This window comes from Photobacterium sp. 2_MG-2023 (assembly GCF_030547675.1).
Lineage (GTDB): Bacteria > Pseudomonadota > Gammaproteobacteria > Enterobacterales > Vibrionaceae > Photobacterium > Photobacterium arenosum.
The window spans coordinates 1-57671 of sequence record NZ_JAUOQQ010000021.1 but is presented as its reverse complement, the minus strand read 5'-3'; the positions used below and the strand labels follow the sequence as shown (position 1 = coordinate 57671).

Sequence of the window (57671 nt, the reverse complement as noted above, 5' to 3'; positions counted from 1 at the left end):
ACCGCCGGGTTGAGCGTGAAAACTCAGAGATAAAGCAACACATTTAGTGCGGAGAAGAATTACAAATCAGGATCGTAAATTGTTATCACTGTTATTAATAAATACGGACTTTATGACGAACAAAAACAATGACAGAAAAGCAGGCGGAATCACGCTTTTGAAGAATGGGGAAATGCTTTTCTCCCAAAGATATCGGTAGGCTTTCGGCTATTGAAAAATCAGATGAAATGGTAATTAAGCACGATATCTTAACTTCTGATGCAAGCATTCATGGTGTATCTTTAGGTGATCATGCTTCAGAAAACTGTTCGTATGTGGCTTTACTAATGGAATTTTATTACATCACTGACATCCTTGTCGTGTCGGTGTTAAATGCCATTAAGGATATCGAGAATGGAATTAATTCGAAAATTTAAAAAAAGAAGAGCAATCAAATCATATATAAAGAAACTTCCAAGCATGCTTAAAAGGGATTACAGGAAATCAAAAAGATATACCCCAAAACAGGTTAAAAGTACGATCGAGAGAGGCGGCCTATCTGTGGTGTATGCATGTTACGGTATTGCTATGTTTTCAAACAGGAAAGACTTCGATCAGTTTCATCAAGAAATCGGCGAAAATTGCGATTATGATGCGATGCGTTGTGAGATAGGATATATCTACTTTAATGGCAGCTCAGATTTCAGCGTCAGTGACATAACTTCGGCCTCATCAGATTCTGGTGGGGGTATTGATGCTGGAGGTTTTTCTGGTGGAGATAGCGGTGGCGGTGGTGGCGACTAAATATCGGGGGTAGAGATGGATGTAAGCTTAGGTTGTTGACGCCGGGAGCGCCTGTAAACGATCAGAAGCACCTGATTTAATTACAACAAATAAACAACCCGAATAATTGGCCGCTACAACAATATGCCACTGACTTAGTGGAGGTTTTCACTGGGTGATCACCGATTCATGGAGAAAGAAAATAGCAGTGCCGATTGATCTGGCTCAAGCGCTGGAGGCTGCATCAGAGGCGCGAGCCACATGGGATGCGACTAACTGGATTTGCTGGATAGTTTCAGCTAAACAGGCGAAGGTCGGGAATGACAAGGACAGTCACGTTCAAGACAAATTGATGACGTTGTTTTTCGTTAAGTGTCTGCCCAAGAACTTTACGATGCGCGACACAACCCGTTTTCATCCGGATGACAACGTTGACTTGTATGCAAAATGACCGAAGACTGTTGAGTGTTCATGTCCAGGGCGACCGCATGAGTGCTTAGTTTTTCATCACCTGACTAAAACCAGCACTTAATACAGCCTCAAGCATTGATGTATTCATCATGCATCGCTTTTGTTTTCCGACGATGCTGAGCTTGGTTGGCACATGCAATTGCCGTATCGACAGGCTAAGTGTCATCAACAGGATAGTCAGCCACAATCCCAGGGAAAAATACATGGATGTATTTTTAGGTTGTCGGCGCAAGGAGCGCCTACAACCGGCCCGGACAACATCAGCAAAATCAAAGGCTTTTCTGGGCACTCTTTGAGCCAGCAAAGAGTGTCTGGCGCGCAACGTAGAATGTTGGATAAGGCGCTGGTTTTAAGCGCGACATACAAAGTGATTCAATGGGGCTGGAGGCTAAACTCACTCCCCCCAGCATAACTGTCTGCTAAAATACTATGCCGTTCGTTCAGGGAAAGTTTCATAGGGAGGTCATCAAATCATGGAAACAGAAAACAGCTGTGCTGAATTCGACGCGCGATTGCTTCGCCCCAGGGACTTGGGTGGGGACAGTGAATGGGCTTTTGTTGTGTTGCCTCAGGAGGTAAGCGCAACGTTGCCAAGGCGTGGTCGTATCACTGTTTCAGGCACCTTAAACGGTAACAGTTTCACTGTTTTGCTTGAACCGGATGGCAAGAAAAGCCATTGGCTGCGTATCGACCGGCCTCTGCTGGCGGCTTCAGGTGCCAGCGTTGGTGACACGGCACACTTCGAGATTTTCGCCGGGGAGGAACCTGAACCGGATGTGCCGGAGGATCTGGCTCAAGCGCTGGAGGCGGCACCTGAGGCGCGAGCCACATGGGATGCGACGACGACCATTGCCCGTGTAGACTGGATTCACTGGATAGTTTCGGCCAAGCAGGCCAAGACCCGCGTGAAACGCATTCATGACGCATGCGACATGCTTGCTTCGGGGAAGAAGAGAGTGTGTTGCTTTGACCCGTCAGGTTTCTACAGTAAAGCGTTCAGTGCGCCACAGGCAGAAGAGTAGAAAAACGGCATGTAACGTGTCGAGGCAGCACTGGTTTTTAAGTGCGATACACAAATCAGAACCAGATTTGGCACGTTTTACAGTGTAAATGAGATGGTTTACCTAACTCAGGCATCCATGCCTGATACGTTGCTATTTGATTGACCGAGAAGCCGTGCGTTAACGGCGGAAGTGACGACCCCGTGATGAGCGCTCTTTATGGGCTGATGCGGCTTTGGCTTGCGACTTCAAAATGGATTCAACCGTCAGTACCATTGGCTCTTTAGGCTTCAGGCCATGTGGGAAAGGGCGGGCGCGTGGCGGTAATTCATACTCTTCGCTCGTTGCGCGAGGCATACGCTTAAAGCGGTACAGGTAAAAGTTTTCCAGTTTCTCTCTTGCCCAGTCTGTTTTATTTAGATATTTCACACTGCTGGCAATCGAGGGGTTGACGTGAAAACAGTTAAATCGCATTGCTGTATCCAGAATGTCCCATCCGTAAAAATCGACCAGCTCTTGCAGTAAGGTTTCTAACTTAAGACCGTGCAATGGATTATTTTTTTGTAATTCAATTCTTTCTTCATCTGTCATCATAACGCGTTCCTGAGTTTCTCACGTACCGGGGCTGGTTGGATTGGGTGGTATTCGCTCAACGCTTCAATTTAATACCAGAGCGGCACGAATGAGTAAGCTGTGCCATGAAGGTTGAGGGCACGGGATTCTAGCAGACTCGGCCTTGCTTCCCTATTATTATCGCTATTAATAGCAAGGATGGAGCAAACCTTTTCCAGCGCCAACTCGCAACAAGCTGTCTTAGCCACTCGTTTTTACAGCAGCGCTTCACCAGTGCCTTTCAGCACTTTTTCAACCACACGCACCACTTTAGAGGTGGTGTAAATAACATCGGCAATCTTGCTGGGATCGTGTTTGGCCTTTTTGGCCAGCGACGTCAGGGTGATAAGGTTCGTCACCGCACTTTGGGTACGCGCAACGCCCAGATCGGGTAATGCCAGTGCTTCGCTGAGTTGGGTCAACAGCAGGTTGATGTCTTGCTGTAATTGCAGCGCCTGATCATAATCCAGCGTGATTTCTTTCACCTTGCGCAGCTCATTGATAGCTTCAGCCAGGTAGTTGCCCAATGGCTTGTCGATCATCTCACCCCTCCTCGCAAACAAGTTGATCATCTCTGAGCGCAAAGCCGGTTTCGCAGCTACCCAGCAGAGTGTTCAGTGATGAATAATGTCGGCCGGTTTCGCTGAGCTCGCCTGCAATACGGATGAAGGCTTTACCGCTGAACTCGTTGTTAGCGACCAGTTCGGCAATCGCGTGGTGCTTCTCTTTCAGTGTCTGCGTAGCTTTGGCTAGTTGCTTGAAGATCAGCGCTGTGGAGGCGATATCCACTGAGCGCTGAGTCAGGCTTTCAATTTGCGCGATCACTGCCTCATGGCTGAGCTTTCCCTGCGTTTTCATGATGTTGAAGCGACGGATATCGGTACTGAGCATATCCCGGCGTTCCGACAGCAGGGCGGCGTACAGTCTGCCGGAGGACAGGCGCTGGCTGATGGTATCGCAGATAATGCTGATGGTCGGGTCGGCCTTGATAATGATGTCTTTCAGGGCTTTGCGCCGCTGAGATTCTGCTACCGTGGCGCCTATCCCTGCGATGGCGGATGACAGTATGTGGAAGGTGTCATCGCTGGCATCCAGCAGGGGTGTATTGGTCAGGGCAAGATACTGTTTGTTTGCTGAGATCAGCGAACCGCTTAGTTTGGCAGCGGCATAGTCAATGTCGCTGCGGTATTTGGCGTCTGCCAGTTCGCTGAGGGCCTGGCTGTAGTCTTGCAGGGAACGGTTCAGGGCGTATAGCGCGAACTGTTGTTGAGTAATATCGGCATAGGTTTTTGCCTGTTGCGTCATCCGGTCGGAGGTCAGCAGAGTGCTGGGGCGTTCCAGTTCCAGCGCCAGTGTGTTGGTGGCCCGTTTTGTCTGTAAGGTTTTGGTTTCCTGCATCATGTCGCCCAGCTGGCTGGTGAGCAGATTACTGGCTTGCGCATACAAACCAACATCATTACTGGTATTCTGGCTGCAGGCAGAAAGAAAAAGCAGGCCAGCAGTGATGATACTCACTCTTGCAGCGCTAGCTCGGACGGGCATATGAAATTCCAATGACAATATAAAAACGTATATGCATAACATAAATGCTATTGGTTGAGTATTCCCGCCAATTAGGGTTCGGGCGAAGGGAAATGTGCAGCGGGTAACAGTTTCGCTTTACCTTCCACTGGGGGGAAGCTTTAGTCTGCCTGTTGTGTGCTGCAATGATTGTGACTTTGGAGGTAACAGTGGGATGTTGTAATCAGCCGCCTGATGGCGGCAGTGGTAATATCGGTTTGCTGGTGAAAACCGTACTGGTTATGGCTGTCGTGATTGCGCTATTGGCCGCGATTTTTGGCTGAGGGGTGTCAACTGATGCCTTGCTGCCGATGTGCGATATGACTGCATACGATAGTCGATACGGTTGACTCATGATTGAAAATTGCGTATTTTGCGACCGAATTATGTTTTTGGACCACTCTGCAATGTTTTACATCCTATTCAAGAATTTTGTCAGGCGACTGTGCTCCGCGCATTAACACGATGAAGTGTTGCTCGGAGCTGAATGTCTTCTGAATCTTCATCAGATATAGCCGTCATTCCCTGATCCTTCAGGGGAGTTGTCTGTATCTGATGAATGCAGAGTACAGGCCGACGATGACCTTCATCGTCGGCCTTTTAGTTTCTGACCGAGAATCAGTCAGCAGCTAGTTTCAAGATTGCTTGAAGCGAGGGGCCGGTATGCCTTATACCGCCCCTCGTTTTTTATGGATGTAATACAATGAGTTTACTCACAATTCAAAATCTGACTTACCACATCGGCGATAAAACCCTGTATCAGCAGGCCGATTTCACTCTGTTTCCCGGCGAGCATATCGGGGTGACCGGCAAGAATGGGGTGGGAAAAAGTACCTTGCTGAAATTGCTGCAATCCGAGTTGCTGCCAGACAGTGGTGACATACTCTGGCAGCCTGCCGTGCAGATCGGCTATCTGGATCAGCACGCAGAATTGGATCATCAGTTGACGGTACGTGGTTATCTGCAATCGGCGTTTGCCGATTTATACACACTGGAAGCCGAGATGATGGCCATTTACGCCTGCCCGGAGAAAAGTGCCCGCGACAGTTTTCTGACCCGTGCCGCAACGATTCAGGCGATGCTGGAAAGCCAGTCCTTTTATGTCACAGATCACAAAATAGAGGCGGTGGCTGAAGGACTGGGGATTACCCAGTTCGGCATGACAACGCCGCTCGGCGCTTTGAGTGGTGGTCAGCGCCACAAAGTGATGCTGGCAACCCTGCTGTTGGTATCGCCGGATGTGCTGTTGCTGGATGAACCGACCAACTACCTTGATACCGTGCATGTCGACTGGCTGGCTGATTATCTGACTGGCTTTACAGGCGCCTTCATGGTGGTGTCACACGATAAGGCTTTTCTGAACCGGATTGCGACCGGCATCTGCGATATCGACAGACAACAAATACGCAAATACAAGGGTAATGTTGAGAAAGCGATGGCGCAGAAAGCCAGCGACGATGCGGCTCATGCCAAGCAGTATCAGGCCCAGAAAAAGCATATTGATAAGCTGGAGCAGTTCATTGCCAAAAACGGCGCTGGGGTGAATGCGAGCATTGCCAATGGCCGCAAGAAACAGCTGGCGAGAATTGAGCGCATGGCAGCGCCGGAGTCAGAAAAAGCGGTGTCGTTTTCGTTCCGGGCTGCGGCACTGAGTGCCCAGACTGTGCTGGCGGCTGCCGGGCTGGAAATCGGCTATACCCGTTCTTTGCTGCCTCCGATGAATCTGAGCCTGCAGCGCGGTGAAAAAGTCGTGATTGCCGGGTTTAATGGCATCGGAAAGTCCACCCTGCTGAAAACCCTGGTGGGCGAGCTGGCAGCGATGTCTGGTCAGTTGGAATTATCACAAGGGCTCAGGCTGGGCTACTTTGAGCAGGAACTGCACTGGCCGTTTCAGGATGCCACGCCCGTGAATCTGGTGAAGTCAGTTTGTCCCGGACTGGATGACAAAGCGGCCAGGCAACATTTGGCGCGCTTCGGCCTGTCCGGCAAACTGGCATTGCAGCCTGTCGGCTCGCTCAGCGGAGGAGAGCAGACCAAAGTGAAGCTGTGCCGTTTAGCATTGCAACCGGTCAACCTGCTGGTGCTGGATGAACCGACCACCCATCTGGATGCCACGGTGAAAGCGGCGCTGAAGCAAGCGCTGATCGATTTTAGCGGGACTGTCATCATGGTGTCGCACGAGCGGGATTTTGTCGCTGGATGGCCGGACCGGGTGGTTGATATTCAACCTGCCGGTAAAATTGAAAAAGCAGCACTGGCTTAAGGTGAGAACAGTAAGATGAAGTTTGTTTTGTTTTTTATTGCATTTCTGGTTGGCGCCGATGAATTGATGTTGGGGCCAATACTGGCCCCTATCGGTAATGATCTGGGGGTTCCGCCAGAACGCATCACTTTATTTATTACCGCTTATAGTGTGGCGTTAGCCGTAATAGCGCCTTTACTCGGTGCATACTCTGACCGTCGCGGACGCTTAGCTGTGATGATTCCGGCGTCTGTCCTGTTTGGTCTGGCTTCTGTTGCGACTGGGCTGGTGGAGACGTTTGAAGCTGGAGTTGTGACGCGTGTTGTCACGGGACTGGCCAGCGCCGGGATGTTGCCTATTGCCTTTGCGCTTGCAGCAGACTCAGGAGGGGAAGATGCCATGAAGAAGATTGCCTGGGTACAGTCGGGCCTGACTCTGGGAATGATTGCCAGTCCGGCACTTGGTGCGGTACTGGCTGAAACATTGACTTGGCGGGCCGCGTTTGTCGTGTTGGGAGTCTGTGCCTGGCTTGTGGCTGTTTCGCTGGCGTTTGTATCAGTCAGACAGCCACACCGGGCTGAGCAACCGGCGACGGGGAACGAAGACGTTTCTGTTAATGTCTGGTCGATTCCCGGCGCCGCAGGTGCCTTGTTAGCGATGTGCTTTGGTTTGGGGGGCGGAATTGGATTGTTTAATCTGGTGGGTCAGCATTTGCGCGATACGCAGGGTCTATCCATGTGGAGCGTCGGCATTGTGTATGCTGTGCTTGGTGTGATCAGTGTCATAGGCAATGTGCTTATGCCTCGTGTGACCGGACGGCTGGAAAGTGGACGTCAGACAATGCGCATAGCGCTGGGTGTCTGTGTGGTTGTCAGTGTCTGGTTTTATCTTTCGCCGGCGGAAAATCTGATCGCGCTTATTCCGTTGTTGTTGCTTTGGGCTTTGGCTGGTGGCGTTGGCTCTCCGGCGTTGCAAAGCTATATCTCGGAGCTGTCAGTGGTACATCGCGGCGTTCTGATGTCACTGGCTATGACGATGATGCATTTGGGCGTGGCGATCTGGTCTGGTATTGCTGGTGCTGCGTATAGCACCGGGCAATACAGTATGGCGTTGCTGGCAATTGCGCTGTTTGGGATAGCGATCATCGTCCTGCAACCAGTCAAAATCAGGCATAGTGAATGAGCCGGAGATAGGCATAAAGTCATGTGATTCCCTGCCCCGCACAGTCATCATTATGCGGGGTAGGGATGATCGGGGACTAGGGAATTACGCCCACCCGGACAGGACAATTTTTCCTATCATTGTTCCTTGCTCTACTATGGCATGGGCTTGGCGCAGGTTCTCAGCGTTGATCGGTGTCAGGTGCTCCTTCATGGTGGATTGCAGGGTATCGGCATCAATCTGCTTGCTGATCTGATTGAGCAAATTACCCTGCTCGGCCATATCATGGGTTTGATACATGGAGCGGGTAAACATGAATTCCCAGACGAAACCGGCACTTTTGCTTTTTAACGGTTCCATATCCAATGGCATATCACTTTCGACAATACTGCAAATCATGCCCTGGGGTTTGATGACTTGCGTCATGGTTGCCCAGTGGCCGGCTGTGTCATTGAGGCAGAATATGTAGTCCACTGCCGGGAAGCCGAGTTCAGCCAGTTGTGCCGCCATATCCTGCCTGTGATTGATGGTGTGATCGGCGCCCATCTTATGGCACCAGTGCTGGGTGTTTTCCCGTGATGCCGTTGCGATTACCGTCAGCCCTGAAATCTGGCTGGCCAGTTGAATTGCTACAGAACCGACACCGCCAGCACCACCAATGATCAGCAGGCTTTGCTGATCCTGCGTGCCTTTGGGGTTGATATTGAGCCGGTCAAATAATCCTTCCCAAGCGGTGATACTGGTCAGAGGGAGTGCGGCCGCTTCCGCCATCGACAGTGATTGCGGTTTTTTTCCGACAATGCGTTCATCAACAAGCTGGTATTCGCTGTTGGTGCCGGGGCGAGTGATATCGCCAGCATAGAATACCTCGTCACCAACGGAAAACAGGGTGACGTCTTCACCGACAGCGACGACCGTCCCTGCAGCGTCCCAGCCCATAACACGAGGCTGTGGTTCAATTTTGTCTTTGGGGGCTCTTACTTTGGTATCAACCGGATTGACCGAGACGGCTTCCACCCTCACCAGAATATCCTTGCCTGATACAGCCGGTGCTGAGAGTTCGACATCCATCAGGCTGTCCGGGTTTGATACAGGTAAATAATGGGTCAGTGCGACAGCTTTCATTGGTGGTTCCTCAAGCATGTTGGTTGTAATAAGGATAATCGGTGTAGCCGGTTTCATTTCCGCCAAACAGGGTGGTGGGATCGGAAATGACATTCAGCGGTAATTGATGCTGCAAGCGGTAGGGCAGATCGGGGTTGGCCAGGAACGGGCGGCCGAAAGCAACCATATCGACCAGGCCAGCCTGCAGTAACTGGTGAGCCGTTGCCTGAGTATAGTTACCTGCCACCATGATGCTGCCTGTAAACGTCTCTCTCAACGCTGTCCGGAACTGAGGTGACACCTGAGGCGCGTCATCCCAGTCTGCTTCGGCCAGGTGAATATAGGCAATGCCGAGCTGCTGGAAGTGTTTGGTCGCTTCTAAAATGGCTTCTGTTACTGAAGGATCATTCATGCCCCGCTGAGTAATGAAAGGCGCAAGCCGGATCCCGACATTTTCGGCACCAACCGCCTTGCAGACCGCTTTAACAATCTCAATAGCAAAACGGATGCGATTTTCAATTGAACCGCCATACTCATCGGTTCGATGGTTGGATGTACTGCGCAGGAACTGGTCGATTAAATAGCCATTTGCAGCATGAATTTCCACCCCGTCGAAGCCGGCTTCGATGGCATTGATTGCTGCCTGACGATAGTCTTCAATGATAGCCTGGATCTCATGATGCTCCAGCGCTCGGGGAACAGGGCAGTCCTGCATGCTGCCTACGCCGTCTTCATCAACCACCCAGACTTGTGCGTCAGGTGCAATGGCTGAAGGTGCAACAGGTTGGCCGTCGTCGTGAAATGACGGATGTGACATCCGGCCGACATGCCAGAGCTGTGAATAAATTTTACCGCCTTTAGCATGGACGGCCTGCGTGATAAGGCGCCAGCCCTGTATTTGTTCAAAGGAAAAGATACCGGGTGTGAAAGAATAACCTTTACCCTGCGGTGAAATTTGTGTGGCTTCAGTGATAATCAAACCCGCACTGGCACGCTGGGCATAGTATTCAGCCATCAGACGATTGGGAATATCACCGGGTTGGGTAGTGCGGGATCGTGTCATTGGGGCCATTGCAATCCGGTTGGGAAGCACAGCAGCACCAAGTTGATGTGGTGTGAAAAGTAGTGAATCTGACATCATGAATCTCCGTGGGTCATCGTACATTCATCAGAATGATGTACGAGTATTGGGTTCAGTCATAAGACATTTACAGTGTATTGATTCAGAAAATATTTATAATTAGCGTAAATACGAAAACATACTTCATAAAAGCTGAATAATATGGCAAAAACAGACGACATGGCCTTGTTTGTTCAGGTGGTGAAATCAGGTGGACTGGCGGCTGCAGGGCGTAAGCTGGGGTTGTCGCCTGCCAGTATGACCGCCAGGATGAATCAGCTGGAACACAGATATCAAACCCGTTTGCTGAACAGAAATACCCGGCATATTTCAATGACTGAAGCGGGCTATCGATTTTACGAGGCTTGTCTGAGAGTCGTGGAAGAAGTGGAAGCCGCTGAAGCGGTATTAACGCAATGTGAGGCGGAACTGTCAGGTTCCTTGCGTATTACTGCGCCATCCGATTTTGGCAGGCAATATGTGGCGCCGGCATTGGCGGCGTTTTCAGAGGCCCATCCTAAGGTTGCGCCGCATCTGTATCTGACCGATGGCATGGTAAAACTGGTGGATGAAGGCATAGATATTGCCATCCGGCTGGGCAACTTGCCTGACAGCAACCTGATTGCAAAGTCGTTAGTACAAAATCGCCGTGTGGTGTGTGCATCGCCGGCTTACCTGGCGAAAGCGGGGCACCCGGAGCACCCCAATGATCTGCTTCATCACAGATGTTTAGTGATGGAGTGGGCCGGACAGATTATGAATGAGTGGCACTTTGTCACTGATAATGGCCCCATAACGGTGGAAGTTGAACCGGCGATGATTTGTACCGATGGAGCCTTGGTACGTCAATGGGCTGTGGAAGGCTATGGTATCACGATGAAGTCCTGGTGGGATGTTCGGCAGGATGTGCTGGACGGCCGGCTACTGGTGCTGTTTGATGATCAGGTCAGAGGATTGAGTCTCAGTGATACCGATTCAGTGGCGTTACAGCTTGTTTATCCCGGTCGGAAATTTCAGCCAAGGCAAGTTAACGCCTTTTCGCAGTTTCTGATGGACTGGATGGAAAAATGAAAAGACTTCCCTAGCGTACGCTTCAGGGAAGTCGCCACAGTGATTGTCTTGTCCTCAGGCAACAGAAACCTGCACATGGCAACCTTGCCGGTAGAGCATCTGCATCAGCAGGCCTGCGGCCAGCACTATAACGCCCATAATGACAAAACCCATTTCGGTGATCTGCAGGTAGCTTAATGCCGCAATCAAGACATAACTCAGGCTCTGGCTCAGGGTCGAGAATAATTTCAGACCGCCTTCTATCCGCCCGCGCTCATGCACATTAACTTCGTGGTTGAGCTTATTGGTGCGGGCGATACGGTTTAAGGCGTTGAAAAAGCCCAGGATCACGGTGAGAGAGACCAGTACAACCGGTGTTAACCAGACGGCCATGGTAATCAGCAGGCTCCCCATGATTATCACGGAGTACATCATGGCTTTTTCATGGCTGATGCGTGCCAGCAAACGCGTTACCAGCAGGCCGGTAAGCAAGGCGCCGATGCCATAGCTCAGCGACCAGGACGCAAACCAACTGCCACTGATGTTGTGCTCAGAGAAATACACAGGTACCAGTTTCGCCAGATAGGTGAGCATAGGGTAGGTCAGGCAGGATAACGCCAGAAACAGGTAGAAAGCGGGCTGGCGGGTAAAGATGGTTCTGCTCTCTGCCAACTGTCTGAAAAACGCCTGAGGTTGACTGGATGACAGCCGGCGGCGATACGGTGTCAGCCAGTAGCTCAGCGCGGCAATGCCAGAGGCCAGCGTTGCCAGCAAGGCGAACTCGCTCATCGACCAGGATGTCAGCAGCACTATGCCCGCCGCCCCGGCACTCAGTGTGGTCAGTTGTATGACGACTTCCTGCTGACCCGTCACTCTGGCGTAGTCTGCCTTGTCATAGTTTTCCTGAGTGAAGGCATTATTGGTGCTCCAGGCGACATCGTTGGTCAGCCAGAAAATCAGTTGCGCCAGTGCCAGCAACCAGATGGAATCGGCCTGAAACCGGAAGGCGATCAGTACAGACAGTGCGGTCAGCGACTGAATAACCTGGATGACTATCAGAATGGCTTTGCGAGAATGTCTGTCAATCAGCGTGGCGGTGAAAGGGGTGGCGATAAACGACAAGGCAGTGCAAGTGAGCGAGACAGCCGCCACGAAGACCCCCATGTCGCCCTGATTCAGCATGATCCAAGGCAGTGCCAGCATGAACATCCCGGATGAAATACCGTCAAAAAAGCGCCCGGTGAGATAAGTTGCAGTGCGTGACATCCGTGTTTCCTTCTTGGTTATTGGTTATTGGTTATTGGTTATTGGTTATTGTTAGTGATGGGCAGAGCTTAAAACCTCAAGTAAACTTGAGGTCAAGAATAAAATATAAAATATCAGCATGTAAGGATTGGCGATGGAAATGACAGTCGGACAGGTCGCTGAACGCTCCAATGTAAAAGTGTCTGCGTTACATTTTTACGAGCAGAAAGGACTGATTCAGAGCTGGCGCAACGCAGGTAATCAGCGCCGATATGATCGCAGTGTGCTGCGCCGGATTGCGGTGATTAAAACCGCGCAGCAGCTGGGAATGTCGCTGGAGGAAATCGGCGAAGCGCTGTCTCATCTGCCGTTGGATCACGCACCGACACAGAAAGAATGGCAGGCAATGGCGAGCTTATGGCGGCATCAGCTTGATGAACGAATAATCAAATTACAAAAACTCAGGGATTCGCTGGGCGATTGTATCGGTTGTGGCTGTCTGTCACTGAACCGGTGTCAGCTTCGTAACCCCGATGATACGCTGGCAGATGAGGGTCATGGCGCGGTGCTGCTTGAACATCCGCGCTGAAACATTGTGGCTTAGTGGTTAAGGTTACAGGACGCGCGCCAGTTTCTGGCTGAAAAAATCGACCGCTGCCCTGATTTTCGGCACCTGATAGCGGGGCGTGTAATACAGCAGATATAGCCCCAGGCGCTCGGCAGACAGGCAGACCGGTGCAGGAAGGTCGACCTGGATGAGTTTGCCTTCGCCCCGGTCTTCGAAGGTTGACCAGTCTGGCAGCAGCGCCATCACTTTTCCTGCCATCATCAGCTCACGAATATAGCGACCGGAATTGGTTACAACATACGGCTCCAGATCCAGAGGCAGCCATTGCCCTTCTCTGACGATCCCCCACTTTAAAATGTGCTTTGGACTCCGATAGTAAGCAAGATGGTGAGCGTGCAGTTCAGTATGATCAGTTGGCAGGCCATAACGCTCAATGTACTGGGGTGTCGCGCACAGGTGTGGCGTGTTATCACATAACCAGCGTGCGTGAATACGTTCATCCGGCAGATATCCGCCACGAATAGCGATATCAATTTCTGCTTTTGACAGATCGGTCAGGCGGTCTGACACATCGATATCGAGTGTGATATCAGGATACAGCGTCTCGAATTCACTAAGATGCGGCAGTACCTGACTGTCAAAGTAATGGCTCATACAACTGATCGTCAAAATACCTGACGGGGTTTGCTGATAGGTGTTTACCAGTTCCTCCGCCTGACGAATTTGCTCAAGGACCTGCTGACATTGTGTCAGGTAGGCTTTGCCTACTTCAGTCAGGTTGATGGTCCGCGTACTGCGTTTGATTAGCTCAGTGCCGAGCTGCGCTTCAAGCCAGCTCAGCTGCCGCGAGGCGCTGGAAACGGGAAGACGTAATTGCTTTGCGGCGCTGGAAATGCTGCCACACTGTAATGTGGTGACGAACACTTCCATGGCTTTGAGTTTATCCATGTTTATTTTCCCATTTCACGCAAAAGTGTTTCTTTAATTTGCGGTCTTATTTTCATTTTCAGCAAGAGTTAGAGTGTGCCTCAAGACAACGACAGGAACAAGATCATGAATTACAGTGCCATTCTTCTGAAAAAACGCCCAGACATCACCATCACGTCAGATATTTTTGAAAAAGTGTCGAGGACAGTGCCGGAAATTGCCGAGGGCGAGTTTCTGGTCAAGCAAACCCACATGTCACTGGACCCGGCCATGCGCGGCTGGATGAGTGCCGATCGTGAAAGTTATATTCCGCCTGTGGAGCTGGGAGAAGTGATGCGCTCAAGCGGTATTGGTGATGTGGTGGAATCCCGCCACCCGGATTTTCCGGTGGGAACCCGTGTGATGGGTATGATGGGCTGGACGGAATATTTTGTTGCCAAAGGCGGTTTGTCGCCAGTGCCGACCAGTGTGCCGCAGGAAGCCTTGCTCTCTGTGGTGGCCTTGCCGGGCGTGACAGCCTATCACGGCCTGTATGAAGTGCTGAAACCGCAAGCGGGACAGACACTGGTAGTGACTGGCGCAGCAGGCTCTGTGGGCTCTATGGTTGGCCAGTTAGCGAAGCTGGAAGGCGTGACTGTCATCGGTGTGGCTGGCAGCGACGAGAAATGCCACTGGCTGACAGAGACACTGGGTTTTGATGCCGCAATCAACTACCACGATGAGGATTTTGCTGCCAAGCTGGCAACCGCCGCCCCCAACGGCATTGACTTATTCTTTGAAAATACCGGCGGCGTTGCACAGCAGCACATTTATCAACGCATGAACGCCCATGGTCGTGTGGCTGTCTGCGGCATGATCGCCGATTACAACACCGCGACACCACAGCCGGGTCCGAACTGGATGAATATTGTGCGTAAACGACTGATGATACAGGGGTTTACTATGCCGGATCATTTCCATCGGTTTGCGGAATACGGTCAACAACTGGCAGAGTTGATGATGGCCGGCAAGCTGCAGTATCGTGCTCATACCCTGCAGGGTCTGGATAGTGCCATTGAAGGGATTAACCTGCTGTTCTCCGGTGAGAATAAAGGTAAGTTGATCGTCGAGCTTTAAACGCTTTCACGGCCGTATCGATGGAAACGGCCGTGCTGTATGGCAGTGTCTGCAATCAGAATTTCATTTGATCGTTTCCGGGCCAATGGTAGACATATTCATCAACCACTGTACCGTCCGGTGCCTGCCAGGTTTGCGCACAATACTCTGTTCCCCCCATCCGCTGATAAAAACCTATGGCCGGCAGATTGGACGCCAGCACTTCCAGATACAGGCTGTCTGACTGAGCGTGCTCGGCCATAATCTTTTTTGCCGTCGCGAGAAGCTGCTTGCCAATGCCCTGTCCTTTTATTTCAGGGTTAACGTGCAGGTTATCGACCAGCGTGCCTAACTCAGGATGGGCATCCAGCTCTATGCAGATAAAGCCACACATTTGCCCGTTTTGTTTCGCAACAAGAATGTGCCGCTGGCTCATGGGCTGAGTCAATCGCGAGTACCAGGTCTGATATCTGTCTTGATGGATATCGTGCATCAGATATTGTTCTGACAAGTCGTTGCAATACACAGCCTGCCAGTTGCGAACATGCAGTTCGGTAATTGCGGAATGATCATCAAGCGTGGCGTAATCAATGGTTAGCATAAGGAACTTTTTCTCTTAACATACTGCTTTAAAAGTATTATGCATGAATGGCGTATCAGGGGAAGCTGGCAGCAAAATTTCACCTGTAACAGGGCGATAAAACCTTATCTGCCTCAAATTTTTGTTGCCTGCACCGTGATTTCATCCCGGTAATGAATAACACTGCTGGCGGCTGAAGTACTTTCAGGGATAAATGAAGCGATGATCAAAGCGCTTTATGAAAGCTATCAGTAATAAATGATAACGATAATGACGTGTACGAACAGAAAGAGAACACCACCATGTCGACAAAGACCATTCTGGTTGTGGATGACGATGTCGAAATCCGCGAGTTATTGCAGGAGTATCTGGTTAAATCCGGCTATGAGGTGATAACCGCAGAAGATGGCGTTGCCATGAAGCAACAGCTTGAAGCGCATACGCCCGATGTCATCTTGCTGGATGTGATGATGCCGGGGGACGACGGCTTTACATTGTGTCAGTTTGTACGGAAATCATCGGAAGTACCGATTATGATGCTGACAGCCGCTTCCGATGAAATGGATCAGATTCTGGGGCTGGAGATCGGCGCTGATGACTATATCGCTAAGCCATTCAGTCCGCGTCAGTTGCTGGCACGCATTAAGGCGCTGCTGCGTCGAACCCGCCCTGTGGCCGCGGAGGAGTTGGTACAGCCAACGGCATTACCGCGCGCTATCCGGTTTGGACACTGGCGTCTGGAGACTTTGTCTCACCGACTATATGACCTTCAGACAGAACAGGACTATGAACTGACGGGCGGAGATTTCAGTTTGCTGATGTTATTTTTATCCCGTCCCAATGAAGTGCTGGACCGGGACACCATTTCCAATGCTACCCGGGGCCGCGAAGCGCTGCCGTTTGAACGGGGGATAGATGTTCAGCTCAGTCGGTTAAGACAGCGGCTGGGCGACAGCGGTAAACATCCTAAATACATCAAAACCATGCGGGGTAACGGTTATATTTTTACCGCGCCAGTGACCTATGAAAATTAAATAAAACCAGTAAGATAACGCGGATGAACAGCAAAGTATCAAAGTATGCTGAATCTGATTGAAGTTAACGTTAAGGTAATTGAAACACTATGGCACGATTAGACATTCTCACCGCCCCGGATCCCCGCTTAAAAGAGCAGGCTATTCCTGTGACTGATGTTGCTTCTGTTCAGACACTGGTGGATGACATGCTGGAGACTCTGTACGCCACCTCTAATGGCATTGGCCTGGCGGCGACTCAGGTTGGTCGTCGTGAAGCTGTGGTGGTGATTGATATCTCAGAAACCCGAGATCAACCCTTAGTGCTGATTAATCCGGTCGTGGTGAGCGGTGAAGATAAAGCCATGGGGCAGGAAGGCTGCCTGTCGGTGCCGGAGTATTACGCTGATGTTGAACGTTATCAGTCTGTGGTTGTTACAGCGCTTGATCGTCAGGGTAATTCAGTAACGATTGAGCGTGATGATTTTCTGGCAATTGTGATGCAGCACGAAATTGACCATCTGCGCGGAAATCTGTTCATTGATTATCTGTCGCCACTCAAACGACAAATGGCGATGAAGAAAGTCAAGAAAGCCGTGAAGGTAATGGCGAAAACAGCCTAAAGATAATGAATAAAATCATCCGAGTGAGCCTAATGGCGAGTATTTTGACAAGCTGTGCGAGTGAACCGCAAGAGGAGCCTGTAATCCATGATGCTTGGCTGGAACTGGTCGCAGGGAAAATAGAAAAGAATGGTGGAAAAGTCATCTGTGCTAATCCGATATATCAGAAATGTATGAATATTTCTGAAGGTGTGTGCACCGTTGAGATATCACCTGCTTCGAATTATTGTGCTTCAGATTCCATCAAACGTTATGGGGCTCTGTCTGAAGATAATATTGAAGATTATTTCGTGAATTATCAGGCTTGCATGATGTTTGAACATGCCCGGTTATATGACCTTGACTGGCTAGTGCCACTTCGGTGTATGAGTAAAAATGCGAATGATCATTTTGACAGTCGATCGCTTCAGATATTATTTGACTGAGCATCTTAAAGAGTATGAACAAGTAACGTATTTGGCTTGTCAGGTCAGGCATAAATTGCCGGTTTTAAGTCTTCTGAATCACCGTTTGCGCGGATTATTCGCTATAGTGTGGCTAGCCGGCATCTGAACTGACGCAATTGCACCGCCTGAGAGGTCACGTGAAACCTGAATTTCGTCCTGTCAATGTTGATGAACACTTTGCCGTTTGCATGGCCTTCCGGCGCGATGCTTTTGTGTGTACGTTTCAGTCAGACAGCGGCTTTGGGCCGTTTATTCACGGTTATGAAGAAAGAATGCGTGCCCGGCTGGTGGATCCCAGATGGTATTACATTCATATCTGGCATAATAACCAGATTATTGGTCAGTTAGAATTTAAGTGTTTTTCCGATCAAGCCGAAACGGGCTATATCCACCTGATTTATGTTATTCCTGAATACCGTGGCTCCGGGGTGGCTGATGCCGCACAGCAGTTCATGGCAGACATGCTACATCAGGCAGGCTGTCAGGCTATGCTTTTAACCGTCAGTCGCACTAACGAAAGGGCGTTACGGCATTACCGTCGCTGGGGCTGGCAGCGTGTTGGTAAGGATGGCAGCCTGCGCGGGACAGATATCTACCGCCGTGAGATTTGGTCACACAAATTAGTGTGATTTAATTTCAGCGGGTAATGACAATATGTCAGAGCATTAATTAAGGAAGATGACCTCAATGTATCGCATTCTAAGAGCTAGCGTTCTGGGTTCAATGGCAATATTTTCTTCAGCGTCTTATGGGATATCCATGACAGATCCTATCGACGGCATGTTTGACATGGGGGAATATCTGGCTGAAAACGCTTACGGCTTTCTTCCGGTTCCTGTGATTATTACCGAGCCGGCATTAGGTGGTGGCGGTGGTATATTTGGCTTGTTTCTGCATGAAACTGACGCTGAAAAAGAAGCACGTCGTAAGCTGGCTCTGGAATCACTCGATGGTGGCGCAAGGCTTATCCCTCCTGCGATCACTGTAGCAGGTGGCGCAGCGACGGAAAATGGCACCTGGTTTGCTGCCTTAGGGCATCGCAGAACCTGGAATAAAGACCATATTCGTTATCTGGGCGGGATTGGCTATGGGGATGTCGTGATGGATATTTACGACGATTTCGGTGGCCGGCTTCCCGCCAGTCAGGCGCTGGGTTTTGAAACGCAGACGGAAGGTTACGGGGCGATTCAGAAACTCCAGTTCCGTGTTCAGGATACACCGCTATTGCTGGGGTTTTCTCAGTTCTGGACGCGTACGGAGGTGAGTGCGTCCAATCAGGTGGTGGATAAGATTTTTCAGCGTGTATTAGGAAAGAGTACGACCTCATCCGGTGTGGGATTCGTTGCTGAGTATGACACCCGAGACAACTTTTTCTTCCCGACAGATGGCTATCAGGTGACTGCCGAGTATATGTTCTTTCGTGATGGCATTGGCAGTGATTACGATTACGATACGTTTGCTTTAGATGGCCAGGTTTTCTTCCCACTATCCAAACAATTGATTTTGGCTTTTGCCGGTGATTACCAGTCAATGCGTTCAGATGATCAAAGTCTGCCGCCATTGGTGAAACCATATGTAAAATTGCGTGGTATTTCGGCCTATCGATATCAGGATGATTATGTCAGTGCGGTTCAGACACAGCTGATGTGGCGTATCGATCCCCGCTGGACGCTTTCAGGCTTTATCGGCACTGGCTCTGCTGCCAGCGAAAGCCACGATTTATATGAACACAGTGAAACCGCTTATGGCACAGGCTTTCGCTACCTGATTGCCCGCCGGTACGGTCTGCATACCGGAATTGATATTGCCTTCAGCGACGAAGAAAGCGCTTTTTACTTCAACATGGGATCGGGATTTTAACGAAAGCGAGTTAAAGCCGTTGTGGATTCAGTTACAAGATGGAGTGCCGATGCGGAATTTTGCGACGTATAAAGATTTATTTCCTTCATTCTGAGATCTGTGATCTGGCAAGGCTACCGTGTTAGCTGTGATACTCCTGTTAACGCAAACAACACGAAGACACAATGATTAGAGCATTTACAGACACAGACATGGAGCCGGTACTGGATATCTGGCTTAATGCTTCACTTAAAGCGCACGATTTCATTTCACCGAATTACTGGCTATCACAGGTCGACAACATGCGCAGCATGTACCTGCCGGCTTCTGAAGTTTACGTCTGGGTTGAAAAAGGCACAGTGAAGGGCTTCTATGCCCTGTACGAAAACCAGCTGGCGGCCATTTTCGTCAAACCCGATGTGCAGGGTAAAGGCATAGGTAAAGCATTGATCAGTCATGCTAAAAAACGTCGTGAATCGCTGTCGCTAAATGTCTACAAACGCAATGACGTCAGTTATCGGTTTTATCTCTCTCAGGGCTTTCGCGTCATCGGCGGTAACGTTGATGAGCACACAGGCGAAGGCGAGTGGGTGATGGGGTATGAGGCCGGCTAAACCGGCCCTGAGTGTGACGGCACACAGGTTAGCTTAGCGATGTCTGCATAACCGCTGCAACCCTCGGAACATCTACATATTTCTCATCAGTGCAGCCATCGCTATGCCGGCAGCAATAGAGAGCAGCGGTTTTTTCAGTACCAGGGTACCTACTGCTGTCACCAGCAGTGCTGCTTGAGCGCCCGTATCTCCCTTGATGAACATGGGCGCTATGATTGCAACGAGCACAGAACCTGACATCGCCGAGATAAACTGTTGAACACGATTGCTGATGGGAATGTACGACATGATGAAGACACCTCCCCAGCGGGTTGCTATTGTAACCACCGCCATAATGATGACGAGCAGCAGTGTACCCATTTCAGAGGTATCAATGCTCATTGTTCTCTCCTCCCAGTAAAACACCCATAATGCCGCCTGTGAATGCACCAACAATCACATGACTGTTTTCAGGCAGATACAGATACGCGGCAATAGATGATGTGGCCGCCGCAGCCCATATCACGTAAGTCTTATTGTTTTTGCTGCCTCCCAGCGCCATGGTAAGCAGGAAACACCCCATCACCATGTCGGCTCCAAAGGCGGATGGATTTTGTATGGCATTGCCGAAATAAAAACCGATCCAGGTACCAATAATCCAGAAAAACCAAAGGGCGATCCCGCCACCGAACAGTAAACCGAGTCCTTTGGACGTTTCATTTTGCGCAAAGGCCCGCATCGACAGCGCCCAGTTCGCATCGGATGCCACCAGCATGACGCCATAGCGTGTGGCCGGATTCAGGGAACGAATATGAGGATACAAGGTTGCCCCGATGAGCAAGTGCCGGGCATTAATGGCAAAGACTGTGATAGCTAATGGGAGCACAGGCACCTGGGTTCCCCAAAGATCTAAAGCACCGAACTGAGAGGCCCCCGCAAACACCAGTGCGCTCATCAATACGGCGGCGGCTTCATGTAGTCCCTCCTGAGACGCGGCTAAGCCAAAAGCGACACCGAAGACTAATACGAACAATGAGATAGGAACTAAGCTGACAAAGCCTTGTTGTATCGCATTCAATTCAAGCTTCAACTCTTGCGTATGCATAAAAACCATCATTTTGAATAATCTGAGATTGTCGAAACAATAAACTGGAATGGGAAAATCGAAAAGCGCATAATTCAAAAATCATCCATTCGAAAATCGAATAAATGAGTTATCAGGACTTACAGATAGATTGGTTAAAGAGCTTTGTGGCCGTCGTTGATGCCGGTTCCTTGTCGAATGCAACGACATCCGTTCACCGTTCGCAATCTGCGGTGAGCATGCAACTGAAAAAGTTAGAAAATGCCGTCGGACGGAAATTGCTCGTCAGAGGGAGCCGGCACAGTGAGCTGACAGCCGAAGGTCAGATGCTGTTGGGATACGCCAGACGAATTCTTGACTTACATTCTGAAGCGCAAGCCGCGTTCCATGGTGAAGAGCTGGTAGGCCAAGTCAAATTAGGGGTACCGGATGATTACGCAGCAAAATATCTTACGCCTGTGCTGCGCAATTTCGCCCCGAGATTCGGTGGGGTAGAGATTGAATTAAACTGCGAGCAGTCCACTTCTCTTATCCCCAGGGTAGAGAATAATGATCTGGATTTGGCCTTAGTCTCCAGAGACAACCCGAGCCGGGGTACGCTTCTTTTCCATGAACCTATGGTGTGGGTGGGGGCATCTCAGTTTGAAATCTGGCGTCGGGAAACATTGCCGATTGCTGTTTATGAAAGTGCCAGCCTTGCCAGAAGAAGTGCAATACACTCCCTTGCTTTGCAGGGTAAACCCTACAAAGTGGTGTATAACAGTTCGAGTCTGGCAGGTCAGATCGCTGCAGTGGAAAGTGGACTTGCTATTGCGGTATTTACCCAGTGTAGTGTGCCTCCTCACCTTGAAATACTTGGAGAAGAGCAGGGTTTGGGGCCGTTAGAGCCCATGGAAGTTTCTGTATACCGGAGCAAAAAATCAAAAGGCTCTCCGGCGGTAGATTACCTTCATGACTTATTGGTTCGTACGCTGAGGATATCTGCCGTTTGATTGTCACTTGGCTCGATGCCTCCTCAGTATTAATTGGGTCATTTAATAATGCTGGTTATCCGGCACAATGCCTTACTTAAGTGCGTATTTCGACTCAGGTTTATCGCGTTGTTGGTGGCGACCCCGATGAACACACTGACGAAGGTTGGAGGGGGAGGGCTACGGGAATTAGGCGCTCGAGTACACTTATACGGCCTAATCCCGTGCAGCAGGAATTACTTTCCGCTGTTGATCATCATTTCTAACCTATAGTCAGCGACTTCGTTCCGGCGTGCGGCAGAGCGCATCATATAAACCCGGACTTTGTAGTCACCAGACGCAGGCAGTTTGCCTTCATACTGGTTCTCACTGACTGAGCCGTTGAACATGGCAGCGTCGTTTTCACCCGGTGCAAGAATATTGAAATAGGTAGCAGTGTTCTTTGTTGCCATGCTAACGTTCATCTGCTGGCCTTCTTTGGCATTCAACACGTAGTCAACGACTTCATAGCCTTTTATACTCCCTTCGATCACCGCGCCGTTAGTGCCTTTCTGAAATTGAACGCGTTCAGTGCGAATATCATCGGCAGCTGCGGCGGCAGAGAGCATCATCGATAAGCCACAGAGTAATAACTTGAGGGGATTACTATTCGTAAGATATGCCGTCATATAATTTTCCTACTGCTTTCAAGAAGTCCAGTGTCGTGTTGCGGAGCGTACAGCCAAAGGCTAACACAGCTGTACTGATTGCATACAGTATGACTGGTTGGTTCTAATCTGCCAGTTTGTCAGCGGCTGAATCTCAGCCACTGTGATTGTATTCAGCGGTTATGCTTTTGACACCTCTGGCGTAGTGCGTTTGCCTCCCATTCCCCGCATCCATTTCATCAATGGACGTTCGAACAAGTAGTAACTGCATACAGACACAATAATTAGTACAGCAGTAAAGATAAAAATACCTGTCAGCACGGTTGCCGCAGATGTTTGCGCATACCACCATGCCGTCCAGTCAGGATTGATATGGTGGAGAATCTCCACACCGGCCAGCAGTAATACTGAGTGCCACAGATAGATGGAATAAGAGATATCGCCCAGAAATTGCGTGACTTTGTTATCGAGTAAACCGAGTAACAACGAAGAACGATTCTGCTGATTGGCCGCGACGAGTACCAAAAGTGCAAACAGCACATAAGTTGTCATAGTGACTGTGTAACTGATGCTGAACTGAAGCACTGAGATTAAAGCAATGATGAGCGCAATCAGTAACCCGTCATGATTCACCCAGCTTTTCATTCTGGGACTGAATGAGATTCGGGATAACCACATGCCTAATGTGAAGCCACAAATGCCTCGGACAAATGCATTCAGTGTTGAAGTGATATCTAATGTTCCATGCATGCTAACCATACCGCCAAGTACCATCATAATCAGGACTGGCAGCCAGGCATTACTCTTTGCTGGCCGCAAGAGCACTGACATGAGCAATGGAAAGACCAGATAGCACAGCCATTCAATACTCAGCGACCATCCGGCAATGTTCCAGCTTAAAGGCTGGGAAAGGATACCATTTACCAGAAACAGGTTTGGTACCAGGGTTTCGGTTCGGTTAAACGGGCCGGAAAAAGGTGGAATTCCTGTTGCACCCCAGGCATCAAATAACGGGCCGGCATAAAAGCCGATTTGGTGAATAGATTTGTAATATTCCCAGATAAAGAGTGCAGCCAGGGTGACAAAGAACAGAGGGTAGATACGGCTGAAACGCAACCACATAAATCCTCGCCACTTTTTCAAGCTACTGCCTGTGGCGAAAGTGGATTGATAAACATACATCATGACAAAACCACTCAAGATGAAAAAAATGTCCACCCAGAGATAGCCGTTTTCAAGAAAATGTGTGGATTCCGCAATACTGTCTCTCCATTGCGGAAACAGAATTAAACGCGCATGAAAGTAGGTGACGATGAGCGCGGCAATACCGCGAATCGGTGTTAATAAAGGGAGTTGACGTTGCATGTATTTGTCCTGATTTATGTTTTCTGTGCTTGCAGCAATTGGCCACGTGACGGGGGCATTGGCCGTCCTGACATTATCTGAGATTATTTTATGGCGAGAAATAATAAGTGTCTTGTTGCATTGTGTTCTGCGGGGCGATGGGAGGGTAAAATCGTGACTCTCGCGACGTATTCACTGTAACTAATTGAAATATTGGCAGTTAAAAGCAGCATTAGAAAGAAGGCGTCTGCTGCAGAAGAATTTGAACGAATGCTCTGCTTATTCGCCCTTATTGTTTTTGACCAGTAGCAGGGAAATAGGATTGATACGGCATTTCTCGCACTGGACTGATTATCCTGCACTGACCAAACGATCTATCATTCCCTTTATTGCCTTCATCTGCGGGGCGTCTTTGGTGTAATAGTTGTAGGGCGGCTGGCTTAAAGTACTGTAACCCCAGAAATCCCAGCAGCCGCGGGGGTTGTAGGGGATGAACTCAGACTTTTTCACCTGCGGGAACAGCACAATGATCTCGTTGGTATCGGCAACGTTCAGGTAGCCGGTTTCTTTTATGTAAGTCGTGCCGATAGCGGCAATGCCCTGGCGGCAACCGTGGACAGCAACATGCACTTTGCAGGATGCCGAGCGGCAGCTGGTGGGAATGTAGACATACGCCGTGTCGTCCATACTGGTGTGCGGGCTACTGATAAATTCACTTTGATCGAAGGCCATTAAGTCACCGCCGGGCGCTGCAGCGGGAGGATTCAGCGGGCCGTAAATGTGCGCCAGAATTCGCATTGCCTGCGGGATGTCACAGTTATTGATATAAGGAGCTTGTGTGAGATCGCAGGGGGTATCTGCCGGATCGCTGGTGATAAAGGCATGGCCGGCATCAACGCTGTTGTTATAGCGGATCTGCGCTTCAGGCACTCCCAGTTTCTGGTAAAAGGTCACGGCGGAATCGACCACACCTGTGACGACTGTTTCATCCAGCCGGCCTGAAAAAAGGTAAACCTGATCGTTTCTGAGGTGCTCAGTATCGTCTATCCGGCCGTTGCTGGCTGTTACTTTCGCCAGCTCCGCTAAGTATCCGCTGTTGGGAAACAGGGTTGACGAACAGCCACTCAGGCTATTTGCGCAGGGGTTCATGCAAGTTGTCGTCGCGTTGATTAGTGGGTTCACAAAGGGATTATTGCCCGCGCAGTTCCAGGGACCACCCGCAACAATCCCCGCCCCGACCAGTGATTCAGCAAATGCCACATGAAATTGCGCCGCCATGAAACCACCGGACGACAGACCAGAAATCGAGGTTTGATTGGCTTGTGCATTCAATGGCGGAAGCAGCACGTTTGTTGCCTGAGCTGAAGCAGAGAACAGCATGGCAAAGGTCAATAAACGTTGTAGCAGAGTGCGCAGCATCCTGAACTCCTGTCTGGTTAGATGACGTCCTGTCGTACGCTTTAAGCGAGAGTCTGGAAGGAGTATAGGTACGAATAAGCAATGTGTTGCGCAAATATGAATTTCAGATTTGCATCAAAAAGGCGGGTGATTTTGAGAGTGGCTGAACTGACAGCCACTGCCTGGGTTAATTGTGGTTATGTCTCTACCGGCGATTTTTTAGAGCCGGTTATTCTCAGATAGCACACGGCTCATCCCGTCTGATTGACCTTATCAAAGCTAATCAATGACTTGCCTTTCCATAGCACAGGCGTGCAGGCAATTAAGGCGATTGCCACATAGGTCATTGCTGAAAAATCTACCGATAAATCCGCTTGCGAGGTAACAAACAGGCTACCTAAGGCGCCGCCCAGACCAACCGCAAAGTGTTGCAGCGAGTTTTGCAGACCGATGATAATCACACGATCTTGTGGCGTGAGAGCGCTGATTAATTCGGTAATTAAGATAAGAGTGCGAGCAGAGCTGACAATGATAAAAATGACAAAGGCCAGTGCGGCAAGATTTACATTTTCTGTATGAAAGCCCATTGCTACAGTGATCGCCATAATTAATGAAAGTAGCCCTATTAACTTGCCAACTGTAAGATCACTCATTTTTGCTCTTGCGTAATATTGTATTAATACAAAAGAACCCAGCCCGCTTATTGTGTAACAAAGGCTCAGAAGCTTTTCAGGTATATCGAGGTTTATCGTTAGCATGACAGGGTATTGGGTTGATACGACAAAAGTGCTCAAAATGGCGGTGAAAATCAGCACAGCAGAGAAAAGTAATATCTTGTGATTTCGGAGTGAGCTAATTGGTGTATTTTGCTTAGTAACTCTTGTATATCCTGGGGTCGGCAACGATTTGGGAGAGGTTAAATGAACGAATAAAAACAAGAAGGCTGACAATATGAAAGCCATTCCTAATAGCTGAAAGCCAAACTGCCAGTGAGTTCCTGAGGACACCATGATGAGGCCAGGTACACCAAGAGCGAGCGCTAACGGAAATGCACTGATTAGAATTGCCGTGTTTTTCTTTTTTTTCTTTTCATCAGACATCAATATTAAATAATTCAGGTTTACAACAGCTAATGCTCCGCCAAAAACTCCCGTAAATATCCGAGCCAACAGCAAAAGAGCAAAGTCATCCAGCATTGAGGTAATGAGCGTTGTAATAGCTATACCAGCAAGATAGAAAAGGATTCTTTTTCTTTCACGAGTCATATCCTGTGAGCCTTTTATCATCAGGCAAGTAAGTGCTGCGGCAATAGCGTAAACAGACGTCAGATAGCCAGACTGTGAAGCTGGAACACTCGCTGCCAGTGCCATTATCGAGCTGAAAGGCACAATGACTAATGCATCCAGTGCAACCAGAAAATGAATCATAAAGCAGATATAGAGACTGCAATCAGACATGCGACGTGATGAAAAAAATGAAGTGAGCATTGTTAAGCCTTTCTGGTCTTGAGGAGTAAATTCCTATGAAAGATCTTATTGTATTAGCCCGAATTGAGTAATAAAGTGCGATTTATTGGTTTGATAATCCAGTATTTCGGGATAATAAATGATTGAGCAGATCGAGCAGCAGTGGTTGAAAAGTTTTCACTGTGTTTATGAGTACAACAGCTTTAAAAAGGCAGCAGAGCAGCTTAGTTTACCAACATCAAATGTCAGCCGTCATGTCGCTTTACTGGAGGAGAAGCTCAATACCCGGTTACTGGAAAGAACGACGCGTCGTATGACCCCAACCGAGGCGGGTGAGCAGCTTTACTCTACGACGCGGGTCTTGTTAGTGGCGCTGAATGATGCGCTTGAAGACGTCAATCAGCACTCTCAAACGGTAACGGGTCAACTCAGAATCCTGATGCCAGATATCCCGGTACTTGCAAAGGCAGTTGTGGCTTTTTGTGCAGAGCATCCTGCAATATCGCTATCTTGTGAAACCAGCCTGAGCCCTAAAGAGAGTTTACTGGATGGATTCGATCTGATCCTGAGCTATCATCGTGGAAAAATTACTGATAGTGGCTGGGTCGCGAAAGAGATAGTCAGGTTGCGAAGCACAGTGGTCGCTGCACCGGACTTGATCAGACAGCATGGCCGTCCTCACAAACTGGCCGATTTGAACCACTTGCCTTGTATCAGTAGTTTAACGGCGCTAAATGGTTCCCCCTGGGTATTCAGGCATTCAAACGGTCAGTTGCTTACGCAGAGTGTGAAATCGTCATTTAAAGTAAACAGTGGCAACATGGCAAAGTTTGGTGCGCTGGCAGGTCTTGGCTTCGCGATATTGCCTGAGGAATCGTGTACCGATGAAATCAACGCAGGCACATTGCAGATCATAGAGCTAGACGCTGAACCTGAGCCTCTGGTTCTTTATGCTTTCTATGCCGGGCGAAAACAATTGGCTAAAAAAATCACAATCTTCGTTGAGCATCTGCAAAAACACCTGAGCACTCAGTGAGCTAAACATTGTGAATGCAGAATATTTGGGTTCTTTTCCGGACGATTCAGGAAGACTGCAGTGTTTGCCGGATACAGTCGGTGAACCATCTGTAACGAGAGGCCAGCTCGCGATGGCGTTTCCGTACCAGATACAAAGGTTCTCTGGCATTGACGCTGCGGTGCAGAATACGCAGATCCTGTGCGTACGGGGACTCCAGAATGGTACTTTCCGGCAGGACGGTAAAACCGAGCCCGAGTGAAACCGGCAGTAAAATCTGGCTGAGCTGATTGATGTAGCCGCGTACAGGCAGCGAATCGTGCGGCACGGAAAATGTCAGATCTAACAATACACTGTCGAGATACCGGCGGGCATTGGGGTGATCGATGAATCCGGTTTTTGTGAGCAAGGCTTGAGACAACCTAGATTCTGATCATGTCACCGACGGAAATCGTTGAGGATGACAGCGCTATCGGTGAAATGTGTACCGATGTGTTTGGCGCGGGCTGGGGACGTTTTCGGATTGCACACCTCTCAACAGGGGATCGCATTGGTGTGGAACTGTTTCAGTTCGACAATCAGCAACAGCCGGATAACAACTTTGAATACTGGAAAACCGGTGTGTTTCACTTCTGCGTGCAGGACCCCAATGTCGAGGAACTGGCAGAGCGGATCGTGGCTGCTGGCGGAAAAAACGGATGAAAGCACCGCGCTATAATTACCCGGGCGAGAAGCCGTATCGCATGATTTATATGGAAGACCCGTTCGGGAATATTCTGGAAATCTACAGTCACAGTTATGAGCTGTATTATGCCAGCGGTGCTTACAGTCAGTGACGTCGATTCTGGCTGGCCTGAACGCTTTCAGCCAATTTGTACGTCTAAGTCTGATTGAATTGTTGAAGAACAGGCCAGTACATAGCCTTGTTCAATTTCTTCGGGTGTGAGCGTTTCTTGGCTGGTTGACGAAACACTGCCCGCTCGCACTTTACATTTACATGAACCGCAAATGCCGCTTCGACATGCCACAATAACCGGCAAACCCGCACCTTCCAAAACGTCTGCCAGAACCTGTCCTTTTCTGGCCTGAATACTTTGAGAAAAGTCTGGAACCGCAACCATTGTGTTTTCATCAGATAGCTGAACATCTTCTCGTGGTGCCGGGGTAAAACTCTCCTGATAAAACTGATTCATATCGAAATCAAGTTGCTTTAAATATTGCTGAGTATCAAGCATGAATTGATTTGGGCCACATAAATAAATGGTACGCTCTTTAAAATCCGGCACGAGTTGAGTTATCCAGTCTGCGTTCAGGCGACCTTGTGGATGAGAAGTGCCATGATTGTTTTTGAGCAGGAGTTCAAGGCGAAAATTTGGATAGATGGCATCCAGCGTTTCCAGCTGATCAAAATAAATCGTTTCTTCCGGGCTGCGGGCAATATGCAGAAATGCGATATCAACATTGTCCCGGTTATTTAACCAGTATGCTGCCATTGAGAAGACAGGAGTCACCCCGCAGCCAGCACTGATGAGCAGAGCTTTTGCGTGCCCGTTGATTGTTTGTGGCGGATGATCGATACAGTTAAAATCACCCGCTGGAGGCAGGGCCTGAACTGTGTCTCCTGGTAATAAGGAATCGATAATGTAGTTAGAGACCTTGCCGCCTGCCACACGCTTAATTGTGAGTTGAAGGTGCTCATCTTCGACAGCAGAGCTGATGGAATAAGCGCGAAACTCCATTTTTCCAGCAATTTCGACGCCCAGATTAATAAACTGTCCTGGTTTGAATTGAAATAGCAGTGACTCACTGAGTTCAGACAGCCTGATACTGACAGCATCTTGAGTTTCTGCATATTTGCCAACGCAGCGGAGCGTTACAGCCTGATTAGCTTGCCATTCAAAAAACATAGTCATCTCTTGGTTGTGGTAGATAAAGCCCCTGAGGCGGGGCTTATTGACGTTGACTTGTATTACGCGGCCAGAATTGTTTTCAGATCTTCCTGAACATTGCCAATGCTGCGCATATCAAATTTTTCTTGCATAATTGCAATCAGGTTCGGCGTAAGAAATGCCGGTGCGGTCGGGCCGGTATAAATACCTTTCACACCGAGTGCAAACAGTGTTAACAGGACAACAATTGCCTTTTGCTCAAACCACGAAAGCACCAGTGTCAGCGGAAGATCATTGATACCACATTCGAATTCACTTGCCAGAGTTAAGGCGAGCTGGATTGCTGAGTAGGCATCGTTGCACTGGCCTACATCCAGTAAACGGGGAATGCCGTTGATCTCGCCAAAGGTGTTTTTGTTGAAACGGAACTTGCCGCAGGCCAGCGTCAGGATCAGTGTGTCTTCCGGTGCTTCTGCTGTGAAATCGGTGTAATAACTGCGTTCCGCTTTGTCGCCGTCGCAGCCACCCACAAGGAAGAAATGTCTGATGTTGCCTTGTTTGACTTGATCGATAACAGCCGGCGCAGCATTCATTAATGCATTGCGACCAAAACCGACTGTAATATGATGCTCGATTTCATCATGCCGGAAGCCCGGCAGAGCCAGTGCGCATTCAATAACTTGACTGAAGTCATCCCCTTCAATGTGGCTTACGCCTGGCCAGCCCACAATACTGCGTGTGAAAAGACGGTCTGCATAATGGCCCAGATTTGGATTGAGCAGGCAGTTTGAAGTCATCACGATAGCGCCGGGGAAGTTTGCAAACTCTTTCTGCTGGTTCTGCCATGCACTGCCGTAGTTACCAACCAGATGGGCGTATTTTTTCAGCTCCGGGTAGCCGTGCGCGGGGAGCATCTCACCATTGGTGTACACCTTGACGCCTTTCCCTTCGGTTTGCTGCAGGATTTTTTCAAGGTCATGCAAATCATGACCGGAGACCAGAATGCATTTTCCTTTGACGGGTTTGACGTTTACAGTGCTTGGTTCTGGGTGCCCGAACGTGGATGTTTCCCCGTGGTCAAGCATCTCCATGACTTTGTAGTTCATAAGGCCAATACGCATGGAGCAATTAAGCAGTGCGTTCAGATCGCCTGGGTCCGACCCCAGCCAGGCCATGATTTCATGATATTCCGTGTAAATTTCATTGCTTGTCTGTTCAAGTACTCGAGCGTGCTCCATGTAAGCGGCAGCGCCTTTCAGGCCATAAAGGCATAACAGGCGAAGACCGATGACATCTTCGTGAAGCTTATCCTTACCGCGGTTTACCGCAACCTGAGGTGCGAACGCAATGACTTCTTCGGCTGTCTGCGGTAGTTCGAAGGTTGCGACGGCAGGCAGTTCTGAAATGGGCTGGTTTGCCAATCTCGCCGCCGCGGTGACTGCTGTCTTCAGTCGTAATTTGTAGGATTCGGCTTGGGAGGTCAGTTCCAGAATGCGATCAGGGTCAAAGTTAACATTTGTCAGTGTTGAGAAGAATGCCTTTGGTGCCCATTGGTTGATTTCGTTATCAATGATGCCGGATTCGAGGGCTTTTGTTGCCCAAAAAGAAACGCCTTGCAGTATGTAGACCAGCACATCTTGCAGATCAGAGACTTCGGCCGTTTTGCCGCACATCCCTTGTGCAAACGAACAGCCTTTGATCGCAGGGGTTTGAAGTGTCTGTTCGCATTGAATACAGAACATATTGGGTTCTCCAGTGATTTTAGCCAGACTTGGTTTTGTCTCTCACCAGAGTGCACGATGTGTGCCATATATTAACTTGTTGATTTTATTGTAACTTAATGGTTTTTAAAAATTAAATGTTGTGATAACAACAACAGGCGCGATGTCTTAATGACATCCAGGCTGGCTCGGTTGCTATCGGTTAATTCCAAGTTTTCTGCCCATGCGATAGAGGTTTCCCCGATCCATCTGTAAAAACTCGGCAGCTTTTGCCCATACACGGTTCGTTTTGTTTAATGCGTGCTCAATCAAATCCTTCTGATAGTCCTCAACCAGTTCACGCATCGGCTGGCTTGTGGCCGGTAGGTGATGTGATGTGTTTTTGACATCGCTTAAGGTAAGAGACGCATCAAAGTGATTGAGCATGATGGTGCTTGAACCTTGCTGGATAGCGTATAAAGCAGCCCGCGTGAGTGTGTGCTCTAATTCACGAACGTTGCCATACCAGGGGAAAAACTCAAAATGTGCCAGTACCTTCGGGTGAACATGGAGGTTGGGTGTATTGAACTGTTGACGCACTTTTTCCAGTAAATATCCGGCTAGTACAGGGATATCGCCGTCTCGGGTGCGCAGTGGCGGGACGTGGATGGGAAATACATTCAAACGATGAAACAAGTCTGCCCTGAAGGTGCCGTCTTCCACCTCTTTTTCAAGCTGTCGGTTGGTTGCAGCTATGATGCGAACATTCACCACCAAGTGTTGATCACTGCCTACCCGCTGTAACTCGCCCTGCTGGATTACACGCAGTAGTTTCGCCTGTAAAATTAAGGGTAATTCACCGACTTCATCCAAGAAAATGGTGCCCCCATCGGCCAGTTCAAACTTACCCGTCCGATGACAGTTTGCGCCAGTAAAAGCACCTTTGACGTGACCAAACAGTTCACTTTCCGCCAGTCCTTCAGGCAGTGCAGCGCAGTTCACATAAATCATTGGTTTGTCGCTGCGATGCGATTGTGCGTGAACGGAATGAGCAACCAACTCTTTACCAGTCCCGGTTTCACCTGTGATTAATACGGCATAATCTGATTGAGCAACTGTGGCTATATTGCTGCGTAGCTGTTTGATTTGCTGGCTGAGACCTATGATTTCCCCGTGCTGGGAGCGTGCTTGCTGGATCAGGGTCTGAGTGACATTTTTCTGCTTTTGGTTTTGTGCTTTCAATGCTCTTAGCTGAGAGATATTACGCAGTGTTGCGGCGGTTAATGCTGCGAAAGTTTCGATGGCTACAGGATCAATATGCTCAAAGGCACCCACAGAGAGTGCATCCATCGTCAGTACGCCTATCAGCTGGCCTTCCACATATAAGCTGAATCCCATGCAATCATGAACGTCGATACACTGGTCTTCTGTGAGTAATGTACCGTCGAAAGGATCCGGCAGTGAGCAATCAGCATCAAAACGGACTGGCTGGTGGCTCTGAATAATAGCGTTGAGCCTTGGATGGGCTTTAGGAAAATAGCGCCTTCCTAAGACAGAAGGGGATAAGCCTTTCACTGCAACAGGCGTCAGAAAACCATCTTCATCGAAGATAAACAAACAACAGGCATCACAAGGGAATACTTTTTCAATCGTATCAATGATGGTTTGATACTGTTGTTCATGTGAGCAATTGGAACTGAGGTTTAACGCAATATTCAGCAGAGCTTGATCGATATTCGACGGCATAATGAAACCCGGAAAGCTGTTCTGGATGTCAATGCTAGCAAGATGATGTCATTTGAACATCCCCCAACTCCGGGAGAGTGATGTTTTATTGACGACAATCAACTGCAATGAAAATATTGTTATTCAGATGGAGAAATAGTGAGTTTTCTGTGCTTTCTGTATCTCAGTAATGAAGTAATGACCTCATCCGGTATAAAGGAAAAAGCCAGCACCGTGTTGCGATGCTGGCTTTTTCAGTATTTTCAGAAAGCTGAAACCTTATGACAGGGCTGGCTCTTCCTGAATGTTTTCCGACGTTGCCAGATGCAGGAAGTGCATGTGGCGTTCGTACTGGGTTAACGCATCAGCAATGATCTGTTCCTGGTTGTAACCCATCACATCATATTGCTGGCCGCCCTGTAGCAGGAAGACTTCTGCACGGTAGTAATCGTCATACGATTCGTTAGCATAGGTCGGCAGTGCGAAGTGGCGCAGGCGAATGCCATAGGCAAAATCTTCCACATCTTCTTTCTCAACCACTAACCGGACACGAGATTCATCTAAAACCTGAAGCTTGACAGCCAGACCTTGAAGTTTCATTTCTTCGACCAGGTTTTTCAAAGCCGGTATGGCCGTTGAGGTCATGAAATTCTCAGCTTCATCCTGCTTCGGATGGTTCACCATGGCCGAAATGCGGGACTTCCAGCTCACACTGGCCTGAGTGTACTGCACGCTGGTGTTGTGTGTCTGGATACTGTTTTGCAGCATGTAGTCATTGCGCAGTGCTTTGAACAGGCAGTAACAGAACAGCAGCATCAGAATCATGATAGGGAAGGCACTGGCAATGGTCATGGTTTGCAGGGCAGACAGACCACCCGCAGCCAGCAGCGCAGCGGCCACCACACCTTCAATCACGGCCCAGAAGATACGCTGCCAGACCGGTGGCTCAGCCGCACCGCCTGAGGTCAGGGTATCGATAACCAGCGAGCCTGAGTCGGAGGAACTCACAAAGAAAGTGATCACCAGTGCTACACCTATGACTGACAGTACCGTCGACATAGGCATGTGCTCGAAGAACTTAAACAGGGCAACGGGCACATTTTCACTCACCGCCTGACTCAGATAAGTTGCACCGTGATTCATGATGGCATCGATCGCTGTGTTACCAAAGGCGGTGAACCACAGGAAACCGAACAGCGATGGGATCAGCAGTACGCCCACCAGGAATTCGCGGATTGTACGGCCACGTGAAATACGGGCGATGAACATACCCACAAACGGTGACCAGGACACCCACCAGCCCCAGTACAGTAAGGTCCAGCCACCGATCCAGTCTTCCTTCGGCTCGTATGCATAGAGATTGAAGGTTTTATTGACTATATCGCTCAGGTAGGCCCCGGTGTTCTGCACAAAAGACTTCATGATCAGAGCGGTTGGACCCGCAATGATGACAACGGCCAGCAGCAGAACGGCCAGGAACATATTGATGTTCGACAGACGCTTGATACCGCCGTCCAGGCCCATGACAACGGAGACGGTGGCAATCAGGGTGATGGCGGCAATCAGGAGCACCTGGACTGTGGTGTTCTGTGGCATATCAAACAGATAGTTGAAACCTGCGTTGACCTGCACCACACCAAAGCCTAAAGAGGTAGCCACACCAAACAGCGTACCGATCACGGCAAAAATGTCGATCACATGACCGATAGGGCCATAGATTTTGTCGCCAAGGATAGGATACAGGGCAGAGCGTGGCAGCAGTGGCAGTTTATGGCGGTACGCAAAGTAGGCCATCGCCAGTGCGACCAGCGCGTAGATCCCCCAGGCATGCAGTCCCCAGTGGAAAAAAGTAATCTTCATGGCTTCACGTGCCGCTTCTACCGATTGTGGATCACCGACCGGGGGAGATGTGAAGTGCATGACTGGCTCTGCGACGCCAAAGAACATCAGGCCAATGCCCATGCCAGCGGAAAACAGCATCGCCAGCCAGGAGCTGTAGCTGTAATCAGGCTCGGAGTGATCGGGCCCAAGTTTGATATCACCCAGGCGGCTGAACATGACCAGAATGAGGAAAATCAAAAAGATGGCTACAGCCAGGATGTAGATCCAGCTAGCCTGTGTGATGATCCAGCCTTGAATGTTTTTAAAATAGGATTCCATGGCTTGCGGCCACATCACACCTATAAAAGAGAGCGCGGCAATGAAAATTGCCGAGGTAAAAAATACCGGTTTATTTAAATCTGACTTAATTTCCATAAATCCTTCAAATCTTACGGTTGCTATGTCCGATTAGGGGAGCGCCATGATAGTGGCAGAGGCCTTAGTGAAAATTGATGTAGATCAATTTAACGGACAGTGAAATAGGCCATGTTGGACGCAAAATACTGCGTCCAGACCTCATGTAAAGCAGGTATTTCAGATTTTCTGCTTATGAAAAACGTGAGGATATTATCAATATTTTGCTTAGTGTTCAAAGTGTGATCTTGGTCTGTTTTTGCGTTTATGCTCTAAGTGTTAATATATATTGTTGTTTATTAAGAGAAATATATCAGTTTGGGGGTGGCTGATAAAAATTCGTGGACGATTGTTTTGAGCTGTAAGTTTTAATGAAAAGAGCGCCTGTCGGCGCTCTGGATCAAGTCGGAACCTATTATCCCCCCCAGCTCCGGCTGGAAGAGCTGCCCCAACTGGATTTTGCTGCAGCACTGGAGCCAAAGCCGCCGCGCGAGATGGTGCGGCTGACGGTAGGCTTAGGTTTCATCTGCTCCGGGCCGACTTTGATCTTTGACTTTTTATAGCGGTATGAACCGTAGTCGTAGCCGTCGGAAGTGGTCCAGCGGCCGTAATAACGGCTGCCCGGATAGTAGGAGCTGAACATTGGCTGGCTGTAGTAACCGCGGTTACTGTCCAGCAATCGGGCAAACATAAAGCCGGCCATTGCAGGCATGAACCAGTTGTTTTCCGTTGATTTCATGCAAGAGTTCGTTCCGAACTCAGTGGTACACTCTTGCAAGTTTTTGTATTTCGGTGCCGTGCGCTCAGCTTCCTTGAGTGCATTCTGATAGGCCGCTTCACACTGTTCGGAATAGCCCGGGTTGTCATCTTTACAGTCATTGACCGTATGGTAGATCACGGCATCTTCCTGCGGATCGCTGCAACCTGTCAGCAATCCCGCTGTAATGGCAGCGGTAACAGGCGCAATGGCAAAGGGACGCCATTGTTTTCGCATGCCGGAAAGATTGACGTCTTTAGTCCGTTTCATGGCAGTCCCCCTTAATAGGTCATGCAGGCCGCATTGAGCAGGCCAACTGACACTGAGGTGGCAGCCATCAGCAGGCCGGCAGGAATTTCTCCCGCTTCAATGCGCTCGGCAATACGGGGCATGAAACCAACCCGGACAATCACATAGGCAAGCATCTGCGCCAGTAATGCCACGACACCCCAGATAGCAAAGTCAATGAAGTTCACTGAGTTGCTGGCAGCACCAGAAATCGCCAGTGCGTAACCCAGAATTGAACCGGCAAGGGTAATGGCTGCTGCGGTGTTTTTTTCTTCTTTGACCAGTTTCCATTCGTCATAAGGAGTAATGCGGACAAAGATGACTTTGAACAGCATTAAGAACACGATAGAGATAGCAAAATAAGCGACAAATGAGCCTAGCCCGGCGAGTGATTGTGTCAAAAGATCCATGGAAATCCCTGAAATTATAAATGTTTAGTGGTTATTATCTGACTCAGCCAATAAGTTTAAAATCTGTCGGGCTGAGGTCAAATCCTGTGCTCAACACCAGGCTGCGTTCAGCTCTGTTGTTGAATATTTTCTCTTCTGCAGACACCAGAAGCACTTCTTTCATCCCGGCTTCTGCGTCTCGCTCGTATACCATGACAAACTGATCGGTGGAGCTGGCCGTCCCGTTCTGCAGCCAGGTTTTTTCTGTCATAGCAACAGGGCGACTGTTTTCCCACACTTGTTGATAAGTGAAGTCTTCCAGTTGCCACTGGCCTTTGACTATCCCTTTGTCCAGTAAATGCTGCCATTCACTGTCTGTATCGACAGGTTTGCTGTCATAGAAGTAAAACAGTTTTACCTCGCTGACATCAGCATCACCGGCACCGTGGGTCAGCACCTGAACAAAGCCTTCGTCATCGGTGTAATAGCGTACCAGGCGTGTTTGTTCGTCCAGCCAGACTTCCCCGACAGCCTGGATGAGCTGGGTACGCGCAGCCCCTTCAATCATCAGAGACGGTTCGGTAAGACGCAGTTTCAAATCATCCAGCTCAAAGGCACCGCCTAAACGAAGACCGATGAGCTCGGGGGCTGCCGGCTCAGTGGTTGCGGCTTGCTTGCGTTTTTTTAACCAGTCGAACATAGCTACTCCTTGCCGGTTTAAGACGGCCAGTTGAAATCATTGACACGTTCATCGGCGATATAGAACAGGTTGGCACCGGGCAATACGGCCAGATCCAGCGGTGGATTCAATTCCACACCCTGCCCGCGATCAATGGCTATCAGAGTGGCCTCGTGTTCTTCTTTGAACAGGGTAAACAGTCGGCTGACTTGTGTCGGGGAAGCGGTCTCAGGAAAGCGTACCGCATACTGGGTCATGCCGTGATGGGTACTCAGCAGTTCATGGTGAAGCTCGCTGGAACCCGGATCGACAGCGGCCTTGGCCAGCATTTCCACCGCCACGGACGGAATACATTCGGCTTTGGGGCAATGTGATTTCAGCAAGTCGCTCAGTCCTTCATCCGTGAAGTAGGCGAGCAAATGCGCATCGGGATTGCGGCTTGAACAATACAGTGCCGCCGCCAGCGTCACATCGTCTTGCTCGTTATCTATGATGATACAGCTTGCTGTGCTGACACCGGCTTTGTCCATGTCAGCGGTGTCAGTAAAGCTGACAACACGTACAAAATCAATCTCACCCGGCAACGGGTTTTCCATTTCAGGGCGCACGCACAGCACAATATGGCGACGCTGTCGTTCTTCGTGCTGCAGCATTTTAATCAGGTGCAAGGTTCGCTGGTTATTCCAGCCGAGTACCAGAATATGGTTCTCCACGTTAATTCTCCGTTTTCCGAGCAAGCCACTTTTCCAATAGCTAATAAAGTGCGTAGCCAAGCGGCCAATCCCGATGGCGAACAGACCCAAACCGCCCGGAATGACGAACAGGGCGACCACCCACTTTCCGGCTTGGGTTGCCGGGGAGTAATCACCGTAGCCGACGGTAGAAGCCGTCACGACAAGATAGTAGAAAAAGTGAGTTAATGAGTGTGTAAGCGCCTGCTCACCCGCAAGTTCAAGAAGTAGCCAGGATAAGCCGACATAGCACAGCAGCGTAATGAGCAGATTTCGGCCATTGAGTTGATTGAATTGTTGATGGGCCCAGCGGCGGACCAACAACCAGATAGACATGCATTTCTCCTCAATCCTAAGGGCTGAGCAGCCACAGCAATGACCTCAGCCCCCGGAGTTACCGCTTATTATCGACCAAGAATGCGTGCCAGTTCATCTTCGGCAGAGGCTGTGCCCCCGCTCTTGATTCCGGCGTCGGCCAGTTTCTTGTCCAGCGCACTGCCTGATTGTTCGGCTGCCATTTCCGCAGAAGCTTCCAGCTGAGCGGCTTTTTCTGCCTGACGTTGCTTGAGACGCTCCAGCGACGAAGCTGCGGTATGCATTTTGGCATTAGCGCCAACATGACCGGATGACACTGCAGACTGCGCTTTTTGCACCGCTTCATTGGCTTTTACAACATCCACTTGTTGCTCTAGCTGACGAAGTTTATCTTTGGCCTGGGCGATGTTGGTTCTCAGTGTCTGCTCGGATTGAGTGAACTGATCCAGATACGTCTGTTCCGCCTGCTGTTCATTGCGCAGGTTGGCGACTTTCTGTGCACATTCCAGCGCTAAGTCCTGCTGGCCTTTTTCCATCGCGTTACGGGCATAGGCTTCGTATTCGGTGAGCCCCAGATTAAAGCTTTCCACTTTTTGCTGAGACAGTTTACGTTTGGCTACTATGCCAACCAGTGCCTCATCAGAGCGGCGCAGTTCCGCTTTGGCTTCACGGATTTCCTGATCGAGAATACGCAGCGCCTGGCTGTCTGCGACGGCTTCTGCGGCTTCGTTGGCACCGCCTTTCATTGCGGTGAAGAGTTTTTTCCAGACACTCATGCCGTTTGCTCCTTGAGGAAGTCCTGGTACAAATCAATAAAGGCTTCAACATTACGGAAAAGCGTGGCGACTTCAATCACAACGCTTTCTGCTTTTGACTGGGAAGACAGTGAACCAAAGGCAACGTAATAGTCATTGCCGTTGATCGCATTGATACCTATGGTCGACAGCGGGAACATTTTATGTGTACGCAGTATTTCACGGTTCAGTGCATCGGTGTCTTTCACCTGTCCGGCGTCAAACAATAAGACTTCAACCAGAATCTGCTCACCTGAAACCGCCAGAAAAGCTTCAATGTTGTCTTCATTATGGATCAGTAACGCCTGACCCTGTACGTCGACCTCCCAACCGTCATGGTCAGACAGCAGGGGAGCCAGATCGGAGAGTTGCCACATAGTCAGCATCCTTAGATTAAGAAAAAATACATCTGTTATACAGTCGCACAAAAGCATTCGACTGTTGCCACCTGATGAAGTTCCTGACTGGTGATGATACAGGACAGGAACCTAAAGGTGCCGTTGAGTGCTCTAATATAGGTTAAATGAGCGACTGAGTATGCCCTTCTGCTCATAATTGAATGCGGGTTTTGCCTTTTATCGTGTGATTTTGTGATACGTACCTGAAGAAACAATGTGTTATTTATTCCGGCGAATCTATCGCGGCACTGGTTCAGCGAGCGTAACGGTCAGAGCCGCAAATAATAGTACCCGCATGAAGGCTATACTTAGCACAATCTCCTGGTGCTGATTGCTGAGTTGTCGCCATGACCAAAAAAAATCTGTTGCTAAGGTTCATACTGCCGCTGTTGCTCGCCATGATCCTGGGTGCTGTTGTACTTAATATTTACACCCATAACACCCGCCCGGCTGAGTTGCACCTTTCCGGCATTGAACTGGCGCCGTTTTCGGACGAAAAGTCGGTGTTCCTTTTGCCCGAACTGATCATCATGAGTCAGAAAGAGTATAACGCCCTGATTGCTGAGCGAGAGGCGTCGACTGAACAAGATCCCATGTCTGGTGAGTGCCAGCGCTGGTCAGCCATCATGCCTCCCTGGTTATTATGCGGCGATCCCGGTTACCTTCAGCATACGGATCAGATGAAGCAGTTTGCCTCTCCCTCTCAGTTGGTGGTTGAAGGGCTGCTACAGGCGAATACGCGCCAGAATGCGCTGTACATATACCATATCAAACGTGATCCGGACGCCAAAGGCAGTTTGCTGTCACGGCTGGATATTTATATCCATGATGACGGTGAGCAGCATTACTACCGCTACGACGAGCAGGGAAAGTTATCCAACCTGCCTTTGAGTGATTTACCCCAACCTGTGGCTTATATAGAAGATGAGGTGAATGCCGGGTTGCAGCCCACACTGCGTTTCAGCTTTACCAACAGCGGAGCAAGGGAGGCGACCCTGAATACTGTGCGCAGTGAGCGGGTATTTGTTGTCACGTCCCCGGCCCAGACGGGTTATCCCGGCGAGCATGTACCGCCAAGGCTCACGGTTCCCGCACAAGGGATGAGCCTGGGACCGGAGAATGATGAGACTGTGATTCTGGCCGAGCCTGTCGTACTTCAGCATCAGCAGGACAAAGCGCTGGAAATTCCCCTCAACATTTTAGATCTCGGTCAGGGGGATTCTCCCGGCTATGTACTGGTGCACTTTTATCTGGATTATTTCGATGGCGCCGAAAATCAGTCAATGCTGTTAGGCAACTTCCTGTTCTCAGATTACCTGCTGCTGGCGGAAGAAGAGTAATCAGTGCCAGTGTTTTATGCACTGGCCAGCCGGAATTCATGATGCAGCCAGGCCCGCAGCGTCAATACGCTTTCCTGAACAAGCTTCTCTTTCTGGCAGACAAAATAGTAGGACTGGTATGGATTGCGCACCGACGGGCCGATTTCTGTCAGCAGTCCCTGCCTGATTTCATCTCTGACAAACAGGCGATGAGTGACCAAAATACCCAATCCCCTCAGCGTTGCCTGCACCGCCTGGATCGACGCGGTAAAGCAAAGGTTGTGGCGCTGTGCCGGCACCGGCAGCTGATTGGCCTGACACCAGATTTGCCAGTCGTTTTCGCGCCTTGGGTTGGTGACAAAAATGGGGTGATGGGCCGACAGCATGGCGTCTGCACTGAGAGCACTGCCGGTATCGATGAGTGACGGCGCGCAAACCAGGATCAATTGGTCGTCACCGAGTTTTTCGCAATGATAGCCTTGCCAGTCATCCGAACGGCCGTGGATCAAAGCAACGTCTACCCCCTCTTTGTCGAGATCAAACACATGGGTCAGGGTAGAAATACGAATATCAATCTGAGGCGCCAGAGCCTGAAAATCGGGCACTCTGGGAATCCACCAGTGCAGCGCCAGCGAGTTCACCATATTCAGTGTCAGCCGGTGCGGGTTCTGCTGCTGCAAGGCTTCACCGGCTGACACTATCTGTTCGAGTGCCGGAGCCACCTGGCGGTAATATTTGCGGCCATTTCGGTTCAGCTCCACCCGGCGGCCCACCCGCTGGAACAACGGCAGGCCAAGCTGGTTTTCCAGTGACTTTATCGCCTGGCTGATAGCCGAATGGCTGACATGCAGGACTTCAGCGGCGTCAGTCATGCTGCCCGTTTCTGCTACTGCTACAAAAGCATAGAGTGATTTCAGTGCTACGAGTTTTCTCATCTGTAAGTTTTTCTAACAGTTTTGGTTAATATTATTCGCTTTTTTATCATTTGTAACCTCGTTAGACTCCTCGCCAGCTAAGGAGTATTTAATGACAACAGATTTGCGCCCTCTTTTTTTCATGCTGGCTTCCACCTTCAGTCTGTCGGTAAACGGTTTGGTGTCCAAACTGTTAAGTGACCAGATCAGCATAGAAATGCTCAGTTTTCTGCGATTCTCAATACCAGCCGTGTTACTGATGTGGCTGATGTCGCTGACTCAGTGGGCCGTACCCGACAGCAAAAAGCTCTGGCAGTCACTGGGGATCCGGGCCTTTTGCGTTGCTGCCGCTCAGCTGTGTTTCCTCTTTTCACTGAGCCATTTGAGTCTGGTGGAAACTGTGGTGCTGTTCAGTACCGGTCCGCTGTTTATTCCTGTGTTAGAAAAACTGTTATTTCACACCCGGATTCCTCCGATGACAGTCATGAATCTGATGATCACCTTTTTAGGGGTGGTGCTAATGGCAGGTAATGCCGGCGGTTTTGCCCTGCGGCCGGAGTTGATCATCGGGGTAGCGGCGGGGGTGTTCAATGCCGGATCCCAGGTCAGCCTGTACCGGGTGAGTAAAGGGAGCATGTCGGCCTTTGGCTTAAATGCCTGGTGCTTTACGCTCGCCAGTCTGATGTTGCTGCCTTTGGTACTCCTTACTCATAGCACTGACAGGCTGGCAGCCAGCTGGCAGCAGTTAACCGATCTGCAATCGCTGCTGTTACCCTCGTTGCTGTTGCTGGCGGTGTGCATCGTCAATACCCAGGTCTTTCGGGTCAAAGCCTATCGCCTGGTGGAATCCGGCTCCAGCCTGGCGCCCCTTATTCTGACCAACCTGCTGTTTGCTTTCATCTGGCAGATCAGCTTCTTTGAGCAGACTTTGGTGTGGAACAAAGTGGTGGGTGTCAGCCTGATTGTACTGGCGACCCTGTTCAACACGTTCGGCCCGGTGTGGTTCAGGCAGCGGCAGGCGCGGCTTGGCTAAGGGGCTCCCCAACTCAGTGCAGTTGTGCACTAAGATTGGCTGTCTTAACCTGTGCGACATCATGTTGTGGTGGTGTTATCAGCGGTAATCATCTGAAATAAAACAACTTTGGCTGTTTGATGAAAACTGGCACACAAGATGCAACACAACTAAGGTACACGACATTCAACACTTGATACTTTGGTTTTAGGCATTGCAGCCACGTCCTCTCCCGGGGGCGTGGCTTTTTTTATGCCTGAAACCGGCGCTAAGCGGGACGCGAAGGAGAAGAATATGAGCAACACAGCCGGTCAGGTTGCAGGATGTAAGCAAGGTGAAGCAGTGAAATCTGCCTGTCCCTATTGTGGTGTAGGCTGTGGTGTGGCGGTGAAAGGCAAGTTTCAGCCCGGCAGCCTGACCAAGCAGCCTGAAATAGTTGGTGATGTCTCTCACCCTGCCAATCATGGGGCGCTCTGCGTCAAAGGATCTGCGCTGAAAGAAAGCCTGAACATACCCAATCGCCTGCTGTATCCGCGCCTGGGGGACAAGGAAGTCAGCTGGTCTGCTGCCACTGGCGCTATCGCACAGAAGCTGAAGGAGACGGTTGCCAATTACGGCCCGGACAGTGTGGCTATGTATGTCTCCGGTCAGTTGCTGACAGAAGATTACTATGTCGCCAACAAGCTGATGAAAGGCTTTATTGGTACAGCCAATATCGACACCAATTCACGGCTCTGTATGTCCTCGGCGGTGGCGGCGCATAACCGGGCGTTCGGTGAAGATCTGGTACCGGTTCATTATGACGATATCGCAAAAGCGGAGCTCATCGTCATCGTCGGTGCCAATACCGCCTGGACGCACCCGGTACTGTTTCGCCGAATTCAGCAGGCCCGTGAAGCAAACCCGGATCTGCGTCTGGTCGTGATCGACCCCAGACGCACGACAACGGCAGAGCAGGCCGATCTCCATCTGCCGATTGCGAACGACGGCGATGTGCTGTTGTTTAACGGCCTGTTGCGTTATTTGTCTGATCATCATGCGCTGGATGACGATTTCATCGCAAGGCATTGTGAGGGCTTTGCGTCGCTGAAAGCTGAAATCAGCCGTGACCTTTACAGTCTGGCTCGCTGCGCTGAGACGCTGGGACTGAGCCGGGAGCAGCTCAACGATTTTTACGCGATGTTCAAAGATTCCCCGCATACCCTGACCCTGTTTTGTCAGGGTATTAACCAGTCGGCCAACGGCACCGACAAAGCCAACGCGATTATTAACTGCCATCTGGCCACCGGGCGAATCGGTAAACCGGGGGCCGGACCATTCTCGCTGACCGGGCAACCCAACGCCATGGGCGGCCGTGAAGTCGGCGGGCTGGCAAATCAGCTGGCGGTTCACAGAGGCTTTGATCCGCAATCTGTCTCAGCAGTCGGCGATTTTTGGCAGGCGCCGAATATGGCCACTCAACCCGGGCTCAAAGCGGTTGAGCTGTTTGAAGCTATCCATCAGGGCAAGATCAAGTTTGTCTGGGTTATTGCGACCAATCCTGTGGTGTCTTTGCCTGACAGCTGCAAAGTGGCGGAAGCCTTGGCGCGATGTGAGTGCGTGGTGGTGTCTGATATTTCACCGGAAGCGGACACGGCGGCATTTGCCGATGTGCTGCTGCCGGCGGCCGGCTGGGGCGAGAAAGACGGCATGGTGACAAACTCTGAAAGAATGATCTCCCGTCAGCGGGCGTTTTTGCCTCCTCCCGGCGAGGCCAAAGCCGACTGGTGGGTTATCTGTGAAGTGGCTAAAGAAATGGGCTTCAGCGGGTTTGATTTCGCCACTGTGGCGGATGTGTATCGCGAATACGCGGCCTTGAGCCGCATTAACCAAAATTCACCTTATCTGTTTGATATTTCAAAGTTAGCGTCAATGACAGATGCCGAATATGCCAACTGGCAGCCGCAGCGCTGGCCGCTGGGCAGAGAGTCACACCTGTTCAGTGACGGGGTCTTTCCGACTGCCAGCGGCCGCGCCAATCTGATCACTGCTCATCATAGCGAAAAAGAGGTCCAGCCCGGCGTCTGGTGGCTCAATACCGGACGCCAGCGCGACCAATGGCACACCATGACGCGCACCGGGCATATAGCCAGGCTGGCCGAAAGCGAAACGGAGCCGACTGTGTATATTCATCCGCTCTCGGCCAGTAAATATCAGCTCAGCGAAGGACAGCTGGTGTCACTGGGTTATGACGGCAACAGCATGCTGGCCAAGCTGGCGGTCGATGATGGCCTGTCGTCAAACCAGCTCTACATGTCGATGCACTGGGCAGGGGCATTTGGTTTTGCCAGCCGGGTCAATCAGATGGTTGCGCCTGAGGTTGATCCCGTGTCGGGCCAGCCTGCCTTTAAATCGGCGGCTGTGACGCTGTCACCGGCCCGGGCAGCCAGTTACGGGATCTGGATGGGCGCGCTGCCACCGCCGTTTGAGACAGATTTCCTCAGTTTCCAGACCGGAGAAACGATCAATATCTGGCGCTTTGCCTGCCGCACGCCGCTGTCTAAATCCCATCTGTATGGCATCACGCCGCAGGCATTGGTGATGGACGGTACAGGTAACGGCGACTGGACGGCTCTGATGACAGCCGACAGCCGGTTAACCGCCATGTGCCTAGTGAGCGAGGAGCCACTCCGGTCTGATCCCCAGCCCTATACCGGCTTGTTTGATAAGGCGTTTTCGGTCAGTGCTTTTCTGGCACTGGCGATGCAGGGACAGGCACCCTCAAAACTGGTGTGCAGCTGCTTCAGGGTAACGGACAGACAGATTGTACAAGCCATTGAGCGCAATGGACTGACCAGCCTGGCGGGATTGCAGGCGCAACTGAAATGCGGCTCTAACTGCGGGTCTTGCCTTGGCGAAGTAAAGGCGCTGCTCAGACAGACGCAAGTGAACACGGAAGAAGCAGTGACGGAAGGAGAACAGGTATGAGTACAGTAAAACCAATGATATCGACACACAGCGCAGCGACGGTAACCCGGCTCCAGTCAGTGCCGCGTCGCCCTTCCGTCAGTCTGGTGGGAGCGGGGCCGGGCGATCCTGAACTGCTGACCTTAAAAGCCCTCAAGGCCATCCAGCAGGCAGAAGTGCTGGTGTATGACCGCCTGGTCAGTGATGCCATTCTGGCGATGGCGAACCCGGATGCTGAGCGTATCTATGTGGGTAAGCGTTGCGGCCAGCCCAGCATGAAGCAGGAAGCCATTAATCAGGTACTGATAGAGCAGGCCAGACAAGGCCGCTATGTGGTGCGCCTGAAAGGCGGCGACCCGCTGATCTTCGGCCGAGGCGGGGAAGAAGGGCTGGCGCTGGCGGCAGAGGCAATCCCGTTTGATTTCGTGCCCGGCATTACCGCTGCCATTGGCTGCGCGGCATCCACCTCTATCCCGCTGACGCACAGAGAAATGTCCCGATCAGTCACTCTGGTCACCGGTCATGTGGTGTCCGGCGCGTTACCTGCCTGGGCGCAGTTAATCGGCGCGGGGCAAACCATAGTCTTTTATATGGGGCTTGAGCAGGCCAGAGAGATCCAAAGCGGCCTGACACTGGGTGGCCTCAGCAAGGACACCCCGCTGGCTGTGGTCATTAAAGGCTGCACGCCGGAGGAGAAAGTCCATGTGTCGTCATTGGGCAAGCTCACCAAACTGGGGCAGGAGTTAAAAGGACAGTCACCGGCATTACTCATTATCGGCGATGTTGTTGAACTGCGTGCAACCCTGAATCAAGCACTTAACTGCAATGATGCCACTGAGACTAACCCTAAAGAGGTATTTTACGGCTGATTTTGACTAAGTGGCTGATTGCTTGCTTCTTTATGTATGAATGCGTGTTGAACCATTGTGTACAAGGAAGACAGGCCAATGGCCAAGCCAGAAAAGTCAGATCGAAAGCAAGTTGCCGCCAGCCATAAAGACATCAGTCAGATACTGGTTTGCAGCGACTGTACCCGGGAACAGGCAAAGCTGACCGGCGAACTGGCGGCCAGATATGACAATGTTATCGGTTGTCGCTTCAGCCAGTTTGCGGCACTGACGGCAGAGACGCAGGGCAGTGCACTGGTGATCAACTGGGCCAGAGCTGATGCCGAGCTGAGGATGCTGGTAGACCATGCAGACAGCCAACGGTGGCCGCTGGTGGTACTGCTCCGGCAGCTTGAGCATCAGGATATCGACCGGCTCCCTGCACCTAATGGCTATGTGCTTTTACCGGCTGACTCAGCAACGGCGCTGAGTGTATGGGTAGAAAGGGCATGCCAGGTCAGGGACAGCCAGAGTCAGATGGAAAATGCGCTGGCGACGCTGAATCGCCGCCTTGAGGACAGGCGGCTGGTGGAGCAGGCCAAAGGACTGCTGATGAAGCATCAGGGACTGGATGAGGCAGAAGCCTATCGCCTGCTTCGTGAGGCCGCCATGCACAACAGCCAGAGTTTAGGCCAGATTGCGAAAAACCTGCTGCTGAGCCTGAACCGTTTATGACCCGGTAATACGCTAATGGATTCCCGCCTGCGCGGGAATGACGAGAGAGCGAGAGAATGCCGGTGGCATTAGCCTGTCATCCCCGCGTAGGCGGGGATCTACAGAGCAGAGACTGGTGAATTAAAGGTAAGGTGGTCTAGCCGGTATAAACCCGCGCTAACGTCACGCGCCACTGAAAAAATTGATCAATACAGCAACGTCGCTGCTCCTTTCGGGGAGAGCGGCGTTTTTTGTTTGTAACGCTTTGTTTTTTATCTATGGAAGAGGTTTGGATATGGAATCGATCAATCGATGGATGATAGCCGGCATCGCAAGTGCCAGTCTGATATCGCTGTCGGCACAGGCCCAGGTAGGTCCGCCGGAAAAAGATGAATTGAAGTTCGGCTTTATCAAGCTGACCGATATGGCCCCGTTGGCCGTGGCGTATGAAAACTTCTTCTTCGAAGACGAAGGCCTGTACGTGTCACTGGAAGCTCAGGCCAACTGGAAAGTGCTGCTGGACAGAGTGATTGACGGCGAGCTGGATGGCGCCCACATGCTGGCCGGACAGCCGATTGGCGCCACCGTAGGTATAGGGACCAAAGCGGAAGTGATCACGGCTTTCAGCATGGATCTCAACGGTAATGCCATTACGGTTGCCAATAACGTCTGGGACGCGATCAAGCCGAACCTGGCGAAAACAGACAACGGCACTCCCCGGCACCCAATCAGTGCCAGCGTGCTTAAACCTGTGATTGCCTCGTATCAGGCGCAAGGTAAGTCGTTCAACATGGGCATGGTGTTTCCTGTCTCCACACACAACTATGAGCTGCGTTACTGGTTAGCTGCCGGGGGAATACATCCGGGGTATTACGATCCGGCCCACGGCGATAACAGCGGCCAGCGTCAGGCGGATGTGCTGCTGAGCGTTACTCCACCGCCGCAAATGCCCGCGACGCTGGAGGCCGCGACCATTCAGGGGTACAGCGTCGGCGAACCCTGGAATCAGCAGGCCGTATCCAAAGGTATAGGCGTGCCGGTGATTACCGATTACGACATCTGGCGTAACAACCCGGAGAAAGTGTTCGGGGTCAGCAAAGCCTGGGCAGATGCCTATCCCAATACCCATATTCGTGTGGTGAAAGCCCTGATCCGGGCCGCTCACTGGCTTGACGAAAAAAACAATGCCAACCGGCAAGAAGCGGTGGCCTTACTCGCCCGCAGCCAGTATGTGGGGGCAGATGCCAAGGTGATTGCCAACAGTATGACGGGCACCTTCGAATATGAAAAAGGCGATATCCGCCCGGCGCCGGATTTCAATGTGTTCTTCCGCTACCACGCCACCTATCCGTATTACAGCGATGCCGTCTGGACTCTGACCCAGATGCGTCGCTGGGGGCAGATCCCTGAAGCGAAATCCGATGACTGGTATATGTCGATCGCCAGACAAGTCTACCGCCCGGAGATCTACCGTCAGGCCGCTGAAGCCTTAATCGAAGAAGGCAAGCTGACTGCGGCCGATTTTCCTGACTTTGACCAGGAAGACGGTTTCCGTCCTCCGCAGCAAGGTTTTATCGATCAGATCACTTTTGATGGCCAACAGCCCAATGCCTACCTCAACAAGTTCGCGATTGGTCTGAAAGGCGACGACACACTGTAAGGAGTACCGTTCATGGCATCGATTCTCACATTACCGGCTATCCCTAAACCGGCCAAGGTGATTCATTTCAGTCGCGGACTGGCTTTTCCAGCACTGGGACTGCTTGTCTTTCTGGTGATCTGGCATCTGGCGGCCAGTCAGGTCAATACCTCGCTGGGGACCTTACCCGGTCCCGCGCAGACCTGGCAGCAATTTAGCGGTCTGGTGGACGAACATCAGCGTGAACGCAGCCGCGAAGCCGCCTTCTACGAGCGTCAGGAAAAGCGCAATGCCGCCACGCTGGCGCAAAATCCGCAGGCAGAGGTGAAAACCCGTGAGTACACAGGTAAACCGACTTTCTTTGATCAGATTGGCACCAGTTTGCTGACAGTGGCCGCCGGTTTCCTGCTGGCTTCTGCTTTAGCCATTCCTGCCGGGATCGTGCTGGGGCTGAACAAGAGTCTGTACGCGGCCTTTAACCCTGTGATTCAGCTGTTAAAACCGGTGTCGCCGCTGGCCTGGCTGCCCATCGTCACTATGGTGGTGAGTGCGCTCTATGTCAGCGACGATCCTCTGGTATCTAAGTCTTTTCTCAATTCGCTGTTTACCGTTGCGATGTGCAGCCTGTGGCCGACCTTGATCAATACGGCTGTGGGTGTCACCGCGGTCGATAACGATCTGCTCAACGTCAGCCGGGTGCTCAAGCTGTCGCGCTGGCAGCATGTCCGAACCATAGTGCTGCCGTCTGCTGTGCCCATGATTTTCACCGGTCTGCGCTTGTCACTCGGTGTGGCATGGATGGTGCTGATCGCCGCTGAAATGCTGGCGCAAAACCCGGGGCTGGGCAAGTTCGTCTGGGATGAGTTTCAAAACGGCAGCTCAGCATCACTGGGCAGAATCATGGTGGCCGTTGTGACCATAGGTTTTATTGGTTTGCTGCTCGATCGCGGCATGCTCAGCCTGCAACGACATTTTTCATGGAATAAACAGCTGAGCCTGCGCTGAGTCAGCTGAAGACAAGGAGAGAACCATGTCACGCGAATATTTATTGCTCAGTTATCTGGGAATGCGATTTCCGACGCCAAACGGCGAGTTTGTGGCGCTGAAAGACGTCAACTTCACCATCAATAAAGGAGAGTTCATTTCTCTGATTGGTCACTCAGGGTGTGGTAAATCCACTGTGCTCAATCTGGTTGCGGGCTTGCTCGATGCAACGGACGGCGGGGTGATCCTGGAAGGCCGTGAAATTGACGGTCCGGGCCCTGAGCGGGCTGTGGTGTTTCAGAACCATGCTTTGCTGCCCTGGCTGACGGTGTACCAGAACGTCGAACTGGCGGTGAAGCAGGCCTGCAAAGGCAAAGCGTCGGCCGCGATCCGTGATGAAGTGATGCATTACCTGCAACTGGTGCAGATGGATCACGCCCACGACAAGCGGCCGGATGAAATTTCCGGTGGGATGAAACAACGGGTCGGCATTGCCAGGGCGTTGGCCATGCAGCCTAAAGTGCTGCTGATGGACGAGCCCTTCGGCGCGCTGGATGCGCTGACGCGGGCGCATCTGCAGGATGCTTTGATGGCAATTCAGGCCGAGCTGAATAACACCGTCATTATGATCACCCATGACGTTGATGAAGCGGTGCTGCTGTCAGACCGCATCGTGATGATGAGCAACGGCCCGGCGGCGACGATCGGTGAGGTGCTGGATATCGATTTACCGCGACCAAGGGACAGGGTCGCGCTGGCCGATGATCCGGTTTACCAGCGGCTGAGACAAAGCGTGCTGCGTTTCCTCTATGAGAAACAACGCAAAGTGGCGCCGATCCCGGACAAGAAAAGCAACAAGAAAGTGGCCTGATCGGGCGCAGCAGTGACATCGCGAATGTGCAGGAGAGTATTATGTTGATGCAAAGAGAAAAATTACTGGTGGTGGGCAACGGCATGGTCGGCCATCACCTTATTGAACAACTGGTGGCGAAGAACGCTCATCAGCGTTATCAGATTATTGTGTTGGGTGAAGAGCGCTTTGTCGCTTACGACAGGGTGCATCTGTCATCGTTGTTTTCCGGCAGCGAACATCAGGATCTGCTGCTCAGCAGTGAGCAGTGGTATCAGGACAATGGCATTGAGTTGCTGCTCGGTGAGCAGGTTGTGGCTATCGATCGCGACAAGCAAAGAGTGACACTCGCCAGCGATACCCAGCTGGCCTATGACAAGCTGGTGCTGGCAACCGGTTCATTCCCCTTTGTGCCGCCTGTGCAGGGCAGCGACCGGGACAACTGCTTTGTCTACCGTACCCTGGATGATTTGTCGTCCATCAAAACCGCCTGTGCCGGTGCTAAAACCGGTGCCGTGGTGGGCGGTGGCCTGCTCGGACTGGAAGCGGCAAACGCATTGCGTTTATTGGGTCTGGAAACCCATGTGGTGGAATTTGCGCCCCGGCTGATGCCGGTGCAGATTGATGATGCAGGCAGTGCGCTGCTGAAAAGCAAAGTGTCCGAGTTGGGTGTGCAGGTCCACACTCAGCGTGCCACTACGGCGATCACCGATGGTGAAACCGCTTTTCACAGAATGAACTTCAGTGACCATGAGCCGCTGGAGGTGGATGTGATCGTCTTCTCTGCCGGTATCCGGCCGCAGGATACGCTGGCGCGCCAGTGTGGTCTGGAGATCGGCGAGCGCGGCGGCATTGTGATCAACGATGCCTGCCAGACCAGCGATCCGGATATTTACGCCATCGGAGAATGCGCCCTGTGGCAGCAGCGAATCTTTGGGCTGGTGGCGCCGGGTTACAGCATGGCACGTATTACGGCAGACCAGATTCTTGGCGGTGACAGCCAGTTCAGCGGGGCGGATATGAGTACCAAGCTGAAGCTGATGGGCGTTGATGTGTCTGCCATAGGCAACTCGCTGGGTCAGGGCGAAGGTTGCCAGGAGATGGTGCTGCAGGACATGCGCGCTGGTGTCTACAAGAAGCTGGTGGTGAATGATGCCGGCGACAAACTGCTGGGGGCGATCCTGATTGGTGATAATCAGGACTATGATGCCTTGCTGCAATGCTACCTCAATGGCATGCCGCTGCCTGCTCATCCGGCCGAGCTGCTGTTTGATTGCTCCTCTTTGCAGGGCAGCAAAGACGCCGGTGCCATTATTTGTTCCTGTCACAATGTGACACGCGGTGACATCGCCGACGCGGTTCAGGCCGGGACGCACGAGCTGTCTGAATTAAAAAGCTGCACCAAGGCCGGCACAGGCTGCGGCGGCTGCAGCACTATGGTGAAAGCCATACTCGATGAAGAGCTGGCAGCCCTGGGCATGGAAGTTAATAACCATATCTGCGAACACTTCGCTTATACCCGTCAGGAGCTGTTTCATCTGGCCCGAGTCGAGCAAATCCGCAGTTTTGACGAGCTGATCGCCCGCCATGGTCAGGGAATGGGCTGTGATGTCTGCAAACCCGCCGCCGCCTCGATTTTTGCCTCCCTGTGGAATGAACATGTTCTGGATGCCAGGCATCAGCCGCTACAGGACACCAATGATGCCTTCCTGGCTAACATGCAAAAAGACGGCAGTTATTCTGTCGTGCCCCGGATACCGGCCGGCGAGATCACCCCGGAAAAACTGATTGTGTTAGGGGAAGTGGCGAAAAAATATGACCTGTACACCAAGATCACCGGCGGACAGCGTGTCGATCTGTTTGGCGCTCAGCTTGAGCAGTTGCCTGATATCTGGCAGGCGCTGATTGACGCCGGATTTGAAACCGGTCATGCCTACGGCAAGTCATTGAGAACCGTCAAATCCTGTGTCGGTTCCACCTGGTGCCGCTACGGTGTGGATGATTCAATGGGCCTGGCCATTATGCTGGAGAACCGTTACAAGGGCCTTCGCTCACCGCACAAACTCAAGTTTGCCGTGTCCGGTTGTACCCGGGAATGTGCCGAAGCACAGAGTAAAGATATCGGTGTGATTGCGACAGAAAATGGCTGGAACCTGTATGTCTGCGGTAACGGCGGGATGCGTCCGCGCCATGCGGATCTGCTGGTGTCTGATCTGTCTACCGATGAGCTGGTCACCATGATAGACAGGGTGCTGATGTTTTATGTCCGCACGGCCGATAAGCTGCAGCGCACCTCCGTGTGGCTGCAAAATCTGGAAGGCGGTCTGGACTACCTGCGCAGTGTAGTGGTGGAAGACAGCCTGGGCCTCAACGCCGAGCTTGAAGCGCAAATGAATCATGTGGTGGATACCTACCAATGCGAATGGAAAACCACCTTGTCAACGCCGGAAAAACTGGCCCGCTTCCGCCGCTTTGTTAATGAAGGTGACGCCGCTGCAACACCGGATTACCGGCGTGAACGCGGCCAGCGTATTCCGGTACGGATGGTCGATCCTAAAGCAGAGTTAATTAAGCACACAGAACAGGAGGGCGCATGAGCTGGGATAAAGTCTGCGATCTGGATGCCCTGATTACCAATTCAGGTATGGGCGCAATAGTGGGAGGGCGGCAACTGGCCCTTTTTTACCTGCCAACCCAAGAGCCAGCGGTCTTTGCGCTGGATAACTGGGACCCCATCGGTAAGGCGTTTGTGATTGCCAGAGGCATAGTGGGAGACATCAAAGGGGAAGTGTGTGTGGCCTCACCCCTGTATAAACAGCATTTTAGCCTGCAAACCGGCCAGTGCCTGGAACAGCCCGACGTCAGTGTGCCTGTCTGGCCAGTGAAAGTAGAGAAAGGGGAGGTGTGGGTAGACACAACTTCATAAACGCGCCCGGTTAAAACGATAAATTGCACCACACTCAGAGAATAAAAAAGCCGCGCATCATTGCGTGACGCGGTACGAGCCAGCCAGAGGGATCCTCATGGCTGGCTTTTTCATTCAATGGCTTACATTGTCGAAAAATTGACGCTGGTAAAAAACATCATTCTGGGAATTACCAATTTTATTGTCATTGAATCTGTACCTTTTGTGTGAATTTTGAGCGTTATCAAGTTTCACAACAGCGTTTTTTTCATTACTCATATGCTCGTCTATTCATACAGGAAGACTATCAAAATACATTTTGGAAATGTGTTTATTATTACGCCGATGGGAAATGACTATTGATCATTGCGGAGGCATTCGGGCTGTATGCTGCACAGTGTCGATATTTATTGCTTTGAACCTCATTACCATAAGGAAACCGTATGAATAAGGTATTTCAGAAGGCCAGCGATAAGCACATTCAACAAGCCACTAATAACGCAGAAGCAGAAAAAGAAACGATTGAGCAACAGCAAGCTCAGTCGCACATTTTACTGGCCACACTTGAAGATGCTGTGAACCACTTTGTTGCGCATAGCGGTGAGGACTTGACACTGAATCAGGACACAATACGTGAACTGCATCGGCAAGATCCTCTCTGCCTGGAAGGTCAGGGATTGGCTGCACCGCATGATAGTCAGTGAGCACGGGCAAAGGAGAGGACAGAATGAAAAGCTGGTTTTCTGGATTAAGTATTGCTGCACGGATATGGATGCTGCTGGCTCTGTTTGCCCTAGGACTCGTGGTGAATACCTTTGTGAGTGCCAGTAAATCGCGTGAGTATATGCGAGACAATTATGAACGGGGAGTGGTGAATCTGGTCGAGAGTGCTATCAGCGTGATTGAGTACTACCACGGGCTCAGTCAGTCCGGTGTTCTGAGTGAACCTCAGGCGAAGTCTGACGCCATTGCGGCCATTGCAGCCATGCGGTTTGATCAGGGCAATTATATCTTTGTGAACGACCGAAACGGGATTCAACTGGCGGGCGTGAAGTCCCTGATTGGCACCAATACAATGGGTCTGGAAGATGCGGAAGGCTTTCAGTTTGTGCGTCAGTTATATGTCGAAGCCAGAAACGGCGGGGGTTTTGTCGATTATGCTTGGCACAGTGGCCAGAGTACCAATGCGTCTGAGGCTAAAACCAGTTATGTGCTGGAATTCGGCCCGTGGCAATGGCTGGTTGGCAGTGGTATGAATATGCAGGCGCTGCAGACGGATGTACAGAAAGCTGAAATTATCTCCCTGACGAATGTCGGTATCATGCTGGTCGTGCTGTCTGTTCTGATTGCGCTGATGATCCGTTCAATTACCAAGCCACTGAAACAGACCGTGGGTGCGATGAAAGCCCTGTCCCGTGGTGAAGGCGATTTAACCCAGCGCCTCAGAGAAGAGGGCGCGAGGGAATTGGTGGATCTGTCACGGTATTTCAATCAGTTTGTCGCATCGGTTCAGCAGATCATGGTGCAGATCAGTACGGCGGGCACTCAGGTTGCGACGGCCGCCAATCAGGTTTCGTCATCAATTCATACCGTCGATGGCAATTTAAACCAGCAGCAAAACGATGTTGAACAACTGGCAACCGCCATGAACGAAATGCTGGCGACGGTAGAAGAAGTCAGCCGCCGCACGGTTGAAGCCAACGATGCCAGCTTGTCGGCAGCCAAAGGCACCTTGAATGGAAAAACCATTGTTGACAGAAATGTCGAAGAAGCCAATCTGCTGGCGGATAATATTGATCAGGCCAGCAAGGTGGTAGAGCAACTGGCCACCAACAGCCGCAATGTGGATACCGTACTGGAAGTCATTCGGGGGATTGCCGAGCAAACCAACCTGCTGGCATTAAATGCCGCGATTGAAGCCGCCCGTGCCGGGGAAGCCGGACGCGGTTTTGCCGTGGTTGCCGATGAAGTCCGGACGCTATCGCAGCGCACTCAGGAATCGACGCTGGAGATCCAGAAAATCGTCGAGCAACTTCAGCACGGCGCAGAAAATGCGGTGAAAGTGATGGCAACAGGCACAGAAAAAGCCACCAATGCCTCGAAAATATCAGCAGAAGCCGGAGAGGCACTCAACAATATTAACGCTGAAGTGCAGACAATTCAGGCGATGAATCAGCATGTCGCCACGGCGACCGAGCAGCAGACACTGACCCTGAACGATATCAACAGCAATGTAGTCAGCCTCAAAGACATGTCCTTGTCGGTGGCGACGGAGTCAAACCAAATGGCACAGGCAAGCGATGAGTTAATCCATGTCTCTGCTGATCTCATGACGATGATCAACCGGTTTAAGCTGGCTTAGAGGCCAGCTTTGGATTCCGCATTCGCGGGAATGATGGCATAACATTATGATATTAAACTAGAAATTTTCGTCTTCTTTGAACGCCGTGCCAGGCGACAACCTGAAAGGTTGAAGTAAGTAATGTATTGGGGAGGAAATGTGTGACAGGCTTTTGCCCCATTGTTGGTTAGAGGGGCAGTGCAGTGCTTGTCCGGGCATTTTTTTGTTGCCCGGCAAAGCGGGCAAACCTTTCAGGTTGAGTTAACCCAGACGAGCGTACTTTCAGGTCGTTCGTCTGCGGTGAAGATATTGCACAACAAAGCCGTTGTACTGATTTGTTGCCTGAAATCACACTGTGGTTGATTCAATACAGCAACCCTGAAACCGTGTTCTAGTCTTGGAAACGGGATGTTTAGGGGGTCTTGATAGAGCGCTTTGGCGGTAGCGTGGTTTGGGGTAATTCTGAGGATTTTGCGGGTATGTCGCGCTTACGTTTAGTGGCAATCTCACCATTTCCGGATGCGCGCCAGACACTCTTTGCTGGCCCAAATGTATGGTCCGCCCCGTTTTTGCAACTACAATTTTAACGGGAGTGGTTTGCGCTAATGTATTCGGAGTCTCTCTTGGAAGCTCTCTCGCATTCCAGCTCCACGATGATATCTGCGCCAGATAATCCTTAAAAGAGTGCAAGCATCTCAGTGCTATTTGGCCTATCAGGTTACATATCTGGCCGATTGACCGTTATCGTCATCATTGTCATTGCAAAATGGGTTAATGAGTTTATTGGCAAGCAAGTTTGTTGGCATTGAACGCTCGGTGTGAGTTCATCACAGCCCAGGCGATCCGCACTAACTTGTTAGCCAGTGCGACAACAACAACATTAAAAGGTTTGCTTGCCCTTAGATTAGTGAGCCAGGGTCCGAAGCATTTCCCCGTTGTTTCTGGCTTAGATAAGACAGCGCGGGCGCAATGAATAAATAACGTTCTGAGCCTTTTATTCCCTCGCTTGCTTATCCCTAATAATGTGGTTTTCCCGCCAGTTGAGTACTGTCTGGGAACCAGTCCTATCCATGCTGCCATATCACGGCCACACTTGAAATTTCCCGGAGAGGCAATCTCAGCTAAGCATGAGCTCGCTGTGATATGAGCAACACCGGGGATCGACATGAGCAATTCACCGATTTCATTATCAGAGGTCATTTTGATTAATTTTTGTTCTTGCTTCTGAACATGCTCAGTGAGGTACAGGTAATGCTCGTGAAGTTCTTTTAATTCCAAAACTAAAGCTTGGGGCAGTGATTGGTTTTGCTCTGCAATCCATTGAAATAACTTTTTCATTGTTGAATGGCCTTTGGGAAGACTGAGTCCAAATTCAACGAGAAT

The 57671-nt window shown here is 50.8% G+C and carries 55 protein-coding genes and 1 pseudogene; 29 read left to right on the top strand and 27 right to left on the bottom strand.

Features of this window, described 5'->3' with window-relative positions; translation table 11 throughout:
• The first annotated feature begins 393 nt into the window (after positions 1-393).
• From Q4491_RS16045 to Q4491_RS16035, 3 genes are all read left to right on the top strand, one after another.
• Entirely contained in the window at positions 394-783 is a 390-nt protein-coding gene (locus Q4491_RS16045) for a DUF6559 family protein (RefSeq protein WP_303458871.1), read from the top strand.
• Positions 784-937: 154 nt separating this feature from the next.
• Positions 938-1213, top strand: coding sequence for a YdeI/OmpD-associated family protein (locus Q4491_RS16040; protein WP_303458868.1), 276 nt, complete (start codon positions 938-940; stop codon positions 1211-1213).
• Between the two features lie 493 nt (positions 1214-1706).
• On the top strand, positions 1707-2255 hold the full coding sequence (locus Q4491_RS16035; RefSeq protein WP_303458864.1) for a YdeI family protein: 549 nt from the start codon (positions 1707-1709) through the stop codon (positions 2253-2255).
• 159 nt (positions 2256-2414) lie between these two features.
• On the opposite strand, the gene Q4491_RS16030 is transcribed toward Q4491_RS16035, so the two are convergent.
• From Q4491_RS16030 to Q4491_RS16020, 3 genes are all read right to left on the bottom strand, one after another.
• On the bottom strand, positions 2415-2828 hold the full coding sequence (locus Q4491_RS16030; RefSeq protein ID WP_218386139.1) for a VF530 family DNA-binding protein: 414 nt from the start codon (positions 2826-2828) through the stop codon (positions 2415-2417).
• A gap of 233 nt (positions 2829-3061) precedes the next feature.
• Positions 3062-3388, bottom strand: a complete 327-nt coding sequence (locus Q4491_RS16025; protein WP_218386137.1) for a hypothetical protein — start codon at positions 3386-3388, stop codon at positions 3062-3064.
• A 1-nt stretch (position 3389) separates the two neighbouring features.
• Positions 3390-4388, bottom strand: a complete 999-nt coding sequence (locus Q4491_RS16020) for a hypothetical protein (RefSeq protein ID WP_303458856.1) — start codon at positions 4386-4388, stop codon at positions 3390-3392.
• Between the two features lie 721 nt (positions 4389-5109).
• Here Q4491_RS16020 and Q4491_RS16015 point away from each other — a divergent pair.
• A complete protein-coding gene (locus tag Q4491_RS16015) occupies positions 5110-6669 on the top strand; it encodes an ABC-F family ATP-binding cassette domain-containing protein (RefSeq protein ID WP_303458853.1) in 1560 nt (519 codons plus the stop codon).
• Between the two features lie 15 nt (positions 6670-6684).
• Positions 6685-7830, top strand: a complete 1146-nt coding sequence (locus Q4491_RS16010) for an MFS transporter (protein ID WP_303458849.1) — start codon at positions 6685-6687, stop codon at positions 7828-7830.
• A gap of 84 nt (positions 7831-7914) precedes the next feature.
• Here Q4491_RS16010 and Q4491_RS16005 read toward each other — a convergent pair whose 3' ends face one another.
• Positions 7915-8934, bottom strand: coding sequence for a zinc-binding alcohol dehydrogenase family protein (locus Q4491_RS16005; RefSeq protein ID WP_303458847.1), 1020 nt, complete (start codon positions 8932-8934; stop codon positions 7915-7917).
• Positions 8935-8944: 10 nt separating this feature from the next.
• Positions 8945-10054 (bottom strand): alkene reductase, encoded by a 1110-nt coding sequence (locus Q4491_RS16000; RefSeq protein WP_303458845.1) that lies wholly within the window; start codon positions 10052-10054, stop codon positions 8945-8947.
• A gap of 141 nt (positions 10055-10195) precedes the next feature.
• Between Q4491_RS16000 and Q4491_RS15995 the strand changes: the two genes are divergently transcribed.
• On the top strand, positions 10196-11104 hold the full coding sequence (locus tag Q4491_RS15995) for a LysR family transcriptional regulator (protein ID WP_303458842.1): 909 nt from the start codon (positions 10196-10198) through the stop codon (positions 11102-11104).
• Between the two features lie 54 nt (positions 11105-11158).
• Here the strand turns inward: Q4491_RS15995 and Q4491_RS15990 are convergent, their stop codons facing one another.
• Positions 11159-12349, bottom strand: coding sequence for an MFS transporter (locus Q4491_RS15990; protein ID WP_303458839.1), 1191 nt, complete (start codon positions 12347-12349; stop codon positions 11159-11161).
• A 133-nt stretch (positions 12350-12482) separates the two neighbouring features.
• On the opposite strand from Q4491_RS15990, the gene soxR reads away from it, so the two are divergent.
• The gene (gene soxR / locus Q4491_RS15985) at positions 12483-12917 is read left to right on the top strand and encodes a redox-sensitive transcriptional activator SoxR (RefSeq protein ID WP_303458836.1); all 435 of its coding nucleotides are present in this window, start codon (positions 12483-12485) and stop codon (positions 12915-12917) included.
• Between the two features lie 24 nt (positions 12918-12941).
• Here the strand turns inward: soxR and Q4491_RS15980 are convergent, their stop codons facing one another.
• Positions 12942-13844 carry a LysR family transcriptional regulator gene (locus tag Q4491_RS15980; protein ID WP_303458834.1) on the bottom strand — a complete coding sequence of 301 codons (903 nt, stop codon included), beginning with the start codon at positions 13842-13844 and terminating at the stop codon, positions 12942-12944.
• Positions 13845-13949: 105 nt separating this feature from the next.
• On the opposite strand from Q4491_RS15980, the gene Q4491_RS15975 reads away from it, so the two are divergent.
• Positions 13950-14939 (top strand): NADP-dependent oxidoreductase, encoded by a 990-nt coding sequence (locus Q4491_RS15975; RefSeq protein ID WP_303458831.1) that lies wholly within the window; start codon positions 13950-13952, stop codon positions 14937-14939.
• Positions 14940-14994: 55 nt separating this feature from the next.
• Here Q4491_RS15975 and Q4491_RS15970 read toward each other — a convergent pair whose 3' ends face one another.
• Positions 14995-15519, bottom strand: coding sequence for a GNAT family N-acetyltransferase (locus tag Q4491_RS15970; protein WP_192016285.1), 525 nt, complete (start codon positions 15517-15519; stop codon positions 14995-14997).
• 281 nt (positions 15520-15800) lie between these two features.
• Here Q4491_RS15970 and Q4491_RS15965 point away from each other — a divergent pair, with 281 nt between their 5' ends.
• The 6 genes from Q4491_RS15965 to Q4491_RS15940 all read left to right on the top strand — a co-directional run bounded on the left by Q4491_RS15965 (position 15801) and on the right by Q4491_RS15940 (position 20033).
• A complete protein-coding gene (locus tag Q4491_RS15965) occupies positions 15801-16532 on the top strand; it encodes a response regulator (RefSeq protein ID WP_192016286.1) in 732 nt (243 codons plus the stop codon).
• Between the two features lie 89 nt (positions 16533-16621).
• Positions 16622-17134: a peptide deformylase gene (gene def, locus Q4491_RS15960; RefSeq protein WP_237796153.1), complete on the top strand. Its 513-nt coding sequence runs from the start codon at positions 16622-16624 to the stop codon at positions 17132-17134.
• A gap of 32 nt (positions 17135-17166) precedes the next feature.
• Positions 17167-17559, top strand: coding sequence for a hypothetical protein (locus tag Q4491_RS15955; protein ID WP_303458822.1), 393 nt, complete (start codon positions 17167-17169; stop codon positions 17557-17559).
• Between the two features lie 158 nt (positions 17560-17717).
• Positions 17718-18209: a GNAT family N-acetyltransferase gene (locus tag Q4491_RS15950; protein ID WP_192017805.1), complete on the top strand. Its 492-nt coding sequence runs from the start codon at positions 17718-17720 to the stop codon at positions 18207-18209.
• Positions 18210-18339: 130 nt separating this feature from the next.
• Complete coding sequence (locus Q4491_RS15945; protein WP_303458817.1) at positions 18340-19440, top strand: BamA/TamA family outer membrane protein; 1101 nt, start codon at positions 18340-18342, stop codon at positions 19438-19440.
• Between the two features lie 164 nt (positions 19441-19604).
• Entirely contained in the window at positions 19605-20033 is a 429-nt protein-coding gene (locus tag Q4491_RS15940; protein ID WP_303458814.1) for an N-acetyltransferase, read from the top strand.
• A 72-nt stretch (positions 20034-20105) separates the two neighbouring features.
• Here the strand turns inward: Q4491_RS15940 and Q4491_RS15935 are convergent, their stop codons facing one another.
• Positions 20106-20414, bottom strand: coding sequence for an AzlD family protein (locus Q4491_RS15935; RefSeq protein ID WP_218386112.1), 309 nt, complete (start codon positions 20412-20414; stop codon positions 20106-20108).
• The gene (locus tag Q4491_RS15930) at positions 20404-21117 is read right to left on the bottom strand and encodes an AzlC family ABC transporter permease (RefSeq protein ID WP_303458923.1); all 714 of its coding nucleotides are present in this window, start codon (positions 21115-21117) and stop codon (positions 20404-20406) included. Before Q4491_RS15930 ends, Q4491_RS15935 begins: the two co-directional genes overlap by 11 nt.
• 104 nt (positions 21118-21221) lie before the next feature.
• Between Q4491_RS15930 and Q4491_RS15925 the strand changes: the two genes are divergently transcribed.
• Complete coding sequence (locus Q4491_RS15925) at positions 21222-22088, top strand: LysR family transcriptional regulator (RefSeq protein WP_303458811.1); 867 nt, start codon at positions 21222-21224, stop codon at positions 22086-22088.
• 215 nt (positions 22089-22303) lie between these two features.
• On the opposite strand, the gene Q4491_RS15920 is transcribed toward Q4491_RS15925, so the two are convergent.
• The 4 genes from Q4491_RS15920 to Q4491_RS15905 all read right to left on the bottom strand — a co-directional run bounded on the left by Q4491_RS15920 (position 22304) and on the right by Q4491_RS15905 (position 26943).
• Positions 22304-22735, bottom strand: coding sequence for a hypothetical protein (locus tag Q4491_RS15920; protein ID WP_303458809.1), 432 nt, complete (start codon positions 22733-22735; stop codon positions 22304-22306).
• A 159-nt stretch (positions 22736-22894) separates the two neighbouring features.
• On the bottom strand, positions 22895-24079 hold the full coding sequence (locus Q4491_RS15915; RefSeq protein ID WP_303458806.1) for an acyltransferase: 1185 nt from the start codon (positions 24077-24079) through the stop codon (positions 22895-22897).
• 330 nt (positions 24080-24409) lie between these two features.
• Positions 24410-25477, bottom strand: coding sequence for a poly(3-hydroxybutyrate) depolymerase (locus tag Q4491_RS15910; protein ID WP_218386098.1), 1068 nt, complete (start codon positions 25475-25477; stop codon positions 24410-24412).
• 230 nt (positions 25478-25707) lie between these two features.
• On the bottom strand, positions 25708-26943 hold the full coding sequence (locus Q4491_RS15905; RefSeq protein WP_303458804.1) for an MFS transporter: 1236 nt from the start codon (positions 26941-26943) through the stop codon (positions 25708-25710).
• Between the two features lie 118 nt (positions 26944-27061).
• Between Q4491_RS15905 and Q4491_RS15900 the strand changes: the two genes are divergently transcribed.
• On the top strand, positions 27062-27958 hold the full coding sequence (locus tag Q4491_RS15900) for a LysR family transcriptional regulator (protein WP_303458802.1): 897 nt from the start codon (positions 27062-27064) through the stop codon (positions 27956-27958).
• Positions 27959-28004: 46 nt separating this feature from the next.
• Here the strand turns inward: Q4491_RS15900 and Q4491_RS15895 are convergent, their stop codons facing one another.
• Complete coding sequence (locus Q4491_RS15895) at positions 28005-28358, bottom strand: LysR substrate-binding domain-containing protein (RefSeq protein ID WP_303458800.1); 354 nt, start codon at positions 28356-28358, stop codon at positions 28005-28007.
• A gap of 8 nt (positions 28359-28366) precedes the next feature.
• Between Q4491_RS15895 and Q4491_RS15890 the strand changes: the two are divergent.
• A pseudogene (locus tag Q4491_RS15890) lies at positions 28367-28773 on the top strand (lactoylglutathione lyase family protein); the annotation flags it as partial.
• Positions 28774-28800: 27 nt separating this feature from the next.
• Here Q4491_RS15890 and Q4491_RS15885 read toward each other — a convergent pair.
• From Q4491_RS15885 to Q4491_RS15840, 10 genes are all read right to left on the bottom strand, one after another.
• Positions 28801-29844, bottom strand: a complete 1044-nt coding sequence (locus tag Q4491_RS15885; RefSeq protein ID WP_303458797.1) for a hybrid-cluster NAD(P)-dependent oxidoreductase — start codon at positions 29842-29844, stop codon at positions 28801-28803.
• Positions 29845-29906: 62 nt separating this feature from the next.
• Positions 29907-31568 carry a hydroxylamine reductase gene (gene hcp, locus Q4491_RS15880; RefSeq protein WP_303458754.1) on the bottom strand — a complete coding sequence of 554 codons (1662 nt, stop codon included), beginning with the start codon at positions 31566-31568 and terminating at the stop codon, positions 29907-29909.
• A 174-nt stretch (positions 31569-31742) separates the two neighbouring features.
• Positions 31743-33272 carry a nitric oxide reductase transcriptional regulator NorR gene (norR, locus tag Q4491_RS15875; RefSeq protein ID WP_303458752.1) on the bottom strand — a complete coding sequence of 510 codons (1530 nt, stop codon included), beginning with the start codon at positions 33270-33272 and terminating at the stop codon, positions 31743-31745.
• A 258-nt stretch (positions 33273-33530) separates the two neighbouring features.
• Complete coding sequence (locus Q4491_RS15870; RefSeq protein ID WP_192017709.1) at positions 33531-35507, bottom strand: BCCT family transporter; 1977 nt, start codon at positions 35505-35507, stop codon at positions 33531-33533.
• Positions 35508-35901: 394 nt separating this feature from the next.
• Positions 35902-36513 carry a DUF1190 family protein gene (locus Q4491_RS15865; RefSeq protein ID WP_192017708.1) on the bottom strand — a complete coding sequence of 204 codons (612 nt, stop codon included), beginning with the start codon at positions 36511-36513 and terminating at the stop codon, positions 35902-35904.
• Positions 36514-36524: 11 nt separating this feature from the next.
• Positions 36525-36941, bottom strand: coding sequence for a DUF350 domain-containing protein (locus tag Q4491_RS15860; protein WP_192017707.1), 417 nt, complete (start codon positions 36939-36941; stop codon positions 36525-36527).
• Between the two features lie 43 nt (positions 36942-36984).
• Entirely contained in the window at positions 36985-37620 is a 636-nt protein-coding gene (locus Q4491_RS15855; RefSeq protein ID WP_237795648.1) for a YjfK family protein, read from the bottom strand.
• 17 nt (positions 37621-37637) lie between these two features.
• Positions 37638-38666: a potassium channel protein gene (locus Q4491_RS15850; protein ID WP_303458746.1), complete on the bottom strand. Its 1029-nt coding sequence runs from the start codon at positions 38664-38666 to the stop codon at positions 37638-37640.
• Between the two features lie 68 nt (positions 38667-38734).
• Positions 38735-39421, bottom strand: coding sequence for a PspA/IM30 family protein (locus tag Q4491_RS15845; RefSeq protein ID WP_303458744.1), 687 nt, complete (start codon positions 39419-39421; stop codon positions 38735-38737).
• Positions 39418-39816: a DUF2170 family protein gene (locus Q4491_RS15840; protein ID WP_192017703.1), complete on the bottom strand. Its 399-nt coding sequence runs from the start codon at positions 39814-39816 to the stop codon at positions 39418-39420. Before Q4491_RS15840 ends, Q4491_RS15845 begins: the two co-directional genes overlap by 4 nt.
• 368 nt (positions 39817-40184) lie before the next feature.
• Here Q4491_RS15840 and Q4491_RS15835 point away from each other — a divergent pair, with 368 nt between their 5' ends.
• On the top strand, positions 40185-41177 hold the full coding sequence (locus tag Q4491_RS15835; protein ID WP_303458740.1) for a hypothetical protein: 993 nt from the start codon (positions 40185-40187) through the stop codon (positions 41175-41177).
• A gap of 14 nt (positions 41178-41191) precedes the next feature.
• Here Q4491_RS15835 and Q4491_RS15830 read toward each other — a convergent pair whose 3' ends face one another.
• Positions 41192-42091: a LysR substrate-binding domain-containing protein gene (locus Q4491_RS15830; RefSeq protein ID WP_192017701.1), complete on the bottom strand. Its 900-nt coding sequence runs from the start codon at positions 42089-42091 to the stop codon at positions 41192-41194.
• Positions 42092-42182: 91 nt separating this feature from the next.
• On the opposite strand from Q4491_RS15830, the gene Q4491_RS15825 reads away from it, so the two are divergent.
• From Q4491_RS15825 to Q4491_RS15775, 11 genes are all read left to right on the top strand, one after another.
• Positions 42183-43103 carry a DMT family transporter gene (locus Q4491_RS15825; RefSeq protein WP_303458737.1) on the top strand — a complete coding sequence of 307 codons (921 nt, stop codon included), beginning with the start codon at positions 42183-42185 and terminating at the stop codon, positions 43101-43103.
• 273 nt (positions 43104-43376) lie between these two features.
• Positions 43377-46049, top strand: coding sequence for a nitrate reductase (locus tag Q4491_RS15820; RefSeq protein WP_303458735.1), 2673 nt, complete (start codon positions 43377-43379; stop codon positions 46047-46049).
• Complete coding sequence (cobA, locus tag Q4491_RS15815) at positions 46046-46897, top strand: uroporphyrinogen-III C-methyltransferase (protein WP_303458732.1); 852 nt, start codon at positions 46046-46048, stop codon at positions 46895-46897. The genes Q4491_RS15820 and cobA overlap by 4 nt, the downstream gene beginning before the upstream one ends.
• Before the next feature lie 78 nt (positions 46898-46975).
• Positions 46976-47590, top strand: coding sequence for an ANTAR domain-containing response regulator (locus tag Q4491_RS15810; protein ID WP_303458730.1), 615 nt, complete (start codon positions 46976-46978; stop codon positions 47588-47590).
• Between the two features lie 274 nt (positions 47591-47864).
• A complete protein-coding gene (locus tag Q4491_RS15805) occupies positions 47865-49229 on the top strand; it encodes a CmpA/NrtA family ABC transporter substrate-binding protein (protein WP_303458728.1) in 1365 nt (454 codons plus the stop codon).
• 12 nt (positions 49230-49241) lie between these two features.
• A complete protein-coding gene (locus Q4491_RS15800; protein WP_218386061.1) occupies positions 49242-50213 on the top strand; it encodes an ABC transporter permease in 972 nt (323 codons plus the stop codon).
• Positions 50214-50238: 25 nt separating this feature from the next.
• Entirely contained in the window at positions 50239-51063 is an 825-nt protein-coding gene (locus Q4491_RS15795) for an ABC transporter ATP-binding protein (RefSeq protein WP_303458723.1), read from the top strand.
• Positions 51064-51110: 47 nt separating this feature from the next.
• Complete coding sequence (gene nirB, locus Q4491_RS15790; RefSeq protein ID WP_303458920.1) at positions 51111-53639, top strand: nitrite reductase large subunit NirB; 2529 nt, start codon at positions 51111-51113, stop codon at positions 53637-53639.
• Positions 53636-53968: a nitrite reductase small subunit NirD gene (nirD, locus tag Q4491_RS15785; protein WP_237795641.1), complete on the top strand. Its 333-nt coding sequence runs from the start codon at positions 53636-53638 to the stop codon at positions 53966-53968. Before nirB ends, nirD begins: the two co-directional genes overlap by 4 nt.
• Positions 53969-54390: 422 nt before the next feature.
• A complete protein-coding gene (locus tag Q4491_RS15780) occupies positions 54391-54651 on the top strand; it encodes a hypothetical protein (protein WP_303458720.1) in 261 nt (86 codons plus the stop codon).
• A 23-nt stretch (positions 54652-54674) separates the two neighbouring features.
• On the top strand, positions 54675-56309 hold the full coding sequence (locus Q4491_RS15775) for a methyl-accepting chemotaxis protein (RefSeq protein ID WP_303458718.1): 1635 nt from the start codon (positions 54675-54677) through the stop codon (positions 56307-56309).
• A gap of 759 nt (positions 56310-57068) precedes the next feature.
• On the opposite strand, the gene Q4491_RS15770 is transcribed toward Q4491_RS15775, so the two are convergent.
• The coding region (locus Q4491_RS15770) for an IS110 family transposase (RefSeq protein ID WP_303458716.1) at positions 57069-57671 on the bottom strand (603 nt) is incomplete at its 5' end.

Excerpts from the sequence above, each read along its gene's own strand:
- Q4491_RS15995 (WP_303458842.1), top strand. The coding sequence starts at position 10,196 with ATGGCAAAAACAGACGACATGGCCTTGTTTGTTCAGGTGGTGAAATCA.
- Q4491_RS15885 (WP_303458797.1), bottom strand. The coding sequence starts at position 29,844 with ATGTTTTTTGAATGGCAAGCTAATCAGGCTGTAACGCTCCGCTGCGTT.
- Q4491_RS15870 (WP_192017709.1), bottom strand. The coding sequence starts at position 35,507 with ATGGAAATTAAGTCAGATTTAAATAAACCGGTATTTTTTACCTCGGCA.
- Q4491_RS15965 (WP_192016286.1), top strand. The coding sequence starts at position 15,801 with ATGTCGACAAAGACCATTCTGGTTGTGGATGACGATGTCGAAATCCGC.
- Q4491_RS16035 (WP_303458864.1), top strand. The coding sequence starts at position 1,707 with ATGGAAACAGAAAACAGCTGTGCTGAATTCGACGCGCGATTGCTTCGC.
- Q4491_RS15840 (WP_192017703.1), bottom strand. The coding sequence starts at position 39,816 with ATGTGGCAACTCTCCGATCTGGCTCCCCTGCTGTCTGACCATGACGGT.
- Q4491_RS15845 (WP_303458744.1), bottom strand. The coding sequence starts at position 39,421 with ATGAGTGTCTGGAAAAAACTCTTCACCGCAATGAAAGGCGGTGCCAAC.
- Q4491_RS15980 (WP_303458834.1), bottom strand. The coding sequence starts at position 13,844 with ATGGATAAACTCAAAGCCATGGAAGTGTTCGTCACCACATTACAGTGT.
- Q4491_RS15935 (WP_218386112.1), bottom strand. The coding sequence starts at position 20,414 with ATGAGCATTGATACCTCTGAAATGGGTACACTGCTGCTCGTCATCATT.
- Q4491_RS15940 (WP_303458814.1), top strand. The coding sequence starts at position 19,605 with ATGATTAGAGCATTTACAGACACAGACATGGAGCCGGTACTGGATATC.
- Q4491_RS15810 (WP_303458730.1), top strand. The coding sequence starts at position 46,976 with ATGGCCAAGCCAGAAAAGTCAGATCGAAAGCAAGTTGCCGCCAGCCAT.
- Q4491_RS16010 (WP_303458849.1), top strand. The coding sequence starts at position 6,685 with ATGAAGTTTGTTTTGTTTTTTATTGCATTTCTGGTTGGCGCCGATGAA.
- Q4491_RS15930 (WP_303458923.1), bottom strand. The coding sequence starts at position 21,117 with ATGCATACGCAAGAGTTGAAGCTTGAATTGAATGCGATACAACAAGGC.
- Q4491_RS15865 (WP_192017708.1), bottom strand. The coding sequence starts at position 36,513 with ATGAAACGGACTAAAGACGTCAATCTTTCCGGCATGCGAAAACAATGG.
- Q4491_RS15835 (WP_303458740.1), top strand. The coding sequence starts at position 40,185 with ATGACCAAAAAAAATCTGTTGCTAAGGTTCATACTGCCGCTGTTGCTC.
- cobA (WP_303458732.1), top strand. The coding sequence starts at position 46,046 with ATGAGTACAGTAAAACCAATGATATCGACACACAGCGCAGCGACGGTA.
- Q4491_RS15900 (WP_303458802.1), top strand. The coding sequence starts at position 27,062 with ATGATTGAGCAGATCGAGCAGCAGTGGTTGAAAAGTTTTCACTGTGTT.
- def (WP_237796153.1), top strand. The coding sequence starts at position 16,622 with ATGGCACGATTAGACATTCTCACCGCCCCGGATCCCCGCTTAAAAGAG.
- Q4491_RS15820 (WP_303458735.1), top strand. The coding sequence starts at position 43,377 with ATGAGCAACACAGCCGGTCAGGTTGCAGGATGTAAGCAAGGTGAAGCA.
- hcp (WP_303458754.1), bottom strand. The coding sequence starts at position 31,568 with ATGTTCTGTATTCAATGCGAACAGACACTTCAAACCCCTGCGATCAAA.
- Q4491_RS15970 (WP_192016285.1), bottom strand. The coding sequence starts at position 15,519 with ATGCTAACCATTGATTACGCCACGCTTGATGATCATTCCGCAATTACC.
- Q4491_RS16015 (WP_303458853.1), top strand. The coding sequence starts at position 5,110 with ATGAGTTTACTCACAATTCAAAATCTGACTTACCACATCGGCGATAAA.
- Q4491_RS16000 (WP_303458845.1), bottom strand. The coding sequence starts at position 10,054 with ATGATGTCAGATTCACTACTTTTCACACCACATCAACTTGGTGCTGCT.
- nirD (WP_237795641.1), top strand. The coding sequence starts at position 53,636 with ATGAGCTGGGATAAAGTCTGCGATCTGGATGCCCTGATTACCAATTCA.
- Q4491_RS15795 (WP_303458723.1), top strand. The coding sequence starts at position 50,239 with ATGTCACGCGAATATTTATTGCTCAGTTATCTGGGAATGCGATTTCCG.
- Q4491_RS15775 (WP_303458718.1), top strand. The coding sequence starts at position 54,675 with ATGAAAAGCTGGTTTTCTGGATTAAGTATTGCTGCACGGATATGGATG.
- Q4491_RS15990 (WP_303458839.1), bottom strand. The coding sequence starts at position 12,349 with ATGTCACGCACTGCAACTTATCTCACCGGGCGCTTTTTTGACGGTATT.
- norR (WP_303458752.1), bottom strand. The coding sequence starts at position 33,272 with ATGCCGTCGAATATCGATCAAGCTCTGCTGAATATTGCGTTAAACCTC.
- soxR (WP_303458836.1), top strand. The coding sequence starts at position 12,483 with ATGGAAATGACAGTCGGACAGGTCGCTGAACGCTCCAATGTAAAAGTG.
- Q4491_RS15905 (WP_303458804.1), bottom strand. The coding sequence starts at position 26,943 with ATGCTCACTTCATTTTTTTCATCACGTCGCATGTCTGATTGCAGTCTC.
- Q4491_RS15860 (WP_192017707.1), bottom strand. The coding sequence starts at position 36,941 with ATGGATCTTTTGACACAATCACTCGCCGGGCTAGGCTCATTTGTCGCT.
- Q4491_RS15915 (WP_303458806.1), bottom strand. The coding sequence starts at position 24,079 with ATGCAACGTCAACTCCCTTTATTAACACCGATTCGCGGTATTGCCGCG.
- Q4491_RS15805 (WP_303458728.1), top strand. The coding sequence starts at position 47,865 with ATGGAATCGATCAATCGATGGATGATAGCCGGCATCGCAAGTGCCAGT.
- Q4491_RS15825 (WP_303458737.1), top strand. The coding sequence starts at position 42,183 with ATGACAACAGATTTGCGCCCTCTTTTTTTCATGCTGGCTTCCACCTTC.
- Q4491_RS16030 (WP_218386139.1), bottom strand. The coding sequence starts at position 2,828 with ATGATGACAGATGAAGAAAGAATTGAATTACAAAAAAATAATCCATTG.
- Q4491_RS15925 (WP_303458811.1), top strand. The coding sequence starts at position 21,222 with ATGAGTTATCAGGACTTACAGATAGATTGGTTAAAGAGCTTTGTGGCC.
- Q4491_RS16005 (WP_303458847.1), bottom strand. The coding sequence starts at position 8,934 with ATGAAAGCTGTCGCACTGACCCATTATTTACCTGTATCAAACCCGGAC.
- Q4491_RS15955 (WP_303458822.1), top strand. The coding sequence starts at position 17,167 with ATGGCGAGTATTTTGACAAGCTGTGCGAGTGAACCGCAAGAGGAGCCT.
- Q4491_RS16020 (WP_303458856.1), bottom strand. The coding sequence starts at position 4,388 with ATGCCCGTCCGAGCTAGCGCTGCAAGAGTGAGTATCATCACTGCTGGC.
- Q4491_RS15975 (WP_303458831.1), top strand. The coding sequence starts at position 13,950 with ATGAATTACAGTGCCATTCTTCTGAAAAAACGCCCAGACATCACCATC.
- Q4491_RS16045 (WP_303458871.1), top strand. The coding sequence starts at position 394 with ATGGAATTAATTCGAAAATTTAAAAAAAGAAGAGCAATCAAATCATAT.
- Q4491_RS16025 (WP_218386137.1), bottom strand. The coding sequence starts at position 3,388 with ATGATCGACAAGCCATTGGGCAACTACCTGGCTGAAGCTATCAATGAG.
- Q4491_RS15945 (WP_303458817.1), top strand. The coding sequence starts at position 18,340 with ATGACAGATCCTATCGACGGCATGTTTGACATGGGGGAATATCTGGCT.
- Q4491_RS15800 (WP_218386061.1), top strand. The coding sequence starts at position 49,242 with ATGGCATCGATTCTCACATTACCGGCTATCCCTAAACCGGCCAAGGTG.
- Q4491_RS15920 (WP_303458809.1), bottom strand. The coding sequence starts at position 22,735 with ATGACGGCATATCTTACGAATAGTAATCCCCTCAAGTTATTACTCTGT.
- Q4491_RS15855 (WP_237795648.1), bottom strand. The coding sequence starts at position 37,620 with ATGTTCGACTGGTTAAAAAAACGCAAGCAAGCCGCAACCACTGAGCCG.
- Q4491_RS15910 (WP_218386098.1), bottom strand. The coding sequence starts at position 25,477 with ATGCTGCGCACTCTGCTACAACGTTTATTGACCTTTGCCATGCTGTTC.
- Q4491_RS15780 (WP_303458720.1), top strand. The coding sequence starts at position 54,391 with ATGAATAAGGTATTTCAGAAGGCCAGCGATAAGCACATTCAACAAGCC.
- Q4491_RS15830 (WP_192017701.1), bottom strand. The coding sequence starts at position 42,091 with ATGAGAAAACTCGTAGCACTGAAATCACTCTATGCTTTTGTAGCAGTA.
- Q4491_RS15850 (WP_303458746.1), bottom strand. The coding sequence starts at position 38,666 with ATGTCTATCTGGTTGTTGGTCCGCCGCTGGGCCCATCAACAATTCAAT.
- nirB (WP_303458920.1), top strand. The coding sequence starts at position 51,111 with ATGCAAAGAGAAAAATTACTGGTGGTGGGCAACGGCATGGTCGGCCAT.